The sequence below is a fragment of the Paraburkholderia tropica genome, from assembly GCF_900109265.1.
GTDB classification, from domain to species: Bacteria; Pseudomonadota; Gammaproteobacteria; order Burkholderiales; family Burkholderiaceae; genus Paraburkholderia; species Paraburkholderia tropica.
This window is the reverse complement of the sequence record NZ_FNZM01000012.1, coordinates 114,356-171,282: the sequence shown is the minus strand read 5'-3', so window position 1 is coordinate 171,282 and position 56,927 is coordinate 114,356. Positions and strand designations below refer to the sequence as shown.

General features: G+C 62.0%; 53 protein-coding genes (1 of these 53 cut by a window edge). 25 read left to right on the top strand and 28 right to left on the bottom strand.

Annotation, left to right across the window (positions count from 1 at the left end):
- The 5 genes from BMY06_RS21245 to BMY06_RS21225 all read left to right on the top strand — a co-directional run.
- On the top strand, positions 1-221 hold the end of the coding sequence (locus BMY06_RS21245; RefSeq protein WP_074985023.1) for an amino acid ABC transporter permease. It extends 529 nt beyond the left edge of the window; only the last 221 of its 750 coding nucleotides appear in the window; its start codon lies beyond the left edge, outside the window; the stop codon is at positions 219-221.
- A 26-nt stretch (positions 222-247) separates the two neighbouring features.
- The gene (locus BMY06_RS21240; protein WP_074985021.1) at positions 248-976 is read left to right on the top strand and encodes an amino acid ABC transporter ATP-binding protein; all 729 of its coding nucleotides are present in this window, start codon (positions 248-250) and stop codon (positions 974-976) included.
- 84 nt (positions 977-1,060) lie between these two features.
- Positions 1,061-1,909, top strand: a complete 849-nt coding sequence (locus BMY06_RS21235; RefSeq protein WP_074985019.1) for a transporter substrate-binding domain-containing protein — start codon at positions 1,061-1,063, stop codon at positions 1,907-1,909.
- 25 nt (positions 1,910-1,934) lie between these two features.
- A complete protein-coding gene (locus tag BMY06_RS21230; protein ID WP_244144322.1) occupies positions 1,935-2,444 on the top strand; it encodes a gluconokinase in 510 nt (169 codons plus the stop codon).
- A gap of 47 nt (positions 2,445-2,491) precedes the next feature.
- Positions 2,492-3,247, top strand: coding sequence for a glucose 1-dehydrogenase (locus BMY06_RS21225; RefSeq protein ID WP_124261362.1), 756 nt, complete (start codon positions 2,492-2,494; stop codon positions 3,245-3,247).
- 128 nt (positions 3,248-3,375) lie between these two features.
- Here the strand turns inward: BMY06_RS21225 and BMY06_RS21220 are convergent, their stop codons facing one another.
- Positions 3,376-4,215 carry a GNAT family N-acetyltransferase gene (locus tag BMY06_RS21220; protein ID WP_237181916.1) on the bottom strand — a complete coding sequence of 280 codons (840 nt, stop codon included), beginning with the start codon at positions 4,213-4,215 and terminating at the stop codon, positions 3,376-3,378.
- 480 nt (positions 4,216-4,695) lie between these two features.
- Here BMY06_RS21220 and BMY06_RS21215 point away from each other — a divergent pair, with 480 nt between their 5' ends.
- Both BMY06_RS21215 and BMY06_RS21210 read left to right on the top strand, forming a co-directional pair.
- On the top strand, positions 4,696-5,502 hold the full coding sequence (locus BMY06_RS21215) for a substrate-binding periplasmic protein (RefSeq protein ID WP_080180464.1): 807 nt from the start codon (positions 4,696-4,698) through the stop codon (positions 5,500-5,502).
- Between the two features lie 80 nt (positions 5,503-5,582).
- Entirely contained in the window at positions 5,583-6,911 is a 1,329-nt protein-coding gene (locus BMY06_RS21210) for an NAD(P)/FAD-dependent oxidoreductase (protein ID WP_074985013.1), read from the top strand.
- 57 nt (positions 6,912-6,968) lie between these two features.
- On the opposite strand, the gene hutX is transcribed toward BMY06_RS21210, so the two are convergent.
- The 3 genes from hutX to BMY06_RS21195 form a co-directional block, all read right to left on the bottom strand.
- Entirely contained in the window at positions 6,969-7,472 is a 504-nt protein-coding gene (hutX, locus tag BMY06_RS21205) for a heme utilization cystosolic carrier protein HutX (RefSeq protein ID WP_124263187.1), read from the bottom strand.
- Positions 7,465-8,787, bottom strand: a complete 1,323-nt coding sequence (gene hutW, locus BMY06_RS21200) for a heme anaerobic degradation radical SAM methyltransferase ChuW/HutW (protein WP_065059081.1) — start codon at positions 8,785-8,787, stop codon at positions 7,465-7,467. Before hutW ends, hutX begins: the two co-directional genes overlap by 8 nt.
- A gap of 470 nt (positions 8,788-9,257) precedes the next feature.
- A complete protein-coding gene (locus BMY06_RS21195) occupies positions 9,258-10,670 on the bottom strand; it encodes a Do family serine endopeptidase (protein ID WP_074985009.1) in 1,413 nt (470 codons plus the stop codon).
- Positions 10,671-11,102: 432 nt separating this feature from the next.
- On the opposite strand from BMY06_RS21195, the gene BMY06_RS21190 reads away from it, so the two are divergent.
- Positions 11,103-11,867 carry a hypothetical protein gene (locus BMY06_RS21190; RefSeq protein ID WP_074985168.1) on the top strand — a complete coding sequence of 255 codons (765 nt, stop codon included), beginning with the start codon at positions 11,103-11,105 and terminating at the stop codon, positions 11,865-11,867.
- Positions 11,868-11,960: 93 nt separating this feature from the next.
- Here the strand turns inward: BMY06_RS21190 and BMY06_RS21185 are convergent, their stop codons facing one another.
- Positions 11,961-12,359: a hypothetical protein gene (locus tag BMY06_RS21185; protein WP_143064430.1), complete on the bottom strand. Its 399-nt coding sequence runs from the start codon at positions 12,357-12,359 to the stop codon at positions 11,961-11,963.
- Positions 12,360-12,509: 150 nt separating this feature from the next.
- A complete protein-coding gene (locus BMY06_RS21180; RefSeq protein WP_074985006.1) occupies positions 12,510-13,436 on the bottom strand; it encodes a LysR family transcriptional regulator in 927 nt (308 codons plus the stop codon).
- A 168-nt stretch (positions 13,437-13,604) separates the two neighbouring features.
- On the opposite strand from BMY06_RS21180, the gene BMY06_RS21175 reads away from it, so the two are divergent.
- The 4 genes from BMY06_RS21175 to yfiB all read left to right on the top strand — a co-directional run bounded on the left by BMY06_RS21175 (position 13,605) and on the right by yfiB (position 17,042).
- On the top strand, positions 13,605-14,378 hold the full coding sequence (locus tag BMY06_RS21175; protein ID WP_074985004.1) for an SDR family oxidoreductase: 774 nt from the start codon (positions 13,605-13,607) through the stop codon (positions 14,376-14,378).
- A gap of 132 nt (positions 14,379-14,510) precedes the next feature.
- Positions 14,511-15,119, top strand: coding sequence for a regulatory sequestration protein YfiR (gene yfiR, locus BMY06_RS21170; RefSeq protein WP_074985003.1), 609 nt, complete (start codon positions 14,511-14,513; stop codon positions 15,117-15,119).
- On the top strand, positions 15,116-16,507 hold the full coding sequence (gene dgcN / locus BMY06_RS21165; protein WP_080180466.1) for a diguanylate cyclase DgcN/YfiN: 1,392 nt from the start codon (positions 15,116-15,118) through the stop codon (positions 16,505-16,507). Before yfiR ends, dgcN begins: the two co-directional genes overlap by 4 nt.
- A 46-nt stretch (positions 16,508-16,553) precedes the next feature.
- Complete coding sequence (gene yfiB, locus BMY06_RS21160) at positions 16,554-17,042, top strand: outer membrane lipoprotein YfiB (protein ID WP_161495565.1); 489 nt, start codon at positions 16,554-16,556, stop codon at positions 17,040-17,042.
- Between the two features lie 37 nt (positions 17,043-17,079).
- On the opposite strand, the gene BMY06_RS21155 is transcribed toward yfiB, so the two are convergent.
- Complete coding sequence (locus tag BMY06_RS21155) at positions 17,080-18,657, bottom strand: EAL domain-containing protein (protein WP_080180468.1); 1,578 nt, start codon at positions 18,655-18,657, stop codon at positions 17,080-17,082.
- 319 nt (positions 18,658-18,976) lie between these two features.
- Between BMY06_RS21155 and BMY06_RS21150 the strand changes: the two genes are divergently transcribed.
- On the top strand, positions 18,977-19,915 hold the full coding sequence (locus BMY06_RS21150; RefSeq protein WP_124263189.1) for a hypothetical protein: 939 nt from the start codon (positions 18,977-18,979) through the stop codon (positions 19,913-19,915).
- Positions 19,916-20,167: 252 nt separating this feature from the next.
- On the opposite strand, the gene BMY06_RS21145 is transcribed toward BMY06_RS21150, so the two are convergent.
- The 10 genes from BMY06_RS21145 to BMY06_RS21105 all read right to left on the bottom strand — a co-directional run bounded on the left by BMY06_RS21145 (position 20,168) and on the right by BMY06_RS21105 (position 31,889).
- Entirely contained in the window at positions 20,168-21,661 is a 1,494-nt protein-coding gene (locus BMY06_RS21145; protein ID WP_244144321.1) for a metal-dependent hydrolase family protein, read from the bottom strand.
- Positions 21,662-22,213: 552 nt separating this feature from the next.
- Positions 22,214-22,432, bottom strand: a complete 219-nt coding sequence (locus BMY06_RS38840; protein ID WP_111475076.1) for a hypothetical protein — start codon at positions 22,430-22,432, stop codon at positions 22,214-22,216.
- Positions 22,433-22,495: 63 nt separating this feature from the next.
- Positions 22,496-23,491 carry an aldose epimerase family protein gene (locus BMY06_RS21140; RefSeq protein ID WP_074984996.1) on the bottom strand — a complete coding sequence of 332 codons (996 nt, stop codon included), beginning with the start codon at positions 23,489-23,491 and terminating at the stop codon, positions 22,496-22,498.
- A gap of 25 nt (positions 23,492-23,516) precedes the next feature.
- Positions 23,517-24,674, bottom strand: a complete 1,158-nt coding sequence (locus tag BMY06_RS21135; RefSeq protein ID WP_197520316.1) for a mandelate racemase/muconate lactonizing enzyme family protein — start codon at positions 24,672-24,674, stop codon at positions 23,517-23,519.
- 71 nt (positions 24,675-24,745) lie between these two features.
- Positions 24,746-25,498 (bottom strand): SDR family NAD(P)-dependent oxidoreductase, encoded by a 753-nt coding sequence (locus tag BMY06_RS21130; RefSeq protein ID WP_065059090.1) that lies wholly within the window; start codon positions 25,496-25,498, stop codon positions 24,746-24,748.
- Positions 25,499-25,570: 72 nt separating this feature from the next.
- On the bottom strand, positions 25,571-27,262 hold the full coding sequence (locus BMY06_RS21125; protein WP_074984994.1) for a GMC family oxidoreductase: 1,692 nt from the start codon (positions 27,260-27,262) through the stop codon (positions 25,571-25,573).
- 73 nt (positions 27,263-27,335) lie between these two features.
- The gene (locus tag BMY06_RS21120; RefSeq protein ID WP_080180469.1) at positions 27,336-28,331 is read right to left on the bottom strand and encodes an ABC transporter permease; all 996 of its coding nucleotides are present in this window, start codon (positions 28,329-28,331) and stop codon (positions 27,336-27,338) included.
- Between the two features lie 3 nt (positions 28,332-28,334).
- Entirely contained in the window at positions 28,335-29,273 is a 939-nt protein-coding gene (locus tag BMY06_RS21115; protein ID WP_074984992.1) for an ABC transporter permease, read from the bottom strand.
- Positions 29,270-30,793: a sugar ABC transporter ATP-binding protein gene (locus tag BMY06_RS21110; protein ID WP_074984990.1), complete on the bottom strand. Its 1,524-nt coding sequence runs from the start codon at positions 30,791-30,793 to the stop codon at positions 29,270-29,272. Before BMY06_RS21110 ends, BMY06_RS21115 begins: the two co-directional genes overlap by 4 nt.
- A 19-nt stretch (positions 30,794-30,812) precedes the next feature.
- Positions 30,813-31,889 carry an ABC transporter substrate-binding protein gene (locus tag BMY06_RS21105; RefSeq protein WP_065059094.1) on the bottom strand — a complete coding sequence of 359 codons (1,077 nt, stop codon included), beginning with the start codon at positions 31,887-31,889 and terminating at the stop codon, positions 30,813-30,815.
- A 151-nt stretch (positions 31,890-32,040) separates the two neighbouring features.
- Between BMY06_RS21105 and BMY06_RS21100 the strand changes: the two genes are divergently transcribed.
- The 7 genes from BMY06_RS21100 (at position 32,041) to BMY06_RS21070 (ending at position 38,658) form a co-directional block, all read left to right on the top strand.
- Positions 32,041-32,730, top strand: coding sequence for a GntR family transcriptional regulator (locus BMY06_RS21100; RefSeq protein WP_065059095.1), 690 nt, complete (start codon positions 32,041-32,043; stop codon positions 32,728-32,730).
- A 79-nt stretch (positions 32,731-32,809) separates the two neighbouring features.
- Positions 32,810-33,910 carry a lactonase family protein gene (locus BMY06_RS21095; protein ID WP_074984988.1) on the top strand — a complete coding sequence of 367 codons (1,101 nt, stop codon included), beginning with the start codon at positions 32,810-32,812 and terminating at the stop codon, positions 33,908-33,910.
- 4 nt (positions 33,911-33,914) lie between these two features.
- Positions 33,915-34,826: an NAD-dependent epimerase/dehydratase family protein gene (locus tag BMY06_RS21090; protein WP_244144320.1), complete on the top strand. Its 912-nt coding sequence runs from the start codon at positions 33,915-33,917 to the stop codon at positions 34,824-34,826.
- A 15-nt stretch (positions 34,827-34,841) separates the two neighbouring features.
- Positions 34,842-36,104 (top strand): alpha-hydroxy acid oxidase, encoded by a 1,263-nt coding sequence (locus tag BMY06_RS21085; RefSeq protein WP_074984984.1) that lies wholly within the window; start codon positions 34,842-34,844, stop codon positions 36,102-36,104.
- A gap of 66 nt (positions 36,105-36,170) precedes the next feature.
- A complete protein-coding gene (locus tag BMY06_RS21080) occupies positions 36,171-36,698 on the top strand; it encodes a 2,4'-dihydroxyacetophenone dioxygenase family protein (protein WP_065059099.1) in 528 nt (175 codons plus the stop codon).
- A gap of 99 nt (positions 36,699-36,797) precedes the next feature.
- Positions 36,798-37,526: an SDR family NAD(P)-dependent oxidoreductase gene (locus BMY06_RS21075; RefSeq protein ID WP_065059100.1), complete on the top strand. Its 729-nt coding sequence runs from the start codon at positions 36,798-36,800 to the stop codon at positions 37,524-37,526.
- Positions 37,527-37,662: 136 nt separating this feature from the next.
- Positions 37,663-38,658, top strand: a complete 996-nt coding sequence (locus BMY06_RS21070) for a 2-dehydro-3-deoxygalactonokinase (RefSeq protein ID WP_074984982.1) — start codon at positions 37,663-37,665, stop codon at positions 38,656-38,658.
- A gap of 239 nt (positions 38,659-38,897) precedes the next feature.
- Here BMY06_RS21070 and BMY06_RS21065 read toward each other — a convergent pair whose 3' ends face one another.
- From BMY06_RS21065 to BMY06_RS21040, 6 genes are all read right to left on the bottom strand, one after another.
- The gene (locus BMY06_RS21065; RefSeq protein ID WP_161495566.1) at positions 38,898-39,788 is read right to left on the bottom strand and encodes an ABC transporter permease; all 891 of its coding nucleotides are present in this window, start codon (positions 39,786-39,788) and stop codon (positions 38,898-38,900) included.
- A 113-nt stretch (positions 39,789-39,901) separates the two neighbouring features.
- Positions 39,902-41,443 carry a sugar ABC transporter ATP-binding protein gene (locus BMY06_RS21060; RefSeq protein WP_080180470.1) on the bottom strand — a complete coding sequence of 514 codons (1,542 nt, stop codon included), beginning with the start codon at positions 41,441-41,443 and terminating at the stop codon, positions 39,902-39,904.
- Entirely contained in the window at positions 41,433-42,395 is a 963-nt protein-coding gene (locus BMY06_RS21055; protein WP_074984977.1) for a substrate-binding domain-containing protein, read from the bottom strand. The genes BMY06_RS21060 and BMY06_RS21055 overlap by 11 nt, the downstream gene beginning before the upstream one ends.
- Before the next feature lie 51 nt (positions 42,396-42,446).
- A complete protein-coding gene (locus BMY06_RS21050) occupies positions 42,447-43,805 on the bottom strand; it encodes an MFS transporter (RefSeq protein WP_065059105.1) in 1,359 nt (452 codons plus the stop codon).
- Between the two features lie 41 nt (positions 43,806-43,846).
- The gene (locus tag BMY06_RS21045) at positions 43,847-44,524 is read right to left on the bottom strand and encodes an RraA family protein (RefSeq protein ID WP_074984976.1); all 678 of its coding nucleotides are present in this window, start codon (positions 44,522-44,524) and stop codon (positions 43,847-43,849) included.
- A 27-nt stretch (positions 44,525-44,551) separates the two neighbouring features.
- A complete protein-coding gene (locus tag BMY06_RS21040; RefSeq protein WP_161495567.1) occupies positions 44,552-45,532 on the bottom strand; it encodes a C-terminal binding protein in 981 nt (326 codons plus the stop codon).
- A 57-nt stretch (positions 45,533-45,589) separates the two neighbouring features.
- Here BMY06_RS21040 and BMY06_RS38835 point away from each other — a divergent pair, with 57 nt between their 5' ends.
- Positions 45,590-46,483: an IclR family transcriptional regulator gene (locus BMY06_RS38835; RefSeq protein ID WP_167371417.1), complete on the top strand. Its 894-nt coding sequence runs from the start codon at positions 45,590-45,592 to the stop codon at positions 46,481-46,483.
- A 69-nt stretch (positions 46,484-46,552) separates the two neighbouring features.
- Here the strand turns inward: BMY06_RS38835 and BMY06_RS21030 are convergent, their stop codons facing one another.
- Both BMY06_RS21030 and BMY06_RS21025 read right to left on the bottom strand, forming a co-directional pair.
- Positions 46,553-46,966: a helix-turn-helix transcriptional regulator gene (locus BMY06_RS21030; protein ID WP_124261303.1), complete on the bottom strand. Its 414-nt coding sequence runs from the start codon at positions 46,964-46,966 to the stop codon at positions 46,553-46,555.
- 180 nt (positions 46,967-47,146) lie between these two features.
- Positions 47,147-47,521 (bottom strand): hypothetical protein, encoded by a 375-nt coding sequence (locus BMY06_RS21025; protein ID WP_065059110.1) that lies wholly within the window; start codon positions 47,519-47,521, stop codon positions 47,147-47,149.
- Positions 47,522-47,723: 202 nt separating this feature from the next.
- On the opposite strand from BMY06_RS21025, the gene BMY06_RS21020 reads away from it, so the two are divergent.
- From BMY06_RS21020 to BMY06_RS21010, 3 genes are all read left to right on the top strand, one after another.
- Positions 47,724-48,794, top strand: a complete 1,071-nt coding sequence (locus tag BMY06_RS21020; protein ID WP_254055510.1) for a DNA topoisomerase IB — start codon at positions 47,724-47,726, stop codon at positions 48,792-48,794.
- Between the two features lie 103 nt (positions 48,795-48,897).
- Positions 48,898-51,015: a catalase HPII gene (katE, locus tag BMY06_RS21015; RefSeq protein WP_074984971.1), complete on the top strand. Its 2,118-nt coding sequence runs from the start codon at positions 48,898-48,900 to the stop codon at positions 51,013-51,015.
- Between the two features lie 118 nt (positions 51,016-51,133).
- On the top strand, positions 51,134-51,889 hold the full coding sequence (locus BMY06_RS21010) for a CHAD domain-containing protein (RefSeq protein ID WP_244144318.1): 756 nt from the start codon (positions 51,134-51,136) through the stop codon (positions 51,887-51,889).
- A gap of 109 nt (positions 51,890-51,998) precedes the next feature.
- Here BMY06_RS21010 and BMY06_RS21005 read toward each other — a convergent pair whose 3' ends face one another.
- Both BMY06_RS21005 and BMY06_RS21000 read right to left on the bottom strand, forming a co-directional pair.
- Positions 51,999-52,949 (bottom strand): sulfonate ABC transporter substrate-binding protein, encoded by a 951-nt coding sequence (locus tag BMY06_RS21005; RefSeq protein ID WP_074984968.1) that lies wholly within the window; start codon positions 52,947-52,949, stop codon positions 51,999-52,001.
- Positions 52,950-53,131: 182 nt separating this feature from the next.
- Positions 53,132-53,530, bottom strand: a complete 399-nt coding sequence (locus tag BMY06_RS21000; RefSeq protein ID WP_074984966.1) for a VOC family protein — start codon at positions 53,528-53,530, stop codon at positions 53,132-53,134.
- A 262-nt stretch (positions 53,531-53,792) separates the two neighbouring features.
- Here BMY06_RS21000 and BMY06_RS20995 point away from each other — a divergent pair, with 262 nt between their 5' ends.
- Positions 53,793-54,191 (top strand): MFS transporter, encoded by a 399-nt coding sequence (locus BMY06_RS20995; RefSeq protein ID WP_074984964.1) that lies wholly within the window; start codon positions 53,793-53,795, stop codon positions 54,189-54,191.
- Between the two features lie 236 nt (positions 54,192-54,427).
- On the opposite strand, the gene BMY06_RS20990 is transcribed toward BMY06_RS20995, so the two are convergent.
- Positions 54,428-56,518, bottom strand: a complete 2,091-nt coding sequence (locus BMY06_RS20990) for a sensor domain-containing protein (protein ID WP_074984962.1) — start codon at positions 56,516-56,518, stop codon at positions 54,428-54,430.
- Positions 56,519-56,927 lie beyond the last annotated feature (409 nt).

Below are 56,927 nucleotides of genomic sequence, written 5' to 3'. Positions count from 1 at the left end.
AGATCTCTTTCGCCGCGGATCAGATCAATAACCGTCTGCTCACGAAGCCGTTTCCGGTGTATCTGATTCTCGCGCTCAGCTACTTCGTCCTCTGCTACGCGTTGACGCAATTCGCGCGCTATGTCGAGCGGCGTGTTACCCGCAAGCGTGCCGGCCAGCGGCCCCGCTCGCGGGTGGCGAGTGCTGCGGCGATCGCTGACGCCCTTCCCGCGAAAAACTAGCCGTTCCATCCATCGAGGTTACAGGCATGATCAAGTTTTCCAGCGTCAACAAGTGGTACGGCGAGTATCACGCGCTCGTCGATGTGAACGCCGAGGTGCGCAAAGGCGAGGTCGTGGTCCTTTGCGGTCCGTCCGGATCGGGAAAATCCACGCTGATCCGCACGGTGAACCGGCTCGAGGAAATCAACCGGGGAACGATTCTGTTCGAAGGCGCGGACATTCACGACCGCAAGCTGCGCCTCAACGCCTACCGCAGCCGGGTGGGTTTCGTGTTCCAGCAGTTCAATCTGTTTCCGCATCTCTCGGTGCTCGACAACATCACGTTGTCGCCGATGCGAGTGCGCAAAATGAAGCGTGCCGATGCGAAGCGCAAGGCCGAGGAACTGCTCGCGCGCGTTGGCCTCGCGAACAAGGCGAATGCCTTTCCGCCGCAGTTGTCGGGCGGCCAGCAGCAGCGCGTGGCGATTGCGCGCGCGCTGGCCATGGACCCGCCCGTCATGTTGTTCGACGAGCCGACGAGTGCGCTGGACCCCGAGATGGTCGGCGAAGTGCTGAACGTCATGAAAGGGCTCGCGCGTGACGGTATGACGATGATGTGCGTGACGCATGAAATGAATTTCGCGCGCGAAGTCGCCGATCGCGTCTGGTTCATGGATGCGGGGCAAATTCTGGAAACCGCACCGCCTGGCGAATTTTTTTCGAATCCCAAACATGCGCGGGCTCAGCGCTTCCTTTCGGATTTGCGCAGTCATTGAGCTTTCGCGAATGCGAGCTCATTAAATAAAGTCATTTGAATCTGAACATCCATTTCAATCGTCAGCCTTCCTGGGAGTGACACAATGCAGGTAAGCAAGGTCGTTTTCGCAATGCTGCTGGCAGGCGTAGGTGCAGCACCACTGGTTTCCGCTCACGCCGATCAGCTTTCCGATGTCAAAGGTCGTGGTGCATTGACGTGCGGGGTCTACTCGAACGTCGAGCCGTTTTCCTATCCGAACGCGCAGACGCGTCAGCTCGAAGGCATGGACGTGGATATCTGCACGGCCATTGCGAAGCATCTCGGTGTGAAGGCGAAGCTGGAGCCGCTGGCCGTGGAAGCACGCATCCCTCAACTGAAGCTGGGGCGCGTGGATGTCGTCGTCGCCAATCTCGCCTACACGAAAACGCGCGCCGGGCAGATCGCATTCAGCGACGCGTACTATTCGACGAAAGAAGTGCTGGTGGTGAAAAAAGCGGATGCCGGAAAGAAGCTCGCCGACTTCTCCGGACAGAAGATCAGCGCGGCCGATGGCTCCACCTCGGCGCAGTCGATCCCGCTGTCGATCAAGAACGGCCAGGCCGTGACGTTCCATGACACCAGTTCGGCTTTCCTCGCGCTCGAGCAGGGTAAAGTGAATGGCTTCGTGACGAACCAGATGACGGCGACCAAGATTGCGAAGCAGGTCGACGGCACGGCGGGCGCGGTGGTCATCGCCACGCAGCCCATGTTGATCGAGCCGATCGCAGTCGGTCTGCGGCAGAACGAGCCGGGCATGAAGGACGCGGTGAACAAGGCGCTGAACGCGATGGAGCAAAGCGGCGAGATGAGCCAGATTTTCGACCGCTGGCTTGGACCCAAAACGCAGTACGCACTCACGAGAACGGACAAGGTCACGCCGATCGATCAACTCAAGTTTACGCCGGTGAACTGATCTCAGGACGTTGCGTGGAGGAGACGTGATCACACATATCGTTGTGATGGGCGTATCAGGGTGCGGAAAGTCGACGCTTGCGCAGGCACTTGCACAAGCGCTGGGAGGCCGGTTCATCGAGGGCGACGACTACCATGCGCCCGCGAGCGCGGCCAAGATGAAGCGCGGCGTTCCGCTCGACGATGCAGATCGCGAAGCATGGCTCGACCGTCTGGGCCGCGCGCTGTATGGTGGTGACGGGCCGGTGGTCCTGTCGTGTTCGGCGCTAAAGCGGCGCTACAGGGACCGCTTGCGAAAAGCGGTGAGTGGACTCGCTTTCGTGTATCTGGACATCACGCCGGACGAAGCGATGGCGCGGGTGGCGTGGCGGAACGATCACTTCTTTCCGCCGTCGCTCGTCGACAATCAGTTCGCCAATCTGGAGACGCCGCTGGGAGAGGATCGCGTATTGCAGGTCCCGGCTTGCAATCCGGTCGATCACAGTGTTGCGCTCGTCAGGCGCTGGATCGAGCGGCATGCTGCATTGATTTCATGATTCGTAAAACGTATCAAGGTGGAGGAGCGGTGAAAAGCAATCTGAACATGTTCGATTTGTCCGGACGTCTTGCACTGGTCACCGGATCGAGTGCGGGAATTGGCTACGCGCTGGCAAAAGGGCTCGCGGGCGCCGGCGCGCGCGTCGTACTGAACGGCCGCGATACCGCCCGGCTGAACGCGGCGGCGGCGCGACTGCACGAAGAGGGCGCGACGGTCCACTTCGCGGCGTTCGACGTCACCAGCAGCGCAGAAGTGGAGGCGGGTATCGCGCATATCGAGCAGGAATTCGGGCCGATCGACATTCTCGTGAACAATGCCGGGATGCAGCGGCGTGCACCGCTCGACCAGTTTTCGCGCGAGGACTGGGATACGGTGATGACGACGAACGTGGATAGCGTGTTCGTCGTTGGTCAGGCTGTCGCGAAACGCATGATTCCGCGCGGGAAGGGCAAAATTATCAACGTATGCTCGGTTCAGAGCGAACTCGGCCGTCCGAATATCGCCGCGTACACGGCCAGCAAAGGTGCCGTGAAGATGCTGACGAAGGGGATGGCAATCGACTGGGGGCAACACGGCATTCAGGTCAACGGTCTGGGGCCGGGCTACTTCAAAACCGAACTCACGAAGGCGCTGGTCGACGATGCTGCATTCAGCAACTGGTTGATCGGGCGTACTCCGTCCCGTCGATGGGGCGAGGTTGAGGATCTGGTGGGCGCCGCGATTTTTCTGTCGAGCGCGGCATCGGATTTCGTCAACGGACATGTGCTTTATGTCGATGGCGGAATTACGACTTCGCTATAGTACGGCGGCAGCGTCGGCGGCCCCATGAACCGATCTTTGGGGGCCGACGAACAAGGTGCTCGCACGGGCGCTGGTTCGTCTTCACGCGGAACGCGTGGACGTTGACGCGGTCTGCGTCGTTTGGGCTGTTATCCCAGCGCCTGGTTGATCACCGCGTAATAGCGCCAGTTATTGTCGAGTTCGCCGAACTGAACATTCTCGGCGATGTTGCGGACCATTCGCACCACATGGCTTGCGGGCGTCAGACCCAGATGGCGAAGCCACGGACCCAGGTTCGCTGTTTCCGGTGCGTCGACCCGCACAACGTCGCCTGCATGCTGCGCCAGCCAATGACCGATCAGCCGCTTCGCCCGCGCATCGTCATGCGACGGAGCGGCGATCACCGGACCGATCGCATAGCCCAATCCAAACGGTCTGATCAGCGAAAACCCGACAATTTCCCCCTCGCGCTCGATCACCACGCCGCGTGCCAGGGCTCGCAGCGACAGCAATATGTCACGCCGGTCCAGTCCGCAAGCACGCGACGCCATCTGAATGACCGCAGGCATGTCCTCATCCGCGAGCTCCCGCAGGGTCTCCTGTTCAAGTGCGTGTTTCTCCGGAATATGCGCGGGAATCCCGCGGTACTGAGTCAGCGTGCCACAAGCCCGGAAGCCGACGCTTTCATACAGGGGCTTACCTGCTGCGGTGGCGTAGAGAAACGTCATGCGGTTCCCTGCTACGTTCGCGACATGCTCCAGCAGACGCCGCCCGATGCCGCAGCCTTGCCGTTCCGGAGCGACGATCAGCATGCCGAGCGTGGCGCGATCGTCGCCGAATGTCCAGCAGAAGGCCGTGCCGATGATCGCGTCTTCTGAACACGCGACGTAGCCATTCCCGGCCGCAGCGGCGAAACGCCAATCCTCTTGCCGGTGCGCCCAGCCGACAGCGGCTGAAAGCCGGGCTGCCGCTTCGACGTCGCCCATCATGAAAGGGCGGTAGTGGAGAGTACCGGTGCGGGCTGAACTGAGCATAGGCGGCGACGGGCGTTGCGACGTGAACTCGGGTGGAACGTGCAATCTTCCACACAACTCGGGCGGAGGATAGGACGTTCTTCTCACGAAACTTCACACCGGCTGACCGAACGTCCATCGGGAATGGATCGATCCGTCGATTCAATATAATGATGAGGATGGTGAGCCACCCCGGGCGGCAACCCCCTTCTCTTCTTTTCGCGCGCTGTCGGTGCATCGAATCGGGCAGTTCATTGCGACCCCGCAAATTTATTTTTGATCACTGGTCAAAGATTCTGTGTTCACTATACTGAAATCCAGTGAGCTAATTTTCATTTGTCGACGGGTCGATACTGCGCGGCGATCGCGGCGTGCAGACATCGCCGCACGGGTGGCTGAAACGACTCCCGTACCTGGCCGATTGTTGTTCCAGAAACCCCTAAAGGAAAGGACGCCATGTCGTACATCGCATTCAACCTGTCTCGCGCTACGTTCGGTGCCGCTTTGAAGCGCTTTGCCGTTGTCTCGGGCGTCACGCTGTCGCTGTCGGTGTGGGGGCATGTTGCACAGGCCGACGCCGCCACGCTGCGGGCCGGCTCGCCGCCCTCGAGCGCCCCGACTACGTTCCTCGACATCAAGACGCAACAGATCGAGGGCTTGATGCCCGACGTCGTGCGTGAGATCGCGAAGCGCGAAGGCTTCGATGTCGATTATCAGGCGGTGCCGTTTTCGGCCCTGATTCCTTCGGTGGTGTCGGGCAAGATCGACCTGATCGTTGCCGGCATGACGCCGACCGAGAAACGGGCCGAAGTCGTATCGTTTTCGCAGCCGGTCACCGCATTCGGCGAAGGCGTTATCGTGAAGGCGTCGGACAAGACCAACTATCGTTCGGCGCAGGACTTCAAGGGCATGTCGATCGGCGCGCTGACCGCGACCGACTATGGCGACCAGTTGACCAAACTCGGCATCTTCAAGGAAGTGAAGATGTACGACAGTCCCGCCGACATGACGCGCGATGTCGCGCTTGGCCGCATTGTTGCCGGTTTCAACGATTACCCGCTGCTCAAGGCGCAGGAAGCGATGGGTTCAATGGCTGGCACGCGCGTCGACGACGCCTATGTGCCGATGAAGAAATTCGACATTGCAGTCGCGGTGAAGAAAGGCAACGACGCACTGCTCGCAAAGATCAACGACGCGCTCACGAAGATGAAGGCCGACGGCACACTCGACGCGCTGCTGAAGAAGTGGCACATGATCGCTTGAGTATCGATGCCACTGCAGGCCCTGCTGTTGAGGCCACTCAGTAGCGTCGACATGACGGTTTCATTGAACAGACGAGAGACATGCTTAAGATCGATGAAGTCATAAATAGCGAAGGCTTTCCCGATCGCTGCGATGTGGCGGTGATAGGGGGCGGCATCGTCGGCGTCAGCACGGCCTATGAACTCGCGCGGCGCGGCGTATCGGTCGTCTTGCTGGAAAAAGGCGTGATCGCGGGCGAACAGTCGGGGCGCAACTGGGGTTGGGTACGTCAGCAGAATCGCGATCTCCATGAATTGCCGCTTGCCATGCAAAGCCTGCGGCGTTGGGGCGAATTGAACGAGGAGTTGGGCGACGATATCGGCTTTCGCAAGTCCGGCATTTTGTACAGCACGGAGAGCCAGGCGGATGTTGCGCAGTGGGAGAAGTGGCTGGCGGGGGCGAGGGCCTTAGGGTTCAGCAGCGACATTCTGTCTGCGCGTGAACTGGCTTCGCGCATTCCATCCGGCAAGGGGAAATGGGCGGGAGGTTTGTGGTCGCCGTCCGATGGTCGCGCCGAACCGTCGAAAGCCGCGCCTGCGATTGCCAGAGGCGCGCAAAAGCTGGGCGCCAGGATTTATCAGAATTGCGCGGTCCGCGCACTCGATGAAAGCTCGGGTCGCGTTTCGGGTGTCTGGACGGAGCGAGGCCGTATCGCTGTCGATAACGTCGTGCTTGCGGGTGGCGCATGGAGTGCGCTGTTTTGTCAGCGGCAGGGCATCGCGCTTCCGGCCATCAACGTGATCGGCACGGCGTTGCGTACCGCCGAGGCGCCGGGTGTGATCGACGGTTGTTTCTCGGGGCCGAATTTCGCGCTGCGGCGTCGGCTCGACGGTGGCTATACCATCGCGGTTCCTGGATATGGCCGCGTAGAACTGGCGCCGCAAAACCTGCGGCATTCGATCCAGTTTCGCACCATGTTCCGCAGCAAATTGAAGAAGAAACTGAAGATCCGCGTCGGGTCGAGTTTCTTCGACGGTCCGGAAGCGCGCGCCAGTTGGGGCGACCGTGACGTTACGCCCTTCGAGCGGCATCGCGTGCTCGATCCACGGCCCGATACCGAGTGGCTCGAGCGCGCTTTGCGCAACGTGGCGAGTGTCTTTCCAGAACTCGCGGGGCTGCGGATCGCGCACGCGTGGGCTGGCGCGATCGACACCACGCCAGACCTGGTTCCTGTTATCTCGCCCGTCGATGCGAAGCCCGGCCTCATGATTGCCTCCGGGTTCAGCGGCCACGGCTTTGCATTGGGACCGGGGGCGGGCATGCTCGTGAGTCAAATGGTGATGGGCGAGCGGCCGCAGTTCGATATCTCGCCATTTCGCTTGGGGCGATTTAGCGACGGTTCCGATGTACGCGTTCCCGAGATGATGTGAGTCGCACGGCGTATTGTGCGCGGTCTTGAAGGCGTGCGACTTTCCGTTGAGCGCGATTTAAAGCGCAGGACGCCTTTCGAGTGCGCGAGATAATGCGCGGAAGGCGAGAAGCTGGGTTTCATGCAATTGTCTGTTGCTGTCGCGCCCTACGAATATCTTGAGCATCGCGCGCCCATCGGCATTGATGAACCAGATGGACGCGGTGTCGACGCCCATGAAACGACGTTCAACGAACGCGATGTGTTCGCAGCGATCGGAGCGGATGTGGCCTTTCAAGCCCTGGTCGCCCTGAAGATTGAAGAAACCGTGTGCATGTTGGCCGCGCGGTAAAGTCCCTTGAAATTCGAGGATCAGGTCGTCGTGATGGATGAGCGTGGTGACATCGCCCCAATCGCAAACGTCCGACCAGACCGTTTCAAAAAGTCCGCCATCCAGAACGTGAGTGTGCGGAAGTCGCCGAATGATCTGCAACGGCGAGACAGAATACGTACGGGCGATGTCTTCGACAGTGCCATCCGGCCCGGTTGCGAGAAAGTCGATCAGTGCCTGGGTGCTATGCATTTGCGAAGTCGCCATGGAGCGTGGTCAGTTGAGGAAGCAGAGTCTGTAGCGCCTGCAGCAGATTGTTGCCCCAGAAGCGGCCTTCGGGCGTCAGGGTAAAGCGCGAATCTTCGCAGTTCACGAGGCCGCACCGTTGCCATTGCTGTAGCAGGGGAGCGAGCACGACTGGGTTTTCGACAATACGGCTCAGGTCGTAGCGCCCCGCTTCGATGCCGCCCTGAAGATCGAGACGCCAGCGTTGTTCGCCATTTGCGCGGGTCATCGCCATGATGGGTTTTCGTCCATCGTCCAACTGCGCAAAATAAGTGGTGAGGTCTGGCGCAATCCTGTACGAATCACCATCGAGATTGCCGCCCGCACCGCTGCCGAATGCAAGACAATCCGCGCCTTGCTTGATCAACAGGTTGTAGATGTTGCGCTCACGCGTGGTTCGCGCCCAATGGCTATTGCTGAGTTGATGCCAACCATTTTCGCCAAGCAGTCGTGCGCCCTCGACATAGAAGTCTCGGCGCGCGGCGAGATCCGGCAACGTGATGCGCTGATCGACGACGGCTTTGGCCAGCGCAGTCGAAGGCAGCAGATTCAGCGAATAGAGATCCACGCCGTCAAGCCCAAGATCGCGAACCAACTTCAGATCGTCGAACCACGATTCGTGAGTTTGGCCGGGCAATCCGAAGATCAGATCACAGACAACGGCTGCGCTGTCGCGCCTCGTCAGCTTGCGCAGGAACGCGAGCGCTTCCTCGCGGGTGGCTCGACGTCCTAAACGACGTCGTATGAGGGTGTCGAACGTTTGAATGCCGATCGAAAAGCGGTTTGCGCCCGCGTCGAGGCATGCATCGACACGATCGTCGTCAAAATTGAGGACGCGCCCTTCAATGGTGATCTCGCAGTCCGGCGCCAGCGGCAAGCAGCGCCGTACGACACTGATCAGCCGATGTAGTTGTGCTGCACCCAGCGCCGAGGGTGTCCCGCCACCCAGGTACACGGCGTGAACCGGCGCGTCGCGATGAAGTGCGCAAGCGGATTCCAGTTCAATTTCGCGGATCAGGTAATCGCAGTATTTCTCCATGACGTCATCTTCCAGACGATTCTGGTAAAAACCGCAAAACCTGCAGCGTGTCGCGCAAAATGGAATGTGGAGATAGACGAGGCGCTTGTTTGAGGGCAGGCGACGGTTGCAGAGCGTTTGCCATTGCGCGGCAATTTCCTGCGCCGGGACGCTGTTCTGTGCGCGCCAGGGCATGATGGCCGGGCGATCCGCGAACGGTATGCCGTTTTCCGCAGCATAAAATCTTGTGATGTCTGGCGTCATGCGAGTCTGCTTTTCCGAAGATGTCGATGACTCACAATAGATGAGACCGTTTCTCATTTATTGGGTATCTCCGGTCTGCTCTGAGCTATGTCAATTCTGTGCAGTGGCTTACCCACGCACAGCACCGCCCATGAAGTCGAGTGTCTCGCGACACTTTCAACCCGCATTTCCAGCAGAGACTGTTCGTCTATCAGACGGTCCGCAGAGGTTCGCATCGTGCAGGTCTCTCCTCCAGGCCCGTTGCATCGCTGATGCAGTCGCCGATGCCCAGGTGGGCTCTGTTCGTGTGCGGCTCCGTGCGTTCTGTGGCGAGAAACCGTGGGCCTGGCGCGCAACGATCGACAGAAAGCGAGCGGAGCCGCCAAGGCTGCGCTCGCGTCGGAGTGCCTATTTTCGGAGCCACGCAACGTCGTGCGCAGCGGGCGCCGGCGCCCGATACCCACCGGACGCGAGCCGCCGCGCTCTGTCAATCAGCTCAGCGGCACCTCGACCGATGCCTGTTCGCCATCGCGCACCACCGTAATCGAAACGCTGTCGTTGGCCTGAGCGATCATGTCGCGCAGTTGCTCGACACTCCGGATCAGTTCGCCATCCACCGCGACGATGATGTCGCCAGTTCGAATGCCCGCTGCCGCGGCCGGCCCGGTCGCCTGCTGCACCATCAATCCGCCCGGCAACTGCGCTTGCTGCTGCTCGTCGTCGCTCAGCGGTCTGACGGCGACGCCCAGACGCGGGCCGCTCTGCTGCTGGCGTTGCTGGCGCGGTGCAGATTCCGCGCGCTCCGGCGATTGCTGCGCGCCGATGACCATCGGCAGCTTGCGCTCGGCACCGGAGCGCCACACGCCGACGCTCGCGTCGCTCCCCGGCGAAAGCTGGGCGATCTGGCCGATCAATTCCGTCGGGCTGCCAATGTGCTTGCCGTTGACGCTGATGATCACGTCGCCTGCGCGCAGGCCGGCCGCTTGAGCGGGGCCGTCGGGATCGACAGAGCCTACGAACGCGCCGCTGTTCGAGTCGAGGCCAAGCGCTTTTGCCTTATCCGCGCCAAGCGGTTGCACGCCCACTCCGATGCGGCCGCGCGTGACGTGGCCGGTGCTGACGAGTTGATCCTTCACGTGCATGGCGGCATCGATCGGAATTGCAAACGACAGGCCCTGGAAGCCACCTGTGCGCGAATAGATCATCGAGTTGATGCCGATGACTTCGCCGTTCAGATTGAATAACGGGCCGCCCGAGTTGCCGGGATTGACGGGCACGTCGGTCTGTATGAACGGGATTGGGCTGTCGTCGGAGAACGAGCGTGACTTCGCGCTGATGATGCCAGACGTCACCGTGCTGTCAAAGCCGTACGGCGAGCCGATCGCGACGACCCATTCGCCGACCTTGCTGTTGTCCGGATTTCCGATCCTCACCGTTGGCAGATTCGACGCGTCGATTTTGACAACGGCCACGTCCGTGGTTTTGTCCTTGCCGATGACGCGCGCGTGGAATTCACGGCCGTCGGTCAGCTTGACGCTGACGCTGCTCGCGCCGTCGACGACATGGTTGTTGGTAAGTATGTAGCCATCCTGACTAATAATGAAGCCGGAGCCGAGTGCTTCACCGCCGCTTGTGCTCTGGCCGTTCTCATCGATCGAAGCAGCTTCCTTGACTCCGATATGCACCACCGCCGGGCCGTAGCGCGCAACAATGCCAGAAAAATCCGGGGCAGCCGGGCTGGAGGCGCTGGTTTTCGCGGTCCCGCCGCCGCCCGATGCGGACGTCGACGCTTGCACTTCATTGACGACCGCATCGGCAGGTCGATGAAGAATGGCGTACGCGCCGCCGAGCGCGAGGACGAGACAGATCGCAACGCTGTTGCGCCGATATTTTTTGGAGATCATGGCCAGGGAGTGTTGCTGAGGAGAAAGAGATCGACGCGTAATGTAGTGGCGCCTACTTAAAGGAAGCTTAAAGGTGGCGTGAGATTGGACGAATTCGAACGGAGAGGGTTGGGGTATGCATCTGCTCGTTGGAAGTGCTGACGGTTCGACGCTTCTGTGTGCGATGGAGTTGAATGAATCCGTTCACGGTAGCGATGCGCCATGAAGCAATGTTGGTCCACCGATTTCCGTTGTGGTCGCAACCTATTTAATATCGGATGCCTCATGTCGGCTGTTCCTGTTATCGACGGTTGCGGGACGACGGCGTTCGCATCGGAAGCGTTCCTTTAACTTTTCTATGTGATGATCGTCGGGGAAATTGGGGACGTACGCTTTTTGATGAGTGTGTTAATTCCGCGGCCGGCTCGTCCCGGCTCTGCCGGGATGGCCGGCATGAATCGTTACAATGTATGGACGAGTTCCTGTCGACAGAATCGCATGCGAAATATCCTGACTTCCTTTTTCCGGAGCGGCGACGCCATCCGCAGTCGCCGCGTAAGTGACATCGTTTTATCCGGTACGCTCGATCTGCCGGCGCCTTCTGCGGCCGTGCTTGCCGATTGGCAAAGAGAGACAGCGTTGCGGCTCGCTCTGGAACCCGGGGATGTCGAGGCAATGCCTCTGGCGCGCACGCAAATGCGCTGGCCGGACTACAGGCGCTGCGTGGAGGCGATGTCCGGTTGGGCCGTGGCCCTGGGACTGCCTGCGAGGATTGCAGATTGCGACATGGCGCTGATGGCCTGTCGTGGCGCGCGGTATCACCACGATGGCGAGCAATATGGCGATACCGCTTTCTGCAATCTCTTCCTGAGTGAAGATAAGGGGCTGGATTTGCATTTTCCCTTGACGGGCCAACGCTTTCCCATCGAGCGGGGAACAGCCGTGATTTTCGATCCGGTTCAACCCCACGGCGTCATTCGGCGCGGCAGCAGCAATTTTTCCGCAGCCGAATTTGCATCGGGCGAGGACTTCACCCAGGTTTTCCTGACGTGGGAGCTGCCGATAGAAGACGCCGATATTGGAAGCGCGCTAAAGGTCGCTTTCGATATTGCTCCCTCGACTTCGCTGCAAGTCGAGAAAGAGCAGGTCTGGTACAACGGCTCACCCGCTACCGTGTGTCCGCAATCGGGTCGCCTGCTCCGCGGTGACCAGTATTGAAGTCACGGCCCGGTACCGCGCACAGCAACGCGAAATAGGCGACTCGTAGCTGATCCACAAGCCGCCGTTTTTCTTAAGCGGTCGATCAAGACATCATTGCTCGCTGTGGACGAGGTTAGCTTCGCCCTCCGCGATAAGGTCTGCGGCGATCTCCAGCACTTCGGCGAGCCTGAACAACAACTGCTCGCGCCACTCTTCATCGTCAGCGGATGCCGAGGGTTTTGCCAGGCTCTCCGTCAGCGAACTGGCGGTTTCAAGGAATGGCAGGCTGCGATGATAGCTCGATGCGGCCATCATCGCGGCATCTGTCGCGGCCTTTATCGCGTGCGGATTCTCGTCGGGGAATTGCTGCGTCGGCGTCTGTCCTTCGGCTGCGAGCAAATCAATACGCAACTGACTTTGCGACCATACGCGCAGCGCTCGCTGCTGAAGGTTCGCATAGTGCTCGCGCAGTTCGGTTTCACTAAGCATTTCGGCGTTTGCTGCTCTCATGTTCGGGAAGCGATATTTTACGTTAGCGCAGAGACACCGATTGAAGCTTCCTGCTTGCTCGCTCAGAAATATTAGCCACCGCATCAGTTGGCAAAACGATATCTGCCGCCATAAACCGTTGGAAAAGCCTGTTCGGAAAATCGTGCTCGTTTATGGCGAGTCAAACGTCTCCTGTCGTTCGCAGCACCGTTTCCTCACGAGTTCGACAAGCCAGTCGGCGAATACCTGAAGGCGCCGGGAGAGGTGTTGCCGATGCGGATAAAGCAGCGTGACCGGCATGGGCGCAGCACGATATTCCGGCAGAACCTCAACCAGTTCTCCGGCCTGGAGATGGGTCTCGACGTCGTAAGCGGGGATCTGTATGAGCCCGAGGCCCGACAGGCAACACGCGATATACGCCTCCGCACTGTTGACGGTGACGCGCCCCTTGATCGCGAGCGTCCTCGCCGTGTCGCCCTCAACCCATTCCCACGGCGCGAGCCGGCCGCTGGTTGGAGAGGCGTAACCGATCGGTATGTGCTCGACGAGGTCGTCGGGGCCGCGCGGTACGCCGTGGCGGGCAAGATAGGCAGGGCTGGCGACGTTGATGAGCGTGAGCGCGCCGATCGGACGCGCAATGAGTTCGGATTCGTGAAGCATGCCCACGCGCAGCGCGCAGTCGACTCTTTCTTCGATCAAATCGACGGTTCGATCCGTCGCGCCAATTTCAATGTCGATCTGCGGATACGCATCGAGAAACGCAGGAAGCGCTGGCGCAACGATCAAGCGACCAATGCGCCCGGGCATATCGACACGTAAGGTACCGGCGGAGGCGAAGTCCGCCGAACGGAACAGATGTTCCGTTTCCTCTACATCGGCGATCAGTCGCTGGCAGCGTTCGTAGAAGGCCGCGCCGTCCTGGGTTGTGGTGACCTTGCGTGTGGTGCGGTTCAGCAAACGCGTACCGACGCGGTTTTCCAGTTCCTGAATGGCGGCCGATACGGACGAGCGAGGCATGCCGAGCGTATCCGCGGCGCGCGTGAAGTTCGCACATTCCACGACGCGGGTGAAAACACGAAACAGATCGATACGGTCCATGTTCGCCGATTAGCCAGAGCGCATTCGATAGGGGAAGTCGACGCCAATAATTGGTCGCGATTTCTGACTGATGCATCCAGAAATACAGGCTTTATAGACCATAAATCGAACTATACCATTCGCTATCGAGTGACTGCATCGGGCGGTCACGCAGATCGGAGCGGCAGAATGGCAAACCATGAAATCCACGGTAAAACGGTGCTGATTGCAGGGGGGGCGAAGAACCTCGGTGGCCTCATCGCGCGGGACCTCGCCAGTCACGGTGCGAAGGCAGTCGTCATTCATTACAACAGCGCGAGCACGAAGCAAGCTGCGGAGGAAACGGTTGCCGCCGTCAAGCAAGCCGGCGCCGCGGCCATTGCACTGCAGGCGGACCTGACGAGTGCCGCAGCGGTGGAGACACTGTTTGCGGATGCGATTGCCGCGGTTGGGCGTCCGGACATTGCGATCAACACCGTGGGGAAGGTGCTGAAGAAGCCTTTCACGGAGATCAGCGAGGCGGAATACGACGAGATGTCGGCGGTCAATTCGAAATCCGCATTTTTCTTCTTGCGCGAAGCAGGCCGCCACGTGAATGACAACGGGAAAATCGTCACGCTCGTGACATCGCTGCTGGGCGCATTCACGCCGTTTTACGCTGCTTACGCGGGCACGAAGGCGCCGGTCGAGCATTTCACGCGCGCGGCCGCGCAGGAGTTTGGCGCGCGTGGAATTTCGGTGACAGCGGTCGGGCCTGGCCCGATGGACACGCCGTTCTTCTATCCGGCTGAAGGCGCGGACGCCGTTGCTTATCACAAAACGGCCGCGGCACTGTCGAAGCTCTCGAAGACGGGCTTGACGGATATTCAGGACGTCGTGCCGTTCATTCGTCATCTCGTGAGCGATGGCTGGTGGATCACTGGCCAGACTATTCTGATCAACGGCGGGTACACCACGAAGTAAGTCGCCGGCGCGCCGGGACGCATCCTCCCGGCGTGCGCACGCTTGCACGAAAGATGACGTCAGCGTAAATGGCGAGGTAGTATTCGATGAAATCAGAAACTGCCTTCATCGAATAATGCAGTCGACATAAAAATGGCCAAACTCGGGATCCCTGCCGCTGTCGTGGTGCTGGCATTGCTGTGCGTTGGCATCGCGTCGCCGGGCCGCGCGCAAACGCCGGCCATCCCGACTGCCTCCACACCGGCTCCGGGCACTGAGCGCGATGCCGAGCGGCGGGAAACCATTGCGCGCGTCATCACGGGCATTATTCGTTTTACACATTGGCCTGTTTCGTCGGACAAACTCCGCGTATGTCTGATGGGTGAAGAGGCCGATATGGCGCGACTGGCGCCGTCGATTCGCGATCAGGGAGCCGGCTTGGCGCCACCGTTGTCGGTGACGACGCAAGCGAATCTTTCTGGCAGCGCGCAACCCCAAGCCGACTGCAACGTCATTTATTTCGCATCACGATCCGTACTCGATGATGCCGACCGCCATGCCTTTTTTCGCCGCGTGGCGGACCGTCCCATATTGACGGTCGGCGCGCTTCCCGTCGCATGCGATATGGGTGCGATGTTCTGCCTGAAAGCCGAACAGGATCCCGCTTTATTCGGTGCGAATCTGGATGCGATTTCTCGCAGCGGCTTGCACGTCGATCCCAAAGTATTGTTGCTGGCGCGCCGGCCCGGGAGCGCGAAATGAGCAGAGCAAGGCATGAACCGGAAAAGGGGCATACGCCTATCCCGCTCGCAAAGGCCTTGCGCCGGGCGCACGTTTTGAGCGTTGCGGTCGTCGTGATCGTATCGAATGTCTTGCTGATGAGCGGTGGCTTGATCGAATTGCGTCATATTGCAATCGAGAATATGTCGCTGACGGCGAGTTCGATCGCCTACACGCTGGAAGCGGCCGTCGTCTTCCATGACCGGGCAGCCGCGATGGATATCGTGAAGCGCATTGCCACTGCGAACGCAGTGGAAACGGTTGATGTGCTCGATGGCAATGGCGCGCCGTTTGTGTCCTGGCGCGACGCCACCGACGCTGCCGGTGCGGCGCCCTTGCCGATATTCGCTTCCTTCTATCACGCATTAGGACCCAGCCAGATCACCGTTCCGGTCGTCAGCGGTCAACAGAAAGTAGGCGAAGTACGTCTGCGTGGCCGTCCCGACCGCGAAGTGGCATTCATTCTCTCAAGCGCGGCGTGGATTCTGCTGTGCGTGGCCGTGAGCATTCCTGGCATGCTGGCGCTCTCGCACCGGATGTTCAAGGCCATCGTGGAGCCGCTTGGCAATCTCGCCAATGTCACGCGACAGGTTCGCCTGGTGCGCGCGTGGAACCAGCGCGTTCCGCGCTCGCGGCTCACGGAAATCAACGATCTCGCCACGGACTTCAACGCCTTGCTGGAGGAGTTGCAGGTCTGGGAGGCGCGGATGCAAACCGAACAGGCGACGCTGAGCCATCGCGCCGCGCATGACAGCCTGACGGGTTTGCCGAACCGGTCATTTTTTACCGATCGATTCGAAGTCTTGTTACAGGGGGCAGCCGCGACGCACGGACGGCTCGCGGTGCTCTACGTGGACTGCAACGATTTCAAGGTCATCAACGACGAATATGGCCACGATGCGGGCGATGATGTGCTGAAAGCGCTGGCTTCGCGCATGCGTTCGAGCGTGCGCGTCAATGACATGGTCGCTCGCCTTGGCGGCGATGAGTTTGTGATCGTGCTATCGCCCATCACGGATGTTCAGGAACCGCAGCAGATTGCGTTATCCATCGCGCAGGCGATGGCCGACCCGATTCACATCGGCAACGCCAGGACCGTCACAGCGTCGGTGAGCGTGGGCATTGCGGTCTATCCGGAAGATGGCCTGGACAGTGCGGGCTTGACGCGGGCCGCGGATCGCGCGATGTACGAAATGAAGCAGCGCAAGCCCACAAGGCAGCTTGGCGCGGCCTCGCACAGCGAAGGGCAAGACAACCAACGGGAAGACCCGCCGGCGGCGTCGCACACCGGCTCGAAGGCTGGCGCGCAAGCAGACCAGACTGCATCCATTCCACCCTTTATCGATTCGTTCAACTCCCCGGCGAACTAATATGCATGGTATGCAACACAATTTTCGCGCAATCGTTGCGGCGAAGGTGATCCGGTTCTTCGGTTTAATGAGCATCGTGAGCGTGGCATTCACGCTTGCGGCCTGCCAGACAGCGGCCAAGGAAACGGGATTCAGTCAGGCACAGATTGCCGTCTTGCAGTCCGAGGGCTTCGTGCAAACCGACGAAGGCTGGACGCTTGGGTTATCGGCGAAACTGCTTTTTCCCACTGACGACGCGGAACTCAGTTCGCAAAGCCGCGAAGTGGTGAAAAAACTGGCGTCGTCGCTCAAGTCCGTGGGATTGACGCATCTGCGCGTACTGGGTTTCACCGATTCGGTGGGCAGCGACGCGTATAACGATCTGCTGTCACAGAAACGGGCTGACTCCGTCACGAACGAGATGGTGGCTTCGGGCATTCCGCGCGAAGGCGTTGTTGCACAAGGCATGGGCAAGCGACACCCTATTGCCGATAACAGCAGTGCGCAAGGGCGCGCACAGAACCGGCGGGTAAGCGTTGTGGTGCAGAGCGAGTAGCGGTATTGCCCGCAAAGCATGCTCGTATCTCTCCGTACTACGCGGGCTGCGGCGAGACGCCCGGATTGGCCGCCACAAACGCGGCCAGCGCCTGGATGGGCATGGGTTTGCCGAAGACCCACCCTTGTGCGAACTGCACGCCGGCCGCACGCAGAATGTCGCGTTGTTCGACAGTCTCAACGCCTTCCGCAATCATCTGCAGATTCAGCGAGTGTGCCATTTCGATGATGTGCATCGTCACCTGGCGCGTGGGGGCGGTCGTGGCAATGGAATCGACGAACATTCTGTCGATTTTCAGAAAATCGAGTTTGTACGTGGCGAGATAAGACAAACTCGAATTCCCTGTGCCGAAGTCATCAATCGCGACTTTGAATCCCTGTGCGCGCACGTTCAGCAATACGTCCGTTGCCTGCTCCGGATTCATGAAGCCGCGCTCCGTTGCTTCGATAACGATGTTCTCCGGCAGTGCATTCATCGCGGCAAGCATGTCATTGAGCTTGGCAGGCGTCTCCGCAGAGTTCAAATCGGCTGCGGAGACGTTGATCGCAATATGCAGATCCGGATGGTTCTTGATCAGCAGCGAGGCATCACGCGCTACCAGTTCAATGACTTTCTGTGTGATATTGACGATCAGGTTGCTCGCCTCCGCAACCGGAATGAATTCAGATGGGCCAACCGGTCTTCCGTCACGGCGCTTCCAGCGGATCAGTGCTTCGGCTCCGACGCATCGAAGCGTACGTAAATCCATGACGGGTTGATAAAGCAGATAGAACTCGTCGTTTTTCAACGCGATCTTGATCTGATTCGACAAAGAGAAGTATCTGCCAATCGCAATCCAGCTGAGCAATGCCAACAAGGCACCGATCAGCACGGAGAGCGGAATCGCGCTGCGCGCAGGTCCGTCCGATAGCGTTTGCCACCACGTCACGGGCATCGATGCAAAAATCACGTCGCTTTCTTTTTCTGTGCGCACGGCGACAACGAGTCGATTTTTATCGACAAAATGGGTGTCCCCTTGCTGGAATCGGCGTGTCCATGCCGGGTCGTAATAGCCGTGAGAGCGGACCACGGATTGCGATGGGAAACTGATGTGCGAAAATGACACCGACGACGTTTCCGGCAGGATATCGAGCACGACGCCCGGCGCAATGAAAATGGCATCGTTGCCTCGCGCATTGACGTTGAACGTTGTGCCCGGCAAGGACGGCAGATTAACGGCGCTCCACGATTTCATCCCGCTCGAATCGATTCGTTCCGGGTGGCCCAATGGTTGGCGTTGCGCCAGATTTGTCATCGTGGCGCACCGGAGCGCGCCATCGGCGAGGTAGCCCATGCCTTTGAGCATCGGCTTTGTCGCAATGATGTTTCGCATGCGAGCCAATTCACGCTCTGAGCAAGGGTCTTGCGCAGTGGCAACAGTTGTCGATCCAGAACGCCGCGCGCTTTGTACCTCGCTCAGTGCGCGCATCACTTCGTCGCGCGTTTCGGACGAGCGTCGGCCAATATCGGTCGCCAGCGCATTCAGGTGCTGCACTTGCGCCTGTCGTCCGGCGAGCCAGGTCAATGTCACCCCGAGGGCAACGGGCAGCGCCATCGAAACGGTTGCCGCGAGCAATGATGCAATCCAATATTTTGTACCGGAGGCCACGTTTACCCCGCTCTAACATATGGAATTACCTGCGCCCGACTGTTGACCAGTGTAAGCGTTCGTCAGTCAAACGCGATTCTGAATCTCGGCCCTTAACAATAGTTAACGAATCTCGGGAGCCGGCGGTTTGGCCGGGTTTCGCATGGGGCTTATCAGTGGCGTAGCGGGAACACCGCGCGCAGATTAACCGGGAATGCGGTTGTGATGGCGTCAGCGACGGTGAAGAGCCCATCAGGGCTTGCTTGCCGTGAACGGCGCGTGAAGTTCATTGACTCGAGAAATGCCGATGAGAGATTGGGACGACGAAACCGAAGAGGAAGAAGCGCCGCCGCTGGTTGGACCGCAGCGGCCTTCGGCGCGCTCTGTCAATTTTTGGCCTAAGGGATCGCGCGGTCTTGACCGCATGGACCAGCAGGCGGCAGAGGCGCGCGCGCAAGTGCTCTTCGGCACGGCATGGGCAAAAGATCCGCTGGAGAAGGGCAGAATAGACGGGATTGGCTTCGCCGGTAATGGTGTAAGGCGGCTGCCAGACGACCGTGCTTCGTCGACGTTCAAGCTGGTGCCCTCGGAGTTTCTTCGGCGTGCGCAAAAGATGCGGCCGGAGAAACCAGAAGCGACAGTTTCGGCATTCTCACAGTGGATTTATTCGCTCTACGGCCAGGCGTTTGGCGACGATGAAGACCGCGAGCGCGGGAAGGCGATGGAGCAGGAGATTCTCGAGAGGAGGGCAAAGGCAGCCTGTTGCGTCAACAACGGATTTCTGCGCAGCATTGATTCGGATTGGCGTCTGATTCACAACGGTTTGCATGTGCGCGATAGAGATCATGTGGACTACTTCACCATCGATAGTTTGAACGTCAATGGTGAGCCACTGCGCGCGTCTCCGGATCTGGTCTACTGCAACCAGCGGTTTTCAGAGGTCATCATCGTCGAGATCAAGTATTCAAGAATGCAGATTCCGGCGAATCTTTGGCCCAATATTTGGGGGCAACTCTGGTGCTACGCCCAGATCGACGTCGCACGGAACGCCAGCAGCCTCACTGCCGTTGGTGAGGTGTGGGGAGAAAGTTGGACGAGGGGGTACGGACGAGGGCGCAACTACACGCCAGGTGTGCCACTCGTGAGTTTGCGCGCATCGGTGCGCCGGGACCCGCGTTCGGCCGCGTATGACCGGTTCTTTCGGGCGCTCTTCGAGATCTATGGTGGTCGTGGCGGGACTGTATAACTGACGAAACGCCGTCTTGATGTTGCGGCTCCGCGTTCGTTCATTGAAGGCGGCAAATTCAAGGCGGTCGACAGCAGCGCCAACACCTTTGCGCCAACGAAATCGATGGGCGGCAAGCGGCGTCGAGAAAAGTACCCGGCGTGACTTGCGGCGCTCGCAACGGCGCCGTACGCGCCGATTTTTTCAAATAGCGCTTGATTGCAGGCACGAAACCGGCAAAGTGCCACGAAAAGCAGTGGCACGGAGCAGCAGTCACGACTGCATGGCGTCCTTATAAATGAGTCCGTCTTTCATGATCATTTTCAGATTCCGGTCCGGATCCGCTAGAAGGGCGATGTTTTGAAGCGGATCGCCATCGACGACAAGAAGATCGGCCCACGCCCCGGGTTCAAGCACCCCGAGCCTCGCCGGATAAGGATTGCGCTTCCCCGACATGGCGAGCAACTCGCCGTTCGTTGACGTCGCCATGCGCAGCGCCTGCGAACCGGAATACCAGCGGGTGAGGTGCCCGATCATGGTTCCCTGGCGCGTCGCGAGGGCCTGCGAAAAAATCAGGTCCGTTCCGAATGCGACCTTGAGTCCGTGCTTGCGCGCGAGCTTGTACGTATTGTCCGTCCCCGCGGTGACTTCCATGAATTTTTCTCTGCCCGACGGGGGCAATGGGGCCACGTCTTCTTCGGTCAGGAAGGGCTGGGTGCTCAACCAGGTCCCGTTCTTCGCCATGGCTTCGGCGGTCCTGTCATCGATGAGATGGCCGTGCTCGATGCATTGAACGCCGGCGGCAAGCGATCGTTGCACGGCTTCGGGCGTGTAGGCATGCACGAGCACGTATGTTCCCCAGTCCGCTGCCGTTTCAACAGCCGCTCGCAGTTGCGGTTCGGTGAACGTCAGCATGTCGAGCGGGCTGCGCGGCGTGGACACGCCACCGCATCCCACCAGCTTGATCTGCGTGGCGCCCTGCATGAACTGCTCGCGCACGCGCAAACGGACTTCGTCTGCCGTATCGGCAATCGCGCTGCCGCCTGTTCTCTCCACCGCGCTGATCTGGCCAGTCGTGCGCGGTATGTCGGTGAGGAGGCGGAAATCGCCGTGCCCACCCGTCGTGGTGATCATCGCGCCGGACGGGTAGATGCGCGGGCCGCTGATCAGGCCCGTGTCGATGGCTTGCTTGAGCGCGAAAGCGGGCCCGCCCGCATCGCGGACAGTCGTGAAGCCTCGCAACAGGGTGCGCTGAGCTTCGGCGCCGGCAGCGAGGAACAGGAAGCTCATGTCCGCCTGCAGGATGGTCTGGATGGGGACCGCGGCAAGCAAGGAGTGCCAGTGCATGTCGATGAGCCCTGGCATGATCACCTTGCCCGCGCAGTCCACCGTCCTGGCCGAGCTGGATGCCGGCGGCTGGCCTCTTTCGAGCTTCGAAATCCGTTTTCCCTCAACGATAAGATACATCCCGTCGACGAGCGAAGCAGACTTGCCGTCGAACAGCCGGAAGTTCGTGAAGGTAGTGACAGGCGATGAGGCCGGCGGGCTGGCGTTGCCCTGCGCCAGTGCGAATTCGGGCACAACGGTAACGAGCATTGCAGCGGCCATGTCCGCCAGGAAACCACGTCGCGCCAGATCCGCGCCGATGCGCCGGTTCGCATACTGCGCCAGTGCCTTGTTGCAAAAGCAGGAGTACGGCAGGTTTGCAGTCGTTACACCGCGAAACTTTCCTGATGGCATGGCCATGCCCTCCTGAGTCGTCTTCACGGACCAGAGCCAGATCGTCGAGTCGTGCCGATGCGCCGTCTGCACAATCTGCTCGCGCGTTACGGCGCATGTTACGACACATTCTTTGCGCGTCGCGAATGCGTGTCCGGCGTTTCAGTGTGGCGTGCTTGGCGGTCGCATTTCTGGCGCACCGGTTAGCCGCGCAAGATGCGCCGATATTCGCACGACATTGCCAGTCTGAAATCTCTCTCTGACGCCGCAAACGTGAACACCCGCGGCTGATGGGGGCAAGCCAGGCGAATTCGTAAAGTCAGATTCCCGGCCGCCTTTGGTGCCGAGACTCTGAGCCAGCGGTGTTTTCTTCGTCGATGGTTACCTTCTAAAGGCGCATCATTTTCTCTCAGATTCTATTTTTTTCACTGCCTCGAGCATCGGTTGATGCTTCGAGTCGAAAATAGCGCAGTTAAATAACAATTTCAAATCTTTGTTCGCAGATTTAAATCGCAAACGTTTGCCTTTCTGCTTCGGCGCGAAAATTAACCGTTTTGCATTAAAAGTCACCGGGGCGGCGAGACGTCGATTCGTCGCCGGTTAAAGGGCGCTGATGACCGGATCGCCAAGGTCATCACATTCATTCGTTTTCACGGAGATCGCGGCGCTTTGCTCTACGACCTGTTCAACAGCCGGGCCATGCTGCGGTTGACCCAGCACCACCGCTGCGAACCCATCGGCGAACAGCGCATTGAATACATCAACGTGCCGACCCAGACGTGATGTCGCGGTTTGCGTGACAGTTTCTTCGTAATCCATATTATCTGGTCCCGGCAAATGATACGAGGACGAATCAGCGGCTTGTGACTCAGGCGAATCAAATCAGTAAGCAGCGGCCGACAACCGATAGCGGATAATTCGCGGCGTGCCAGCCGTGAAGGCAAATCCTGTCCGGCTTGCGAGCGGATGGTCGGCTGAAGGCGTCACAACTCTGCCCAGATCGAAGAAGCCGCTCACGGGCTCCACGCCCAGCGCGAAATTACGGCTGGCCCAAGGCGCGTAATTGCGGCCGCCGTTACTGATCCAGAGCACGGCGTCCGGAAAATCGTCGGTGTTCCAGTCGAGCTTGACTTCCGCCCGGTCAACGGGGTAACGCAGCACGAAGGGCGGTTGGCAAGCCTCCAGCTGCACGAGCTCCTCGGTTTGCTGCGGTAACGGCAGACGCGATACATCGAACGATCCCTCGCAGGTGTCCAGCTTCGTCAGCGAATCGAAACGCCGATTGCGCAGAATCTGCGAAAACTCCGGCTCGATGGCGACCGGATACGTATGGACGGCGCGATACGGGCATGCCAGCACCTCGACACCTTCCGGCGGCACCGCGAAAGTCGGATGGAGGGCGAATGGCAGCGTCACGTCATGCCGCACATGGACCGTCAGGGTGACGGTCAAGGACGCTGCGTGCGGGTGCGCTTCGACGAGCCGTTCGAGATAGTCGATCGCGCTTTCAGGCGGATAGTCGATGCGTAGCTTGATCGCGTGCGCCGTCTGCTCGACGCATCGCCACATATGATTCGAGCTGTAGCCGTGCCGCCATTCGTCGTCGGCCACCTTGGACGCGAAGCCTTCCGGAAGACCGGGCGGCGCGTCGGTCGTCCCGAACGGCAGGCAAGGCCACTCGCCGCGCAGCGCGCGCAGGAGGCCGGGCCACTCCGGATCGTCTCCCCACGGCGCGACATGCAGCGGAGAGACGCTGCGTCCCGCGCCCAGTTCGAATCGCACCGGCGCGAGCATGCCGCCGAGGGCTTGGACCGTCGCCACGCCGTGCGGCCACTTCAAGGTCCAGCGTTCGTTGTCCAGCGTCGTTGCGTCTTCCACGTTCGTCTCCTCGCACAGAGCGTTTTCAATGCCCGATGCGGATCGCGGTCTTGTCGAAGAACGCCCGATCCAGTTCGAAGCCGAGGCCGGGTCGGTCGGGCACATCGAGCCATCCGTTTCGCTGTTCGAGAGGCTGCGTGACCAGTGCCGTCCTGAACGGATGCGATGACGTATCGTATTCGAACAACGGTTGATCGGCGTACAGCGCATAGTGCGTGTCCGGCGTCGCGGCGATCATGTGCAGCGAAGCGTACTGCCCGACGGCGGTGCCCCAAACGTGCGGATTGACCTTCACGCCGTGAACCTGCGCGAGCGCGTTGATATGCCTGAGCGCGGTGAAGCCGCCGGCGAGACAGATATCGGGCTGCGCGATATCGACTGCGCCGGCCGCGAACAGATCGTGAAATCCATACATCGAAAACTCGGCTTCGCCGCCGGCGATCGGCGTGTCGATCGCATCGCGCACGCGGCGATAGCCCGCGAGATCTTCGGGAACGACCGGCTCTTCGAGCCAGCGCAGACGCATCGCGTCGAGCGCCCGCCCGAGACGGATCGCTTCGTTCGCACTGTATGCGTGATTGACGTCGACCATGAGCTGCGTCTCGGGCGCCAGCGTGTCGCGTATGGCGTGCATGACCGCGATATCGTCATTCAGACCGAAGCCCAGTTTGACCTTCATGATCGAGAAGCCGGCGCTTTCGTGACGCTTCGCTTCGGCGGCCATCGCGGCGGATTGCCCTTGTCCCTCGGGGCGGAAAAAGCCGGTCGCGTAGCACTGCACACGTTGGCGGAACGCGCCGCCCAGCAGTTGCCATACGGGTTGGTTCGCCACCTTGCCGCAGATGTCCCACAGCGCGATATCGACTGCGCTGATGGCGCCCAGCACAACGCCTTTACGGCCAAAGTCGCGCGTGCGGACATACATGTTGTTCCAGAGCACTTCGGTGTCGAGCGGATTCTTTCCGAGCAGCAGCGGCTTGAGCGCGCTTTCGATCACGGTCGCCGCGATTTCGGGCGGTTGCAGGCCGACGCTGAACGTTTCGCCCCAGCCTTCGATGCCGTCGGTGGTGCGGATCCGCACGACGGTGGTTGAGCGGCCCGTCACCCATCCTTGCGAATAGGCGAACGGTTTGTCCAGTGCGGTCTTGAGCACATAGGTGTCGACGCTTTCGATTTTCAACATGAGTGACCTTCCTTGCAATGCATTCGATAAATGGCGCAGCGTCTTGTTGCCGATGGTTTTCGTCGATGCGCTCAACCGACGACATAACCGCCGTCGACGGCCAGCGTGGCGCCCGTGATGTAACGCGAAGCGGGCGTCGACAGAAAGATCGCCGCGCCGACGAGGTCGTCGGCTTCGCCCCAGCGCTTGAGCGCGGTCCGGTCGGCAATCTTCGTCGCGGCGTGCGGTTCGCTCCATAGCCCGTGCGTCATGGCGGTGCGGTGATAGCCGGGCGCGATGGCGTTCACGCGCACGCCGTCGCGCCCATGCCGGTGCGCCAGCGCGCGCGTCAAGCCGAGAATGCCGCTCTTGCTGGCGCAATAGGCGGGGACTTCCTCGTCGGCGAGATAACTGAGCATCGAGGCGATATTGATGATCGTGCCTTGCGAGCGCTTCAGGAGCGACATCATGGCGCTCGACAGGCGCATCGCGCTGACGAGGTTGATGTCCATGACGTTCAGGAAAGTTGCGTCGTCGTATTCGTCGCCGGGCCGCGAAATGCCTTGAGAGTTCACGAGAATATCGAGGCGTTCGAATCGTTCGGCAAATGCGGTAATCGACGCCGGCGAAGTCACATTCAGGCTGTCGAATTCGAGCCGGTCGGTGGCGCGTTCCCGTTTGAGTTGCGCGATTTTTTCGGCGGAGCTGCCGGTCGCCGTCACGCGTGCGCCGAGGCCGGCCAGGCCGCGAGAAATTTCCAGACCGATGCCACTCGTTCCGCCCGAAACCAGCGCGGTCTTGCCGGCCAGCAAATCGGGCGCGAAGCAGGAGAGAATATCGTTCATAACGTATTTACACCTTAGGGATCCTGATCATAGGGAAGCGATCGAACGTAGGGTGTCGATCGACGCAACCGTTTAAAGCGCGGGCATCAGCGCGGCGTCGGCGGGCGTGCTCCGGTGTGCGGGGAGTGCGCCGGGCAGCGTCTCGCCCATCATCAGCGCCACGCCGCGATCGGCGACGGCGTAAGTCGTGGCCACCGTGTTGCCGCTGATGATGGTGGGCCACGACGACGTGTCGAACACGCGCAGGCCCGCGATGCCACGCACCGTCATGTCGTTGCGCAAGACGGCCATCGGGTCGTTGTCCGCGCCCATGCGCGCCGTGCCCGCCGGGTGATAGACGGTCTTGACGGTGCGTCTGCAATGCTCGGCCAGGGCTGCGTCCGAGGCCGCGCAAGCGTGCGTGACGGCCTGCTCGTCGGGCAGCACGATCCGGTCGACCATCGCGGCGAGCGGACCTTCGCGCATGATTTGCGCGGCGCGGCGCAGTCCTGCAATCGACAGGCGCAGGTCGTCGGGATGCTCGAGATAGTTGGGATAGACGATAGGCGTGGCGCTCGGGTCGGACGTTTGCAGCGTGACCCGGCCACGGCTTTTCGGGCGCATCACGCAACTGTTGAGCGTAAAGCCGTAGGCCGCCTTGGTCGACGTCACGTCCGGGTCGAGATAGACGGTCGGCAGGCAGAACATCTGGATCGACGGCGCGCCGGATGTATCGTCGGGATTGAAGAATGCACCGGCTTCCACGGCGTTCGACGCGACGGGGCCGCTGCGGAACGCGAGATATTGCAGGCCGTTGCGAATCTGGTTCCAGCCGCGGTCCTGACCGAAATAGCCTTGCCGCCCGTTGCAGAATGCGACCACAGGCACTTCATGATGGTCCTGGAGATTTTCTCCCACGCCTGGCAGATCCGCGATCACCGGAATGTTCAGGCGCGCAAGCGCATTGGCCGGGCCGATGCCGGACAGCATCAGCAGCTTGGGCGTCACGAGCGCGCCCGCGGTGAGCACGATCTGATCCGCGAATAGCTGTTCGCGCTGCGTCCCGCTTTGAATTTCGATGCCCTTCGCCACGTTCTGCTCGATCAGAATGCGCGTGACCTGTGCGCCGGTGCGGATCGTCAGGCGTGCATCGTTCATGACCGGCGCGAGGAACGCGTCGACGCCGCTGCACCGGCGTCCCTGAAACGTGGTGGTCTGATAGAAGCCCGTTCCCCGCTGCGTGCCGCTGTTGAAGTCCGGGTTATAGGGCAGGCCGTTCTGTTGCGCCGCGAGCACGAAGGCGCGCGACACGTCGCTCAGATTGGCGCCATCGGAAACCTTCAGCGGGCCGTTCACGCCGTGCGCGGCATTGTTGAAAGTCGAGTTGCTTTCGAGCCGGATGAAATGCGGCAGCAAGGCCTGATAGCGCCACGACTCGTCGCCGGTGAGGGAGACCCAGTCGTCGTAGTCGCGCGCCTGACCGCGAATGTAGACCATCGCGTTGACCGAGCTGCCGCCGCCGAGCACCTTGCCTTGCGGGATCGACGGTTGACGGTCGTTCAGATGCGGATGTTTCGCGCTGCGGTGGAACGTCATGTAGTCGTGATTCGACAGCAGTTTGACGAATCCCGCGGGCATGTGGATGAGCGGATTGCGATCGGGCGCGCCCGCTTCGACGAGCAGCACGCGCGCGCCGTGGTCGCGCACGAGCCGGCCCGCCGTCAGGCATCCTGCCGCGCCCGCGCCGATGACGATGAAATCGTAGTGTGTCGTTGCCTTAGCCATGAATGAAACCCTGGAACTGTTCTGTGATTCAGCCGCCGGCCGGCGCGATTGCCAGGCCGTCGGGGCCGGGCGTTCAGCGGCGTGTTTGCCGCGCCACGCCCGCGAGAATCGCCGCGCCCGCAATCGCAAGGCCTTGAACGATGAGCTTGCCCGACTCGCCCGCGCCGTACGCGTTGAGCACGTTGAACAGCAGCGTCAGCGCGAAGGCAGCCGCGCCGGGGCCGATGAGTCCGCCGCGTCCGCCGCCGAAGGTGATGCCGCCGAGAATCACGCCGGCAATCGAGTTCATCACCACATCCGCGCCGACGCTGGTCGTGCTCACGCCCACATAGCCCGAGAGCAGGAGGCCGCCGCCCGCGGCGAGCAGCCCGGCCGCGACGTGCGAGGCAATGAACACGCCTTCCACCGGCAGCCCGGAAAGCGCCGCCGCGGCCGGATTGCTGCCGACGGCTTTCAGCAGACGCCCGAACACCATGAGGCGCAGCGGAATGGCAAGCAGCACCAGCACGGCGACCCAGAGCACGGTCGCGATCGGCACGATGCCGATCTTCGCGCTGCCGAGCATTTGCACGGAGTCGGGCACCGAGCCGGGACTGCTGCCCGAACTCAGGAATAACACCGTGCCGGTGAGAATCGATGCCATCGCCAGCGTGGCGATGACGGCGGACGCGCGGAACTGCGTGATCAGCAAACCGTTCATGAGACCGACGAGCGCGCCGACGGCGAGCGCACCGGCGATCAGCATGGGCGCCGACAGCTCGTTGAGCGGTGCCGAGGTGATCAGATAGTTGGTGAGGACGAACACGCCGCCGATCGACAGGTCGATCGAGCGGCAGCGCATCACGATCATCTGCGCGGCCACGGCGAGCCCGAGCGGGGCGGCTTGCCGCGCGATGACCATCTGGAACGGCCATTGCAGCAGGACCGGCCTGAAGAACAGGCAGAACAGGAGCAGCGCGACGAGCACGACAATCGACGGCGGCACCACGTTGACGAACTGGCGCACATTGAAGCGCGGCGCCGCGCGCAGAGACAGGTTTCCGGTCTCGGAAGCGTGTTGAGCAGGCATGATTTAGATCCCGATTTCTTTGCGGCGACGCAGGCACACCGCGAACAGAAGCAGCGTCCCGTTGACGACCGAGAGCAGGAAGGGATTGATCTGAACGATATTCATCCCGTTGCCGACGATGCCGAGCAGCAGCGCGCCGAAGATCGTGCCGAGCGGGCCGCCGACGCCGCCGCTCAGCTGCGTGCCGCCCAGTGCGACGGCCGCGACGGAGTCGAGTCCGTAAGACGCGCCGACCCAAGGATCGCCCGACGAAATGCGTCCCGCGAGGAAGATGCCGGCGACCGCCGCGAACAGCGCGCAGAGCACATAAGCGGCAATCGTCGTGCGCGCGACGCCCACGCCGGCCAGCGCTGCGTTGTCCGCGCCGCCGCCCACGGAATAGAGATGCAGCCCGAAGCGCGAGCGATGCAGCAGCGACCACGCGATCCACGCGGCCAGCGCGACCCAGAGAACGGCGACCGGCACGCCCATCACCGAGTTGCCGACCGCGGCGGAGATCGGCGCCCAGATGCTGCCGCCGGGCGAAGGCTGAACCAGCAGCACGATGCCTTGCAGGATCGTACCGGTCGACAGCGTCATGATGATCGGGTGCACGCGAAAGCGCGTCACGCCGATGCCGTTCACGACGCCGACCAGCGCCGCGCTCGCAACCGTGAGCGCGATCGCGAGCGCGGGCGAGCCGGTCGTGGCGAGGATGCAGGTCGAGAGGCTCATGACCACGCCCACCGAGAGATCGAGGCCGCCGGTCAGAATCGGCAGCGTCTGTCCGAGCGCGACCACCAGCAGCGGCGTCGCCTGAACGATCAGGTTGGCGAGATTCTGCGGCGTGCGGAAACTGCTGAACGACGCGGCCAGCGCGACCACGGCGACCAGCAAAAGCAGTCCCGATACGTATTGGCCGCCGTTACGGTCCGCGCGCCGCGATGCGAGGCGATTGATCATGCTGCGACTCCTGCGGGTTGGACGGTGCGGGCGACGGCGGCCTGAAGGATGTCTTCCTCCGTCGCGTCCTTCGCGTCGATTTCCTTCACGATGCGATGGTCGGACACCACCAGGACGCGATCGGCGAGGCCGATCACTTCGGGCAATTCGCGCGATGTGAAGAGTACCGACCCGCCGCGCGCGCAGAACGTGCGCAAGGCGTTGTAGATCTCCACCTTCGCCCCGACGTCGACGCCGCGCGTCGGCTCCTCGATGAGCAGCACCTCCGCGTCGATCGCGAGCCAGCGCCCCAGCATGACCTTTTGCTGATTGCCGCCCGACAGGTTCACGACGGCCAGCGCGTGACTGGCGGCGCGAATCCGCAAGTCGTCGGACAGGCGCTTGACGAGCGCCGAGAGCGGCCGCGCGAAGGCCCACGGCAGGCGGCGCTGATGCACGCCGAGCGTGAGGTTGTCGCGAATCGGCTGATCGAGATACAGGCCTTCGCCTTTGCGGTCTTCGGGCATGAACGCGAAGCCGTTCGCGAGCGCGCGGCGGGCGCTCGCACGCGGACGCAAGCGCGTCGACGCGCCCGAGCGGCGATGCAGTTCGAGCGTGCCCGTGCAGCCTTTCACGACGCCGGCCAGCGCGCGAACGAGGTCGCGTTGACCTTGCCCTTCAAGACCGCCGAGCGCGACGATTTCGCCGCGCCGCACGGTGAAGTCCACGCCCAAGCGGCCCGGCGCCGTGCTCAGGCCGCTCACGCGCAGCGCGACGTCGTCGCGCGTTGCGGCGCGCGGCGGGTAGAGATGTTCGACGTCGCGGCCCACCATCAGCGAAAGCAGGCGGTCGGGGTTCAGGTCGGCGGTGGCGTACGAACCCACGAGCTTGCCATCCTTGAGCACGGTCGCCGTGTCGCAGAGGTCGAAGATCTCGCGCATGCGGTGCGAAATGTAGAAGATGCACTTGCCCTGGTCGCGCAGCTTCAGCAGTAGCGACTCGATGCGCTCGACGTCCTTCGTATTGAGCGCGGCAGTCGGTTCGTCGAAGATGAAAACATCGGCGTTGACCGCAAGGCCCTTGGCGATCTCGACCGACTGCTGCTCCGCCACGGTCAGCGAGCCGACGAGGCGGCGCGGGTTGATCTGCAAACCGATGTAGCCGAGCGCGGCCCGCGCCTCTTCTTCCATGCGCCGCCGATCCACGCTATACAGCCCGCGCTTCGGTTCGCGGCCCAGAAACATCGTTTCCGCGACCGTGAGATTGGCGACCAGCGAGAACTCCTGAAACACGGTCGAGATGCCCGCATTCAGCGCGTCGAGCGGCGAGGAAAACTTCACCGGCTTGCCGCGCAGAAAAACCTGTCCTTCGGTGGGCGCGACCACGCCGGCGATGATTTTCATCAGCGTCGACTTGCCCGCGCCGTTTTCGCCCGTGACGGCGTGGATCGAACCGGCGCGGCCGGTGATGCCGACATTCACGAGCGACGGCACACCGTCGTACAGCTTGGTGATGTGCGTCGCTGCGACTAAGGTATCCATGCGAATGACTCCCGCTTGACTACTTCGAGCCGTAGTACTTTTTGAGGTCGGCTGCGGAGAGCGCGCTTGGCGCCCAGTAGTTGTCGTTCAGGTCGGGCCGGTAGAACTGCGCGAAATTAGCCTTGGTGATCGGCGCCGGGCGCAATACGTAGTGCTTGTGCAGCGATTCGCCGCTGAGCAACGCAACGGCGGCGCGAATGCCCGCCGCGCCCTGTTCGGACGGGAAGACGGCAGCCGTGGCGTTCGCGCCGCTGTCCTTCCATGCGCGCATGAAGCCGTTATTGCCTTCGCCGGTGATGGGCGGAACGGGCTTGCCGAATTCCTTGAACACTTCGATGCACGCACGGCTCATGTCGCCGCCGGAGGACCAGATGCCATCGGGGTTAGGATTACTGAGCATCAAGGACTCGCAAACCTGCTTGCCCTTGTTGTAAGACCAGTCTCCATATTGCTCGGAAGCGATCTTGATGTTCGATCCCGCGAGCGCCTTGCGCAGACCTTCGTAGCGCATGGTGTCGGCAGCGATGCCCGCCTGGCCGCGCAGCACCCAGATATTGCCCTTGCCGTGCAGCGTGTCGACGAGGAATTTGCCGCCGACCTCGCCGAAGTACAGCGCCTCGCCCTGAATTTCGGTGGTGTAGGCGTCGGTTTCGATTTCCGTCGAATGCACGATCACGGGAATGCCCGCGGCGACGGCCTTCTTGATCACGGGCGTCAGCGCCGTATAGGACACCGGCGCGACGATGATCGCATCGACCTTCTGCGCAATCATGTCCTCGATGTCGGCGATCTGCTTGGCGGGCTTGGAATTGGCGTCGGCGAAAATGATCTTGCCGATTTCCTTGTGTTTCGCGGCTTCCGCGTCGGTCTCGTGGACCATCTGCGTCATCCAGGTGTTGCCGAAACCCCAGATGCTGAAACCGATGCGCCACGGCGGCGCTTTCTTGAACTGGTTCGGCGCGCTCAGCGGATTGTTGCCTTCGCGTACGATGGCCCCCGGCATCAAAACGGGCTCGGCTGCATGAGCGGCGACGCCCGCGAGGGCAAGCGCGGCCGCGACGATAGCGCGGCTGAACGAAGTTTTTCGTTGTTTCATGGATGTCTCTCTCCAGGTTGTCCTGCGTCTTATGTGTTCTGTGCGCTGCTTGGCAGCGTTCTTCGTGTAGTGTAATATGTCACATGTTAGATGTTGATGTCAACGACATCTGCGACGGCTCGTCGCAACCGAATCGAAAGGAGCAGTGCAAATGAATCGCGTGTTTACGCCCATCACGCATACCCATCTGACCGATCAGGTGTACGACGCGGTGCGGGCCCGCATCCTGAGCCGCGCCATCAAGATCGATGAGCAGATCAACGTGGAAGAGGTCGCCGCCGAGCTGCAGGTCAGCCGCACGCCGGTGGTCGACGCCATCAAGCGGCTCGCGACCGATGGCCTCGTCGAAGTGCGGGCGCGGCGCGGCACGTTCGTCAAGGGCATCACCGAGCAGGATGCGAACGAGATCTTTCAGGTGCGCGAGGCGCTCGAGCTGTTCGCGGCTTACCAGGTGATTCACAGCCCGGAAAGCGCGGCGGTGACGGCGCGCATGCAGTCGCTGATCGAGGAGATGAGCGGCTTCATGTCGAACGACGAGTTCCGCGACTACACGGCGTTTTCCGTCGCCGATGCGGGATTCCACAACGCATTGATCGACGCGTGCGCGAATCAGCGCCTGAAGACCAGCTACGAAAATCTCAACATCTATATGCACATCATGCGCAGCCATTTCTATCGGCCTCTCGTGCCGCCTCGTCGCGTGCATACGGAGCACCTCGCGATTCTCGAAGCGGTCGTGGCGAAAGACGACGCGGCGGCGGCGCGCGCCATTCGTCAGCATCTGGCTTCGACGCGCGAAAAGATGATCAACAACATTCGCAACAGCGGCGGCGTGTTGTAGGCGGCAGCACGCCTGTTCCGCGCACCGGCCAGAAGAAGCCGGGCAGCGGGACTGCCGGTTCGCCGGAAACGAATAAAACATGGAGACAAACGTGAACAAGGACGCGGGCAGTACGTGCACGCTGGCGGTGGGCACTTATACCTTGCCCATGCCGCATGTGGAGGGCAAGGGCGCAGGCATTTATCTGCTGGATTTCGACGCATCGACTGGCCGCTTGAGCGAACGCGCGGTCGAGCGCGCGGCGAATCCGTCGTATCTCACGCTATCGAAGGATGGCCGCCGCCTGTATGCGGTTCGCGAAGTGAACGCCGAGGACGGCCCAGGCGTGAGCACGTATGAAGTCGATGCGGCCGGTCGCTCGCTCACACTGCTCGGCGATCTGTCGACGCCGGGCGCGTGGCCGTGTCACGTCGCCGTGGACGAAGAACTGGCCTTGCTGCTCGCATCGAATTATCTGAGCGGCGAAGTGCTCGCCTACAGGCTCGATGCGAATGGCGTGCCGGCGGGCGAGCCGGTCGTGCTCGAACGTGAAGGCAGCGGCCCGAACGCCGCGCGTCAGGAGGCGCCGCATGCTCATTGCGCGGTGTTCAGTCCGGACCGTCGCCATCTGTATCTGGCCGATCTCGGCGTCGATGGCGTCGTGCGCCATGCGCTCGACGCAAGCAAGGTCATCAAGACGCCGGACCGGTTTCTCGATGCCGCGCCCGGCGCCGGTCCGCGTCATCTCGTGTTCACGGCGTCCGGCAAGCATCTGCTCGCCAACTACGAACTCGCGTCGACCGTGCGGATGTACCGGCTCGCGGACCACGCCGCAGAACTCGTCTGCGAAGTGTCCAGCCTGCCCGAAGACTTCGGCGGCGAAAGCGGTGCGGGCGGCATGCGGCTGCATCCCTCGGGCAAATTCGTCTACGTGGGCAATCGCGGACATGACTCGATCTTTTGCGCGCGCATCGACGAGGCCGCGGGCACGCTCACGCCGGTCGGCAGCTGGAGTCTGGGCGGGCGCACGCCCCGCGATCTGGCGATCTCACCCGACGGAAAGTATCTACTGGCTGCCGCGCAGGATGACGGTTTCATCCGCGTGTATGCGATCGATGCGCAGACGGGTGCCTTGAACGACACCGGCTACACCTATCCGATTCCCACCGCAGTGTGCCTCGAATTTATCCAGGGAGAATGACACCGTGAATCACACTATGCCCCGCAAGATCATGGTCACGGGTGCCGGCGGCAACCTCGGACAGAAAGTGGTCGAAGCGCTCACGCGCGCCGACTGGTGCGAGCAGGTCATCGGCATCGACCGCAGCGGCGACTATTCGAAGTTCTCGGAGCACGCGCGCAAGCGTCTGCGGCTGGTGCGCGGCGACCTCACGCAACGCGCCGGCGAATGGACCGAGGCGATGAACGAGGTGGACGCGGTCATCCACTTTGCCGCCTTGAATCCCGTTCCGGATTCGTCGTGGCTCGAGTCCATGGCGTCCTACGACATGACGCAAAATCTGTTGATGGAATGCGTGCGCGCCGGCGTTGGCCGCTTCGTGTTCGCGTCGTCGAATCATACGATGGGCGCGTACAAGGACGAGCCGCTGGCGCAACAGATGGGGCCGGGGCGCTTGACGACCCGGATCGCCACGGCGCCCGGCACGCGCTGGCACGACGGCAAGCGCGAATTGCATTCGCTCGCGTACGGCACCGCAAAAGTCATGGGCGAAAAACTTTGCGCCTCCATTGCTGAGTTGTCCGAAGGACGTTTGAGTACGGTGTCGATACGGGTCGGCTGGGCGCTGACCGGCGACAACAACGCGCGCGACATCACGCATTCCGGCTCGCCCGCTTCGACCTCGGATACGACCGAGCTGGACGAAGCGGCGCGTCGCACGCTGCGGTGGTTCCGCAACATGTGGCTGTCCAATCGCGATCTCGACCAGTTGTTCATTCGCTCGGTGCTCGCGCCCAGCGACGAATGGCCGGCACCGGCCATCATCGTGAATGGCGTGTCGAATAACGCGGGCATGGATTGGGATTTGAGCGATGCCATCCGCTATCTCGGCTATCAGCCGGAAGACGACGCGTATCTGCACGTCGAGCGGACATGACGGAATCGCGTGCCCATGACCATCTCCAATATTGAGGATCTGCGTCGGCAGGCACGGCGCAAGTTGCCACGCATGTTCTTCGACTATATCGACGGCGGTGCGTTTTCAGAACGCACGCTGGCGAGCAACACCGAAGACTTCGATGAGTGGACGCTCGAGCAGCGTGTGCTCGTCGATCTTTCGAAACGCGATCTGTCGAGCGACATCCTCGGCGCGCGCTACTCGATGCCCGCGATGCTCGCCCCTGTGGGATTCGCCGGATCGTTCTGGCCGAACGGCGAAGTGCAGGCGGCGAGGGCGGCGACACAAGCCGATATCCCGATGTGTTTGTCGACCTTTTCGATCAACTCGATCGAGGAGGTCGGCGCGGTGATGCCGCGCGGTCTCGCGATGCAGTTGTATGTCTTCAAGGATCGCGAGCTGGCAACCGAAATTGTCCAGCGCGCCTGGCAGGTTGGCGTGACCACGCTGTTCCTGACCGCCGACACCAACGTGTCTTCCGTGCGGGAACGCGATACGCGCAACGGATTTCGCACCGCTTCGTCGCTGAAACTCGGCACCGTGCTCGATCTGCTGTCGCGGCCCGCTTGGTGTCTGCGCATGGGGCTGAACGGCAGGCTGACGCTCGGCAACGTGAAGGGCAAGGCCGGGGTGCCGCGCAGCCTGATGGCGCAGGCCGCTTACCTGTCCGGCAACGTGGACCCTGGCATGAACTGGGCCGATCTCGCGTGGCTGCGCGAGCAATGGCCAGGCAAGCTGGTGGTGAAGGGCGTGCTGTCCGTCGAGGATGCGAGCCGCGCGCTCGATGGCGGCGCGGATGGCGTCTGCGTGTCCAATCACGGTGGACGTCAACTCGATGGCGCGCGCTCGTCGATTTCCGTGCTGCCGGACATTGCACGGTTTGTCGCCGGGCGCGCGGAGGTGTTGCTCGACAGCGGCATTCGGCGCGGCAGTCATATCGTCAAGGCAATCGGCCTGGGCGCGGACGCCGTGCTGCTCGGACGCGCCTATGCCTACGGACTCGGCGCGGCCGGGCGCAAGGGCGTGAGCCAGGCGATCGAATTGCTGCGCACGGAAACCGAATTGACGCTTGCCCTGATGGGCATGCGGTCGATCGACGAGCTGCGCGCCAATCGCGATGCCGTGCGTCATCGCAGCCATCACGCTGGACAGGCGGGCGCCGTTGCCGGGGCGCTGATCGACACACTCCCGCGCAAATTCACCCCCTCGAAGTCTGAACGCGATACCTGCCATGCCGACAAAGGCGCGACGCTGTAAAGCGGCGTCGGCTTATCGAATGTCGGCGCTTGATTGTCCCCGAAAAAGCCACAACGGAGCACTACCATGCCGGAAATCATCGAGAAGTATTCCCCCATGATGCCGTACCAGTTGCCATTTCCCAAGGAGGCCCAGAAAGAGGTCGTCGTGCCCTTCGCCATCCCCGACGACGAGCGCGTATGGGTGCCGCAGGCGGAGAACGTCTCGTTTCGTCCGCTCTGCCTGAACGCCTCGCAGGGTTACTGGATGAACCTGCTGCGCGTGCGCAAGTCGGGCGTGCTGAGCCGCCATCGCCATCCGCAGGGCGTGCACGGCATGGTGTTGAAGGGGCGCTGGAAGTATCTGGAGCACGAGTGGACCGCCACCGAAGGCAGCTACGTCTACGAGCCGCCGGGCGAGACCCATACGCTCTACGTGCCGGACGACGTTGAAGAAATGATTACCTATTTTCAGGTGAATGGCGTGATGTTCTATTGCGATCCTTACGGCAATTACACCGGCTACGAAGACGTCTTTACGAAGATCGATATGTGCAGAAAGCACTATGCTTCGGTCGGTCTGGGTGAGGACTACGTCGATCAATTCATTCGCTGATCGGCTTATTTCGAACGTCGCTACACGATTTTATTCAAAACGCGTAGTAGTGCAAATAATGTCGATTTAAAACCAGACCCCCTTGATTCCGGAACTCATATGACGTTCAAAGAAGGACTGCTCGAAGGAAAAGTCGCGCTGGTGACAGGTGGACGAACCGGTATCGGCGCCGCGATCGCCAACGGCCTTGCGCAACTCGGTGCAAAGGTTTTCGCGGCGGGATTGCCGCCGCCCGCCGATACGGCCGACACGCTCGCCAGGACGGTCGAACAGGTCACGCTGGATGTGTGTTCGACCGACGAGGTGAATGCGGTGCTCGGCCGCTTCGAGCGTCTGGATATCGTGGTGAATTGTGCCGGCGTGATCCGGCGCGGCGACGAACACCAGGTCGAGGTATTCGAAAAGGTTCTCGACATCAACCTGAACGGCACCATGCGGGTGTGCGCGGCCGCGCGCGCGTTGCTCAAGCAATCGTCGGGCTGCATTGTCAATACGGCGTCGATGCTGAGCTTTTTCGGCGGCGGTCTCGTGCCCGCCTATAGCGCGAGCAAGGGCGCGGTCGCGCAATTGACCAAGTCGCTGGCGATTGCTTATGCGGCGGACGGCATTCGCGTCAATGCCGTCGCGCCCGGCTGGATCGCCACGCCGCTGACCCAGGCGCTGCAAAACGACGATAGCCGCTCGCAGGCCATTCTCGGCAGAACGCCGCTTGCTCGCTGGGGTTCGCCCGACGAAGTGGCTCAGGTCGCACTGTTTCTCTGTACGCCCGCCGCGTCGTTCATGACGGCGGCGATCGTGGCCGTCGACGGCGGCTATCTCGCGGCATAGCGTCGATGCACGGTGAGGCGCACCGCAGCAAGCGCGCGCACCGTGCATTGTCAATGCGCCCCATGCACTTCGGCGCTTGCAATCCGCGCGGCGATACGAAGTGTCCGGGCCAGGATTTATGTAGCAGGAAACAGGCATGGACATTCAATCCACCGAAACGCCCGCGGTGATCGGGCTCGATTGGGGCACGTCGTCGCTACGCGCCTATCTGTTCGACGTGTCGGGTCGCGTGCTCGATTCCCGGCACTCTGCCTGCGGCATCATGCATTTGCCGAAGCCGCGCGAGTCGGGCGGCTTCGACGACGTATTCGAATCGATATGCGGCGACTGGCTGAATGCGAGCGCCGTGCCGGTGATCGCGGCCGGCATGGTCGGCAGCGCGCAAGGCTGGGCGGAGGCGCCTTATATTGCGGCGCCCGCGAACAGCGCGCCGCTAATCGGCGCGTTAAAGACGGTTGTGCCGTCACGCGGCACGCTGGTCCATATCGTGCCGGGCATCATCGAACGCGGCGCGTTCCCTAACGTGATGCGCGGAGAGGAAACGCAAATCTTCGGCGCGCTGACCGCACATCCGGCGCTGGGCGCTGGCGGCAAGACGCTGATCGGCTTGCCTGGCACGCACGCGAAATGGGCGTTCGTGGTCGACGGCTATCTCGAACGCTTCCTCACCTTCATGACCGGCGAAGTATTCGCCGTGTTGCGCGACTACACCATCCTCGGCCGCACGATGCATCCGAGCGGAGGCCGCGACGACGACGCCTTCCTGCGTGGTATCGACATGGCCGTGCATGCGGGCGCAACCGGCATGCTGTCGACCATCTTCAGTACCCGCACGCTCGGACTCACCGGCGAACTGCGACCCGAACAGCAATCCGATTATTTATCGGGTTTGCTGATCGGACATGAACTCGCGGGGCTGTCGAGTCATCTGGCAAGCCAGGGATCGACACTGGACGACTGGAAACTCGGTTTGATCGGCGCAGAAAACCTGTGCGAACGCTATCGGACGGCGCTCCATCGAATCGGCGCGCCCGATGCGGGCATTCTGCACGGCACCACCGAATGCGGGCTTTTCCATATCGCCCGCGAGGCGGGACTGCTGCCGACGATTGCGCGCTCAATCCCCGAATGAAACAACGTGATAATGAATTTCGAATCCGATGAAGTGCGCTGAGCGGAAATCCGCTCACAACTGAAGACGGCGTTGAAAGCCTGCCCGTTGATTGCCATTTTGCGTGGCATGACGGTGCAAGAGGCTGCCGATCACGCGAACGTGTTGTGCGAAGCGGTGTTTCGCGTGAGGGAGGCGCCGCTCGGCGTGGGGCGGCATCGGTATTGATGCCGCTTCACGCAACACGTCGAGGGAATCGATCAGCGACGCTTGTCGGTCACTTGACTGAGCATGACCGCGGCGACAATCAGACCGCCGCGCACGACATACTGCCAGTACTCCGAAACATTCAGCAGTGTCATACCGTTGCCGATCACGCCAAGAAACAGTACGCCGACAAAAGTGCCCCAGATGCGGCCCTTGCCGCCGAACAGACTGGTTCCGCCGATGATGGTCGCCGCGATCACGTCGAGTTCCATGCCTGTGGCCGTCGTGCCGGTGCCGGAGCCGATCTGCGAGGCAATCAGAATGCCGCTTACTGCGGCGAGACCGCCGGTCAGCACCAGCGTGGCGGTCTTGATCCACGAGACCTTGATGCCCGAGAGGCGCGCGGCCTCGGGATTGCCGCCGACTGCATAGACGGCCCGGCCGAACGTGGTGTAGTTCATCACGAAGTGCATGATCAGCACCACGGCCACGAAGACGAAGGCCGGAAACGGCAGGCCAAACAAGGCGCCGTTGCCGACAAAATCGAACCAGCCCGGAAACGTCGCCAGAGGATAGCCGCCGGTAATCAGGTTCGCGGCGCCGCGCAGCGCGGTGAACAAGCCGAGCGTTGTGATGAAAGTCGGCACGTTGAATACCGCTTTCATCGCGCCACTGAACGCGCCGCACGCCATGCCGCAGACAATTGCGGCACATGCGCCCAGGATCACGGCCGCGATGCTCCCGACGAACGGCGTGCAGGCGCCTACCACCCACGCCAGAATGCAGCCTGCCAGCGCCATGCCGGAGCCGACCGAGAGATCGATTTCGGCGCAGATGATCACTGCGGTCATGCCACAGGCGACGATGCCGAGCATGGAGATCGTCCGCATCACATTGAGCAGATTGGACAGCGTGGAAAAACCCGGCGCGTAGATCGTGAGCATCACGGCCACGAGAATCAGCACGACCTCGAGCATGTAGCGATACAGCAGACCGTTTGCAGGCTGCCGTGTGCGTGCGGGTGACGTTGTGGCGGTCAAGGTGCTGTCTTTGGCGTTCATTGCACGCCCTCCATCATGATTTGGTAGAGATCGTCGAGTGCGATCGTTTGCGGGTCCACCTCGGCCACGAAGCGCCCGTGGTGCATGACCAGAATGCGATCGCACACCTCGAGCAATTCCTCGGGTTCGCTCGACACGACGATCGCGCTCATGCCGTGCAAGGCCTTTTCGCGAATGATGTTGAAGATCTGCTCCTTCGCCTGGATGTCGATGCCACGGCTGGGCTCGTCGAAGAACATCACGCGCGGGTTCGTGTTGAACCAGTTGCCCAGCACTACCTTCTGCTGATTGCCGCCCGACATCGACGACACCGGCAATTGCGCGTCCTGCGCCTTGATGGCCATTTCAGCGATTTGCCGGCGCACCGGTTCCGCTTCCATCCGGCTGTTGACGAAGCCGAAGCGCGACAGGCGCGCGAGCCCGGCCATGCACAGATTCGCGTGGATCGACTGCGCCTGCACGAGCGCATGTTCCTTGCGGTTCTCCGGCGTGTAGCCAAGGCCGCGCTTTTTCATCGCGGAGGGCGAAGGCGAGTCGACGGTTTCGCCGTGCAGTTCGATCGTGCCGCCGTCGAGCGGGTCGGCGCCGAAGATCGAACGCAGCAATTCGGTGCGCCCGGCGCCGAGCATGCCCGCGATGCCCAGTACTTCGCCGCGCCGCAAATCGAAGTGGATGTTTTCGAATGCGCCCTTGCGATGCAGGTTCCGGACCGAGAGCGCGGGCTCGTTCGCACTGAGCTGGCGCGGCTGCACGCGCGCCGGCAAGTGATGCTCGCCGAACATCGCGCGCACGACGTCCTTCGGGCTCGTCTGCGCGATCGGCAGCGAACTGATGTGATCGCCGTCGCGCAGCACCGTGCAGGTATCGGCGATATCGAAGATCTCGTTCATGCGGTGCGTGATGTACAGCATCGTCACGCCGTGCGAGCGCAGGCGTCGCACCAGCATGAAGAGTCGCTCGACTTCGCGATGACTGAGCGCCGAGGTCGGCTCGTCGAGCAGCAGCACGGCGGGCGAAGTCGCGTAAGCCTTGACGATCTCGATCATCTGCTGCTGACCGACCGGCAGTGTCGACACCAGCGCGTCCGGCGAAATCTCCAGCCCGGTGCTTTCGAGCATGCGGGCAGCGTCCTCGCGCAATTGCTTCCAGTCGATGCCGCGCACCAGTCCTTTGCGCGCGAGCGGCAAGCGTCCGAGGAAAATGTTCTCCGCAACCGAAAGCGTGGGCACCAGCGACAACTCCTGGTGCACCATGCGGATGCCTGCGTCGAATGCATCGGACGGGTGATGGAAATCGCATTCCTCGTCGTTGATGATGAGCTTGCCGGCATCCGCGCGAATCGAGCCCGCGAGAATCTTCAACAGCGTGGACTTGCCCGAGCCGTTCTTGCCCATCAACGCGTGAATCTGCCCGGGCTCGAACGTATGCGTGAAAGGTTTGAGCGCGATGCTGGCGCCAAAGCTTCGCGACAGACCGCGCGCTTCGATACGCGCGGTCGTGGCAAGACGGGCGCTTTCGCTGGCCATCTCAATTGACATTTTTGAGGCTCGCGGCGTAAGTGGCGAGCGTCTTGGGGTCGTCGCGGCTCAGCGGCACGGCGGGCACTTCGATGACCTTGTCCACCGGCTGACCCTTGACGGCCCTGAGCGCCGCCTTCACCGCTTCGCGGCCGATGAGCTTGGGCTGCGCGGCGGTGGTGGCCACCAGCACGTCGTCGTTGTCCTGGAGGAAATTCGTCAACTGCTCGGAACCGTCGGTGCCGAAGACGAAGACCTTGCCCTGCTTGTTCATGCGCCGCACGGCCTGGACCGCGCCCACGGTGCCGCCTTCGTTGGCCGCGTAGATCACGTTGATGTTGGGGTTGGCCGTGAGCATGTCGCTGACCACGCTCACGGCTTTTTCCGCGAGCCATGCATCCTGTTCCGCGACCACGTTGAGCTTGCCGCCCTTGCGCGCTTCGGTAAGGAAGCCCTGCGTGCGCGCGTTGCTCAACTCGGGCAACTGCGCCTTGAAGCCGATCAGGCCGACCGTGGCCGAGCCGCCGAGTTTCTCCTTGATGAAGCGTGCGGCGGCCTTGCCGGTTCCGCCGCCCATGATGGCGCCGGACGACCCCACGCGCGCGGCCGGAAAGTCGGCCTTGATGTCGGTGGTCCACGTGACGATCTGGACGCCCTTGTCGTGCGCGCGCTTGAGCGCGGGAATCGACGCCTGATCGCTGAGCGGCGCAATGACGATGGCCTTCACGCCACGCGCCACGTAGGTGTCGATCAGGCTGGCTTCTTTTTCGGCCTTGTTGTCGGAGTTGCCGTCGAGCAGGGTGACGTTTTCCGCCTTGGCTTCTTCGCTCATGCCGCGTGCGACGCTGCGCATGAACATGTCCTGCTGAAAGACGATGCCGGCAATGGAGGTGTTGTCCGCGGCTTGGGTCGCGCCGGCCTGGAGGGCAAAGAGGGCCGCGGTCGCGAGCAGGGTGAGGTTGCGTAATTTCATCGTCGACGTCCTTGATTGTTGGAGAGTGGTTGGAGCGAAGCCACAGGCTGTTCAGGTAGCGGAGATCTGAATGGAGGCGTTCAGGGCGTCTTCGGACGCGGCGATGATGGGCTGGCGCACGAACCAGTGATAGATGCCGGCGCCCAGCACCGAAACGAACGCCGATATGACGAACACCGACGCGAACGACCCCGTGGCATCGACGATCACGCCCGCGACGAGCGGCGAAACCGTCGCCCCGAGAAAACCGCCGAAGTTTTGCACCGCGCCGACCGAAGCGACCGTCGACGCCGCAGTGACTTCGGCCGGCAGCGACCAGGCATGCGCCACGACCGCGCCGTTGAAGCCGAGAGCGAACGCCATCAGCAGAACGGCGAACGTCAGGCCTTGCGTCGCGCCGAAGAGGCTGTTGAGCGGCAGCAGCGCCAGCACGACGGCCTGAAGCAGCAGCGCGCCCACGAGCGTGACCTTCTTGGCGCGCAGCGTGCTCCAGCCCGGACGCGCGGCGAGCTTGCCGGAAAGCACGCCGCTGGCGAGATCGCCGATGATGGCGCCGATCCACGGCACGCTGGCGACGAGGCCGAGCGACGCGAATTTCACGCCGAACTGCTTGATGATGAAGAGCGGAATGAAGACGAGGAAGGTCTGGTAGACCCACATGTTGCAGAAGAAGCCCGCCATCATGCCCCACATGCTGCGTCGCTTGAACAGCGTGAGCCACGGTGCCCGCGATTTCGTTCCGGATAATAATTCGTGATCCTGATCGATCCATTGACGCTCTTCGCTGCCGAGCTGGCGGCAACGATTCACGTCGCGGAAACTCGCCAGAAATACGATGGCGACGACAATGCCGGCTGCGCCTGCAAAGTAAAACATCGTGCGCCAGCCGAGTTCCGCCACGACCCACACGAGCGCAAACGTCAGGAAGGCGGGGCCGACCTTCAGCGCCGCGTCCCAGCTTGCGTTGGCGATGCCTTGTTCGCGGCGCGGAAACCATTGCGTCACGATCTTGTTGGTGGACGGCAAGGACGGCGCCTCGGCGATGCCGAGCGCGGCACGGGCGCAGACGAACGCGCCAAGCGAATTCGAAATCCCCATCGCGGCCGTCGCCGCGCTCCAGACCATGACTGAAATGCCGAGCAGCCAGCGCGGTCCGAAGCGATCGACGAACCACCCAGCGGGCAATTGGCCGAACGCATAGAAGAGCGAAAACGCACTGCCGAGCAGGCCGATTTCGGTCGCGGTGATGCCGAGGTCGGCTTGCATGGCCGGGGCGGCGATCGACAGGGCGAGTCGATCGATGTTGTTCACCAGCGCGAGCAGGCAAAGCAGGGCGAGGACGTACCAGCGGCGTCGGCCTCGCGGTTTGGGCAGCGCGCGCATGGGCGCGTCTTTGAAATGAGTATGCATACGGTGTCTCCTTCTTGTCTCCCGGCCTGCTGGCGCGCGGACTAGATGCGGCCGAACTTCGCGAGCAGGTCCTGGAATGTCTTGCCCTCGAGAATGAGTTCTCGCATTTGCGCTTCATTGCGCGCGATGGTCGCGGCGCGTTCGTGAACCTCGGCCATCTGCGCGACCGGCACGACGGCCACGCCGATTTCGTCGGCGACCACGAGATCGCCGGGATGGACGATCACGCCGCCGCACGAAACCGGCACGTTGACCTTGAGCGGCTCGCGACGACCCGAGAGCGCCGTGTGCGCCTGGCGCGGGCCGACGGCTTTCGAGGAAATCGCGAAGTCGAGGAAGCGCGCCTCGTCGGTGTCCCGGCAACTGCCGTCGATCACCGCGCCGACGATGCCCGCGTTTTTCGCGAGACCCGTCATGAGGCCGCCCCAGATCGACGTTTCGGTCTCGCCGAATGCGTCGATCACGACGACGTCGCCGGGCCGCGCGACCGTGAAGATTTCGAGGCAGTCGACGATGTCGCCGGCCGTGAGCTGGACCGTCAATGCGGAGCCGATGATCTTGTGTGCGGCCGCACGCGGCTTGATATCGTGGCGCATGGTGCCGTTGCGCTCGAGCGCATCGGAGACCACGCAGGACAGCGACATGACGTCCGCCATCGCGACGAATCGCGCGATCAGGTCGGTATTCAGCTCGGGGCGCGGGTTGATGATGATGCTCATTTGAATTCCTGAAGTAGTACTAAAAGATCAGTTGCGATAATGCACCGCGTTAGGCGGCACCTGTCCGAGCAGCACGGCACGCACGTTTTCGGCGGCGACGCGGCGAGCCTCGTGCAGCGCATCTTCCGAAACGTAGGCGACGTGCGGCGTGATGATGCAGTTGTCGAGCGAGAACAGCGGATTGTCGTTCGGCGACCAGTCGGTCTGTTTGGCGGGTTCTTCTTCTGTGTCGTCGAGCGCCGCGGCGGCGAGCCGGCGGCTGGTGAGCGCGCGATGCAGCGCCGCGTTGTCGACGATCTTGCCGCGCGCGCAGTTGACCAGCAGCGCGCCGGGTTTCATGCGCTCGATGGCCGCTTCGTCGATCAGATGATGTGTCTCGGGCGTGTATGGGCACATCACGTCGACGAGATCGGTGTGACGAAGCAGTTCGTCGAACTCGACTTTACGCACGCCGTGCGAGTGCATCACGCCCGCCGACACATACGGGTCGTACGCGAGCAGTTCCAGGCCGAACGGTTTGAGCTTGTGCGCCATGTTTTGCGCGATGCGCCCGAAGCCGACAAAGCCGAACACGCTGCCGCGCAAGCGCCGGATAGGCCGGTTCCACGCCGACCAGTGCCAGGTGCCGCGCCGCGTCGCGTCGGCGTAGGTGGGAATCGAGCGCAATAGCGTGAGCGCCATGCTGATGGAATGGTCAGCCACTTCTTCGAGGCAATAATCCGGCACGTTGGTCACGACGATGCCCGCAGCGTGGGCCGCCTTGACATCGAGAATGTCCAGGCCGATGCCGTAGCGCGCGATGACCTTGCACTGCTTGAGCGAGCCGATCGTATCGGCCGAAATCTTCGCGTATTGCTGCATCAGCGCGTCGGCGTCGCGCGCGGCTTGTGCGAGATGCGCGCCCGTGCGGTCCTGCAAGCCGATGACCTGCGCGCCGATGGGCGCCAGCACGGACTCCTCGATCGCGAGGTCGGGGTAGTCGTGATCGGTGACGTACACCTTGTACACGTTGATGTTCTCCTTCAAGGGTGAGATTGCGGTTAAATGTGTTGCGCTATACGCAACATGGATGTATATTTCGCAACACAGGGTCGACAGTACCCTTCGCAAGCCTTTGGGGCAACCAAGGGAAAACGCGTAGGCGTAGCCGCGTCGAGCGGATTGCTCCGCGACCGCCGGGCGTCTGTTCGAGAAAGAGAGAGGAGATACGACGTGTCACAAAGCATCGAGCGCGCGATCGAAGTGCTGGTCTTGCTGGGCGAAGGACCGCAAACGCCGGCTGAGGTCGCGCGGCGACTCGACGTCCATCGTTCGACGGCGCTGCGCATCATGGAGGTGTTGCAGGGGCAACGGCTGCTGCGCAAACTCGCGGATGGCCGTTATGGTGTCGGGCCGGGCATCGTGTCTCTGGCGCATCGCGCGCAGGACCAGTTCAATCTCGCGCAGCTGGCGCATCCGCATCTCGTGGCGTTGAGCGAGTTGCGCGATCAGACCGTGCATCTTGCCGAGCTGCAGCACGATGCGATCGTCTATATCGACAAGATCGAGCCCAAGCGGTCCATTCGTCTCACGTCGCGCATCGGTCAGGCGGCCTGCCTGCATACGGCGAGTGTCGCGAAATGTATTCTTGCGTCTTTACCCGAAGACGCGAGACAGGCGCTTTTCGAACATTACGTGTTCGAGAAACACACGCCGACGAGCCTGCTTTCCTATGAGGCGCTGGAGCGTGAACTGCGCACCGTGCGCGAGCGCGGCTGGGCGACCGACGACGGCGAGCGCGAAGACTACGTGACGAGTATTGGCGCGCCCATTCGCGATGTAACCGGACAGGTCGTGGCCGCGCTGTCGGTCATTGAGCTCAAGGCCATTCATGACCTTGGTTCGATGCAGCAATTGATGCTGGAGCCGCTGCTGGAAACGGCGAACGCGATTTCGCGGGATCTTGGCTGGAACAGCTAGCGTTGAGGGCTTCACGAATTGCCGCGTCAACTCCGCGCGCGACGTCGCGCGGACATCGCGGCATGGGCTCTAGCACGAACGCAATTGCTCGCAGGCGAGAATTGCGCGGATTTCCTTCATGCGCGCCCGCCAGGAACAGGGTGATTCGCCCACGAACTGCTTGAATACGCGACTGAAGTGCGCCTGATCGCTGAAACCATATTTCTGCGCGATATCCGACGTTTTCAGCGGCAGCGTGATCAGATCGCGTTGCGCCGCGGCAATGCGTTGTTTCAGCCGCCATCGATGCGGCGTCTCTCCCACTTTATCCCTGAAGGCGCCGAAGAAATGCGCCTTCGACATGTGCATGCATGCGGCGACATCGGCGATCGCCATCCCGCCGCACAGATCGGCGCCGAGAAGATGCAATGCGCGCGCGACCCAGGAGTCGTCCGCCGTCGCGCGTGGACGTAAGGCGTCTTCTGGCGGGTTCGGTGCTTTCACGGTGCGTGGGTGTGGGCTTGGGGAGTCTATCGGTCGACAGACTCTGCACGACCCGTCGTTCCGCGTAAATAGACCGCCGGTCAAAACACTCTTGACCGGAAATCAAGGACGCGCGCAGGCGCGCGCGCATCGAGACCGCAGTCGCGCGCGAGATCCACACGGCAGGCCGTGCGCCGCCGATCAAGCGCCGTTTCCACCTTGCACGGCGACGGCGCCCGTGCAATCGATCAGCGCAGTGAAATTCGGCGTAGCTGCGTTTTGATCCGGCGTTCGAAAAGGGACGACCCAGTGACGTGCTTCGTCGTCCCAGTGAGCGCCCGGCTGAATCGCGAACTGCTTGCTGGCGAACGCGGGCGCAGTCGCGCCGGCGATCTTGCCTCTGAGCGCTTTCTCGCGCCATTGGGGTGGATTGTCGGCGCACAGGCCGGCTTCGGCGGGCTTACGGGACCACGGTTTCATTTCGGCGAGCACGAAGGTGGTGATCAGCAGGGCTGCGCAGACGAGCGCGGCGAGGGTCGAGTTCTGGCGCGAGCGGCGACGGACGGCTGGCTGCATGAAGACTCCTGGGTGGCGAGGGGCACGACGCCCCGTTGCAGGTAGGTACATGCTTCAGAGCGCAAGCACGATGCCCGTGAGATTCGCCGATGCGGTTGACGTCGACGGCAACGCCCACGCCGCGCGGCGGCACGTGAATTGCTGGCGCGTTGTCGAACACGAACAACACGCGCGGGAGGCGAGGGTGACCAGACATCAAGTATTGACCGACGTCCCCGAACGACTCGCTGTCGTTCGCAAGGCCGTGGCGGACGAGCTTCCCTGCGGGCTGCGTTATGTCGACGACTCGCGCCGGGGCTACACGCGCAAGCGCAGTCGCGGCGGTTTCGTGTACTTCGATACACGCGGCAAGCGCATCGACGGCGAGCGCGAAATCCGCCGCATTCGCGCGCTGGCCATTCCGCCCGCCTATACCGATGTCTGGATCTGCCCGGATGCGCGCGGCCATCTTCAGGCGACCGGTCGCGACGCACGCGGGCGCAAGCAGTATCGCTATCATCCCGAGTGGCGCGCGACCCGCGATGCCGATAAATACGAGCGTTTGCTCGCGTTTGGCGCGGCGCTGCCGAAGCTGCGCGCCTGCGTCGAACGCGATCTCGCGCTCGACGGCATGCCGCGCAACAAGGTGCTGGCGACCGTGGTGCGTCTGCTCGATACGACGCTGATCCGGATCGGCAGCGAAGAGTACGCGCGAGACAATCGCTCATACGGATTGACGACGCTGCGCAAGCGGCATCTGACCGTGTCGCCGAAGGGGCTGCGCTTCCGGTTTCGCGGCAAGAGCGGCATCGAACACGACGTCGCCGTGAGCGACCCGCGCGTGGCGCGCATCATGAAGCGCTGTATGGATTTGCCGGGCCAGGAGCTGTTTCAGTATCTCGATGCGGACGGCACACGGCACGTCGTCGACTCGGCGGACGTCAACGATTATCTGCGCGAGGCGACCGGCGCGGAATTCACAGCAAAGGACTATCGAACGTGGGCAGGCAGCGTGTTCGCGCTCGCGGCTTTAAGGAAGCTGGAGTGGGCGACGGTGACCGAGGCGCGTTCGCAACTGGTCAGCACCATCAAGGCGGTCTCGCAACTGTTGCGCAATACGCCGGCTGTGTGCCGCAAGTGTTACGTGCATCCGGCCATCATCGCGGCATTCGAAGCCGGTGAACTGGCTGCGGCGATGGGCATTTCACGCCGGCGCGGCTTGAAGAGCGATGAGGCCGCGCTCGTGATGTTTCTTGGCAAGTATGCGAAGCCGGTCGTGAAACGTGCCGCATGAATGCACTGCGAAGCTTGCCCCGGAGCGCGGGGCTGGCGCGCTGCTTGTGCGTAGCATGGCATAGGGATTGCGCTGAAGGTTGGCTCACTTTCAGGAGGCACCCATGCCACATCGCAATCGTCCCCATAGCAAAGACTCCGCACCATCGAACGGCGCCGCCCAGACGGACGCCAAGTCGCAGAGTCTGGAGCCCTTTCGCTCGCGTGCGGAGGGTGAAGCGTTGCGCACCAATCAGGGCGTCAAGATCGCCGATAACCAGAATTCCTTGCGCGCCGGTCCCCGTGGTCCCTCGCTTCTCGAAGATTTCATCCTGCGCGAGAAAATCACGCATTTCGACCACGAGCGCATTCCGGAACGGATTGTGCACGCACGCGGTTCTGCCGCGCACGGCGTCTTTCAGGCCTATGAATCGCAAGCCGATCTCACCCGCGCCGATTTTCTGCAGGACCCCGCGAAACTGACGCCTGTCTATGTGCGGTTTTCGACTGTTCAAGGTCCGCGCGGCTCTGCCGATACCGTGCGCGACGTGCGTGGTTTCGCCACCAAGTTTTATACCGATGAAGGCAATTTCGATCTCGTCGGTAATAACGTGCCGGTGTTCTTTATTCAGGACGCGATCAAATTCCCCGATTTCGTTCACGCGGTCAAACCGGAGGCGCCCGCTGAAATGCCGACGGGCGCCAGTGCGCACGATACTTTTTGGGACTTTGTCTCGCTTGTGCCCGAAAGCGCGCACACGGTCATCTGGGCCATGTCGGACCGCGCGATTCCGCGCAGTCTGCGAACGATGGAAGGGTTCGGCGTACACACGTTTCGCTTCGTCAATGCGAAAGGTCGGGCGCGTTTCATCAAATGGCATTGGCGTCCTGTGCTCGGTTCCTATTCGCTGATCTGGGACGAAGCGCAGAAAATCGCCGGCAAGGACCCCGATTTTCATCGGCGCGATTTGTGGGAAGCGATCGAGCGCGGCGATTATCCGGAATATGAACTGGGCGTGCAGATCATCGAAGAGGAAGACGAGCACAAGTTCGGTTTCGATCTGCTCGATCCGACGAAACTCGTACCGGAAGAACTGGTGCCGGTGAAGATCATCGGCAAGATGACGCTCAATCGCAACCCGGATAATTTTTTCGCGGAAACCGAGCAGGTCGCGTTTCATCCCGGGCATATCGTGCCGGGCATCGATTTCACGAACGATCCGCTTTTGCAAGGGCGATTGTTCTCGTACACCGATACGCAGATCAGCCGTCTGGGCGGCCCGAATTTCCACGAGATTCCGATCAATCGCCCCGTGTGCCCGTACGCGAACAATCAGCGCGACGCCATGCATCGGCAAACAATCAACGTGGGGCAGGCGTCTTATGAGCCCAATTCGGTCGGCGACGGCTGGCCGAAGGAAACGCCGCCGGCCAAAGGTGGTTTCGAAAGTTATCAGGAGCGCGTGGACGGCACCAGGATTCGCGTGCGCAGCGAGTCGTTCGCCGATCACTTTTCACAGGCGACGATGTTCTATCACAGCATGTCGACGCCGGAAAAAGAGCACATAGTGGCGGCGTATACGTTCGAGCTGGGCAAGGTCAAGAAGCCGGAGATTCGCGAGCGCGTCGTCAACGAGATTCTGGCGAATATCGATGCCGATCTCACCGCCCGCGTCGCGCTCGCGCTCGGTTTGCCCAAGCCGAAGGCGGGCAAGAAAGCGGGCAAGCCGAATCCGGCCACGTCGCCTGCGCTCAGTTTGCTCAACCGCGCGCAGCCGGGCATCAAGACGCGCAAGATCGCCTTGCTGGCGGCGCCGGGTGCGGACGCCGCCACGCTCAAAACCGTGCGCGATGCGTTGGCGAAGGAAGGCGCAACGGCGCTGGTCGTCGCGCCGACGCTTGCGCCCATCGACGGCGTCGTGCCGGATGCCACGATTGCCGGCATGCCTTCGGTGATGTTCGACGCGGTGTTCGTGACGGGCGGCGAGACGGCGTCGCAAACGCTCGCGCAATCGGGCGATGCCCGCCATTTCGTGGCTGAAGCGTTTCGCCACCTGAAAGCGCTCGCCGCGATCGACACAGGACGTTTGCTGCTCGCGGCGGCGCAGTTGCCCGCGCAGGCGGACGGCGTGGCGCAAGGCGATGCATCGGACCTCAAGGCCGTGCTGAAGGCGTTTATCGAGGCGGCCGGCCAGCATCGTATCTGGACGCGCGCGGCGCAGGCGGAATCGGTGCAGGCATGATGGCGGCAGGTGCAAGGCGGCAGCGTCAAGCGAGGCGAAGATGAAACTGCGAAAACCCGGAAAGCCGAAGCCGCGCGAGAACGCGCAGACGCGCTTTTCCACCTGCGCAAAGCCGCTCGTGGATGAAGCGATCCAGCGTGCCGCGCGGCTCGACGAGAGCGCCGACGAGCTGCACAAGCTGCGGGTGGCGTTGCGGCGCCTGCGCACGCTTTTGTGGGCGTGGCGTCCGCTGCTCGACCGGGAAAAGGTGGCGGTCGAGCGCGCCTATCTGAAGCGCGCGGGCATGGCGGCGGGCAGCGCGCGCGATTGGGATATCGCGTTGCAGTTGCTGGGTGAGGGCGCCGACGAGTCCGCGCCTGTCGGCGAACGCATGCGGGCGGCGCGCGCCGAGGCCTGCGAACGGGCGCGCGCGACGCTCGCCGCCACCGGCCTCAAACCCGCCTTGCGCGAGATGCTGCACACGATGAATCGCGAGTTGAATACCGCTCATGAGCGCGTGCCGGTCAAACGTTTTGCGCGCGAGCGGGTGCGGGCCGCGCAACGCGCCCTGACAAAGCGCGCGCGACGGGCGAAGCGCGCGAAGCGTGACGATTACGCCGCGTGGCACGACGTCCGCAAAGCAGCGAAGCAATTGCGTTACTTGCTGGAGTTTTTTGCTGCCGATTTGCCGCGTCGCGAGGTGAAGCGTCTGAAGTCGCTCAAGAAGCTGCAAAAGCGCTTTGGGGCGCTCAACGATGCGGTATCGGTGACACACCTGGTCGATGCGCATCGCGAAGTCTTTGCCGATGCAGCCAGCCGCGACGTCACGCTCGCGGCATTGGCGCGCACGCGCAAGCGCAGGATGCGCCGGGCGCGGAAATTGATCGGTGCATAAGGGTCGTTCCGATCCCGGCGAGCGGGTTCGCTGCGCGCGCCGCTTGACCCGCGCGCAGCCGCTTGCAGCCGTTTGCAGCTGTTTGCAAGCGAGAACCCGCTTTCGCGGCTCAGGCGAGCAAGGCGTCCTTGGTCACGATCTTGCGCGGAATGAGCTTGAGTTCGTAGAAGGTATCGGCGATCTGCTGTTGTTGCGCGATCACTTCTGCATCGATCGGCTTGTAGATGTGCGCGTAGTGCTTGAGGCCGCTCTCGATGATCGTGGCGTCGAGCCCCTGGATCGGCGCGAGTTGTGCGGCCGCCGCGGCAGGATTGGCGCGAACCCATTGGCCCGTTTTGCCGAGTTCGTCGAGGGCGATCGCAATCGCGTCCTTGCGCTTTTGCGCGAATTCGCGCTGACTCAGGAAGAATTGATGATGCTGGGCGATGCCGTTCGCGTCGGTGATGAGACGGGCGCCGTCCTGCGCCTCCACCGCCGCGAGGAACGGGTCCCACACTGCCCACGCGTCGATCGAACCGCTTTGCAGCGCGGCGCGCGCATCGGCGGGCGCGAGGTAGACGGGCTGGATATCGCTCAGCGCGATGCCGTTCTTCTGCAGCAGCGCGACGAGGAACCAGTGCACGTCCGATCCCTTGTTCAAGGCGATTTTCTTGCCCTTGAGTTCGGCAACGGTCTTGATCGGCGATTGCTTGCCGACCACCAGACCTTCGGCGTGGGGCGTCGGCACTTCGTAGGCGGTGTAGACAAAGTCCGCGCCGGCGGCCTGCGCGAAAACCGGCGGCGCTTCGCCCACGTAACCGAAATCGATCGCGCCGACGTTCAAGCCTTCGAGCAGTTGCGGCCCCGCCGGGAACTCGTTCCACGTCAACTTGATGCCGAGCGGCGCGAGGCGCTTTTCGAGCGCGCCGTTCGCCTTGAGCAGCACCAGCGTGCTCGCGGCCTTCTGATAGCCGATGCGGAATTGATCGGGCTGATATTTGGCCCAGGCGGGCAGCGCGGCGCCTGCGAGCGTGGCGCCCAGCGCGGCGAGTACGGTACGGCGGCGGTCGAATCGGGTCATGTTTTGCGGTCCATCGTCAAATCGGGCAGGTGCAAAATGTACCGTTTCGGCCGCGTTCCACGAAGGAATCTTCTACGCTAAGCAAATGACGCTGCCAGGATTGCGATTTGTCCGCTGCTGCGTCGATGCTTTTGTGACGACCGCGTGTCTTTTGCCCAGGTCGATCACGGCGGCCGGTTTCCTCAAACCCTCGGGCGAGAAAACACGTTGACGAGATTTCCGTCCGGGTCGCGCAGCAAGAGCGAACGATTACCCCACGGCATCAACGTGGTCGGCATGACGACCTGTGTGCCGCAGGCATTCATCCGATCGAACACCGCGTCGACATCCTCCACTTCGAACTCCAGAATCGCCGATTGATTCGCCGATTGATTCGCCGATTGATTCGCCGCGGCCGTGGCAGCACCGGCATTGAAACGCGCGATCAACTGCTCGGACGACATGGCAAGCGTCGCGCCTTCGAAGCGCATTTCAGCAAACCCATCGGCCGGACGTAGCGCTTCGAGGCCGGATAGCCTTTGATAAAACGCCACCATCCCATCGATATTCCGAGTAACAACACGAACCGATGCGAACTTCATTTCTTTGGCTCCTCGCCTGGAAAGGAAGCTCAGTCTAATGGTCGATACTGTCAATTTCCGGCAGTATCGTGCGGCTGGCGACGTGATTGCGCATGCGCCACTCGCGAAAGCACGCGGGGCTTCCGGATTGGCTGGCGAGGCGCGAGCCAGGGCAGCGCGGCGGTGATCGGCGCGCTCAGCGGCGCGGCGCTCTACGCGACCCTCGACACGTCGTCGCTCGAATCCTGGGGCTGGCGCGTGCCGTTTCTGCTCGGCTTGCTGATTGCGCCGGTCGGTCTCTACATCCGGCGACACCTCGACGAAACGCTCGAGGCGCGCGCACGAGACGCAACCGCTCACCGAACTTTTTGCCTCGCACAAGAGCAAGATCGTGCGCGGCGTACTGTCGATCGTCGCGAGCACGGTGGGCATGTACCTCGTGGTGTTCTTCATGCCGACCTTTCTGGTGCGCGTGCTGCACCTGCCGACCTCGCTTTCGTGGATGGCGGGCTGCGTATCGGGCGCGACCATGATGGTGATGTGTCTCGTCTCGGGGCTGTTGGCGGACCGCATGCGCGCGCGCAAACCGATGGCGCTCGCCTCGATCGCGCTCACGACGCTGCTGATTTATCCGGCGATCGCGCTCATGACCACGCATACGGGCGTGCCGCTCGCGCCGTGACGACGAGTTGCGCGGTGCCGCCAAACAACGCCCTGGAGGATACGCAGCCAGCGGTTGCGGCGTCCAATACTGTCGATGGAGAATGCGATACCGAATCGGTATCGCGTATAGATAGCCGGGGGGCGATCAATCCGGCAATGAGCGGGGCGTGAGTTGCGCCGTAGAAAATGCGGTTGCCGAAGAACTCTTCGCCTCGCGACCGTCAATATCGATGGCCTGCGATCGCCGCACGGCCATCACGCATGCAGATAGCGTTCGAGTGCAATGACGGGGGCCGGCTTGGCGAAGAAAAAGCCTTGCAGTTCGTGACAGCGCTCATCGAGCAACGCTTGCCGTTGGTCTCTCGTTTCCACGCCTTCGGCGGTAATCGGCAGATCGAGGCTGCGGCACAGCTCGGTGATCGCGTGGATAATGGCGGCCGATTTCGGATTATTACCGAGTCCATTCACAAAGCCGCGATCGATCTTCACGCGCGTAAAGGGAACGCTCTGCAGCAGCCCCAATGACGAATAGCCCTTGCCGAAATCGTCCATCGCGACACCCACGCCCATTGCGCGAATTTCGTTCAAGATGCGCGAGGACGTGCCGGACGATTCCAGCAATACCGATTCGGTGATTTCCACTTCGAGACGATGTGCCGGAAGCGCCGCGTTCGTGAGTGCGTTCGCGAGGATGAGCGTGAAGTCCGCGTGAATCAGCTGAGCCGGCGAAACGTTCACGCTCAGGCGAATATGCGCAGGCCAGAGCGCCGCGTCCCGACACGCCTTCTCCAGCACCCACGCTCCGAGTTCCGGCATCAAGCCTCGCTCTTCCGCAACCGGAATGAATTCGGCGGGCGACATGGGGCCCCGTTTGGGATGACGCCAGCGCAGCAGCGCCTCGCATGCGGTGGTGATGCCGCTATGCGCTTCGACGATGGGCTGATAATGCAATTCCAGCTGATTCGCGCGCAGGGCGTTTCGCAGATCGTCTTCGAGTTCGTTGCGCAGTCGGATCGGATTGTTCATGCCGCTCTCGTACAGGCGAAAGCAGTTGCGGCCCGCGCGTTTGGCCGCATACAGCGCGAGGTCCGCGCGTTGGAGCACCGTGCCCGCATCGATCCCGGCCCGCGCGTGAACGACGATGCCGACGCTTGCGCCGATGCTGATTTCATTGTTCGTGATTTCGAACGGCGCGGAGAGATTGTCGATGCAGCGTTGCGCGAGTTCCGCGGCGTCATTCACGCTTCGAAACGGGACTTGCAGAATCGCGAACTCGTCGCCGCTCAAACGGGCCAACTGGCCGCTCGAGCGCACGGCGCCGGCGAGCCGTTGCGCCACGGCCTTGAGCAGTTCATCGCCGACATGATGACCGAGCGTGTCGTTGACGGACTTGAAGCGATCCAGATCGAGAAAAAGCAGGGCAAACGGCTGCTCGGACGAGGCGCTTTCGGCCAGCTCGGACAAGCGTTGCTGGAAGCTCAAACGATTGGGCAGGTCGGTCAGGTGATCGTGATGAGCGAGATGAGTGATACGGTTTTCGGCGATACGCCGCTCGGTCATGTCTTCGATCGTGGACACCCAGCCGCCATCCGACAGCAGGCGCGTGACGACCGAAATGCTGCGGCCCAGACGGGCGACTTCCATCGTCGCCTGCTGCTGATTCGCTTCAAAACGCTGAACGTGCTGCGCGCGGACCTCTCTGGCCCACCCTGCCGCCTGAGCCTGGGACATGCCAGCGTGCTCGCCGATTCGCCGTAGCAGCGTGCTCAGCCGCATCCCTTCGAACAAGGTGTCCCCAGGGAGCGACAGGATGTGGGCGAACTGGTCGTTGGACACGACGAGGCGTCCGCGATGGTCGAACAGACACAATCCATGCGCCATGTTGTCCAGCGCGAGATCCAGATTGCGCGTGGTCTCCTCGAGCGCAAGCGAGATCTCGCGCTTTTCGCTGCAATCGCGCGTAATTTTTGCGAAGCCGAACAGCTCGCCGGCATCGCCGTAGATCGGCTGGATGACCACGTGCGCCCAGAGCCGGCTTCCATCCTTGCGAACGCGCCAGCCTTCGGTCTCGAACTTGCCGGTTCGACGAGCTGTTTCGAGGCCGTACTGCGGCAAGCCGCGATCGCGGTCCGCGGGCTCGTAAAAGCAGGAGAAATGCTGGCCGACGATCTCGGACGCCTCATAGCCTTTCGCCCGTTGCGCACCGGCGTTCCAGTTCGAGACGATGCCGTTCGTGTCGAGCATGTAGATCGCGTAATCGGTGACGCTTTCCACCAGCAACCTGAAACTGCGCTCATGGTCGCGCGTCGGCTTGTCCAGCGAGCGCTCTATGATGCGATCGCGCATTAAATTATCAGACCCGTGGAGTCGAGGTTCGCCGCCTGGGAGAGGCGCGAGGGAGACAGGTGCCCAGATTTGCGTGCCGTTCTGACGCACGCGCCAGCTTGCTCAGCTTTCATTTTTTTGAAGATCTGATCTGTTTCGCGAGATGCCCAGTCGGAATATATGCGGCTTGGCGGGGCGCGTGCAATGGTTAAAAAGCACTTGTGGGCACGCAAACGTTTCATTTCGACGATTCAGCGCCGAGGCTGCATTTTTCGTCGGCTCAAAAGCGTTCGGTAAGGGACGAGCACATGGACGGATGCCCCGATCCGCATTCGTCTGCGTTGGTCTGCGTTGGTCGCTTCCCTGTTGGACGCGCTCGATGCCGGAGCGAGGCGTCGGCAGGATGGGGGAGAAAGACGGCTGCTGCGGG

What these genes read in the sequence shown, in the direction of transcription:
- yfiR (WP_074985003.1), top strand. Translation starts at nt 14,511, where the DNA reads ATGGCCAAACTCGGGATCCCTGCCGCTGTCGTGGTGCTGGCATTGCTG.
- BMY06_RS21120 (WP_080180469.1), bottom strand. Translation starts at nt 28,331, where the DNA reads ATGCCTGCTCAACACGCTTCCGAGACCGGAAACCTGTCTCTGCGCGCG.
- BMY06_RS21095 (WP_074984988.1), top strand. Translation starts at nt 32,810, where the DNA reads ATGGAGACAAACGTGAACAAGGACGCGGGCAGTACGTGCACGCTGGCG.
- BMY06_RS21175 (WP_074985004.1), top strand. Translation starts at nt 13,605, where the DNA reads ATGGCAAACCATGAAATCCACGGTAAAACGGTGCTGATTGCAGGGGGG.
- BMY06_RS21080 (WP_065059099.1), top strand. Translation starts at nt 36,171, where the DNA reads ATGCCGGAAATCATCGAGAAGTATTCCCCCATGATGCCGTACCAGTTG.
- BMY06_RS21180 (WP_074985006.1), bottom strand. Translation starts at nt 13,436, where the DNA reads ATGGACCGTATCGATCTGTTTCGTGTTTTCACCCGCGTCGTGGAATGT.
- BMY06_RS21075 (WP_065059100.1), top strand. Translation starts at nt 36,798, where the DNA reads ATGACGTTCAAAGAAGGACTGCTCGAAGGAAAAGTCGCGCTGGTGACA.
- hutX (WP_124263187.1), bottom strand. Translation starts at nt 7,472, where the DNA reads ATGCATAGCACCCAGGCACTGATCGACTTTCTCGCAACCGGGCCGGAT.
- BMY06_RS21105 (WP_065059094.1), bottom strand. Translation starts at nt 31,889, where the DNA reads ATGAAACAACGAAAAACTTCGTTCAGCCGCGCTATCGTCGCGGCCGCG.
- BMY06_RS21185 (WP_143064430.1), bottom strand. Translation starts at nt 12,359, where the DNA reads ATGAGAGCAGCAAACGCCGAAATGCTTAGTGAAACCGAACTGCGCGAG.
- BMY06_RS21000 (WP_074984966.1), bottom strand. Translation starts at nt 53,530, where the DNA reads ATGAAGTTCGCATCGGTTCGTGTTGTTACTCGGAATATCGATGGGATG.
- BMY06_RS21135 (WP_197520316.1), bottom strand. Translation starts at nt 24,674, where the DNA reads ATGTTGAAAATCGAAAGCGTCGACACCTATGTGCTCAAGACCGCACTG.
- BMY06_RS21240 (WP_074985021.1), top strand. Translation starts at nt 248, where the DNA reads ATGATCAAGTTTTCCAGCGTCAACAAGTGGTACGGCGAGTATCACGCG.
- BMY06_RS21150 (WP_124263189.1), top strand. Translation starts at nt 18,977, where the DNA reads ATGAGAGATTGGGACGACGAAACCGAAGAGGAAGAAGCGCCGCCGCTG.
- katE (WP_074984971.1), top strand. Translation starts at nt 48,898, where the DNA reads ATGCCACATCGCAATCGTCCCCATAGCAAAGACTCCGCACCATCGAAC.
- BMY06_RS21045 (WP_074984976.1), bottom strand. Translation starts at nt 44,524, where the DNA reads ATGAGCATCATCATCAACCCGCGCCCCGAGCTGAATACCGACCTGATC.
- BMY06_RS21235 (WP_074985019.1), top strand. Translation starts at nt 1,061, where the DNA reads ATGCAGGTAAGCAAGGTCGTTTTCGCAATGCTGCTGGCAGGCGTAGGT.
- BMY06_RS21125 (WP_074984994.1), bottom strand. Translation starts at nt 27,262, where the DNA reads ATGGCTAAGGCAACGACACACTACGATTTCATCGTCATCGGCGCGGGC.
- BMY06_RS21130 (WP_065059090.1), bottom strand. Translation starts at nt 25,498, where the DNA reads ATGAACGATATTCTCTCCTGCTTCGCGCCCGATTTGCTGGCCGGCAAG.
- dgcN (WP_080180466.1), top strand. Translation starts at nt 15,116, where the DNA reads ATGAGCAGAGCAAGGCATGAACCGGAAAAGGGGCATACGCCTATCCCG.
- BMY06_RS21225 (WP_124261362.1), top strand. Translation starts at nt 2,492, where the DNA reads ATGTTCGATTTGTCCGGACGTCTTGCACTGGTCACCGGATCGAGTGCG.
- BMY06_RS21195 (WP_074985009.1), bottom strand. Translation starts at nt 10,670, where the DNA reads ATGATCTCCAAAAAATATCGGCGCAACAGCGTTGCGATCTGTCTCGTC.
- BMY06_RS21065 (WP_161495566.1), bottom strand. Translation starts at nt 39,788, where the DNA reads ATGCTCACGATCTACGCGCCGGGTTTTTCCACGCTGTCCAATCTGCTC.
- BMY06_RS21215 (WP_080180464.1), top strand. Translation starts at nt 4,696, where the DNA reads ATGTCGTACATCGCATTCAACCTGTCTCGCGCTACGTTCGGTGCCGCT.
- BMY06_RS21070 (WP_074984982.1), top strand. Translation starts at nt 37,663, where the DNA reads ATGGACATTCAATCCACCGAAACGCCCGCGGTGATCGGGCTCGATTGG.
- BMY06_RS21220 (WP_237181916.1), bottom strand. Translation starts at nt 4,215, where the DNA reads ATGATGGGCGACGTCGAAGCGGCAGCCCGGCTTTCAGCCGCTGTCGGC.
- BMY06_RS38835 (WP_167371417.1), top strand. Translation starts at nt 45,590, where the DNA reads ATGGATGTATATTTCGCAACACAGGGTCGACAGTACCCTTCGCAAGCC.
- BMY06_RS21110 (WP_074984990.1), bottom strand. Translation starts at nt 30,793, where the DNA reads ATGGATACCTTAGTCGCAGCGACGCACATCACCAAGCTGTACGACGGT.
- BMY06_RS21025 (WP_065059110.1), bottom strand. Translation starts at nt 47,521, where the DNA reads ATGCAGCCAGCCGTCCGTCGCCGCTCGCGCCAGAACTCGACCCTCGCC.
- BMY06_RS21060 (WP_080180470.1), bottom strand. Translation starts at nt 41,443, where the DNA reads ATGTCAATTGAGATGGCCAGCGAAAGCGCCCGTCTTGCCACGACCGCG.
- BMY06_RS21210 (WP_074985013.1), top strand. Translation starts at nt 5,583, where the DNA reads ATGCTTAAGATCGATGAAGTCATAAATAGCGAAGGCTTTCCCGATCGC.
- BMY06_RS21055 (WP_074984977.1), bottom strand. Translation starts at nt 42,395, where the DNA reads ATGAAATTACGCAACCTCACCCTGCTCGCGACCGCGGCCCTCTTTGCC.
- BMY06_RS21005 (WP_074984968.1), bottom strand. Translation starts at nt 52,949, where the DNA reads ATGACCCGATTCGACCGCCGCCGTACCGTACTCGCCGCGCTGGGCGCC.
- BMY06_RS21050 (WP_065059105.1), bottom strand. Translation starts at nt 43,805, where the DNA reads ATGCATACTCATTTCAAAGACGCGCCCATGCGCGCGCTGCCCAAACCG.
- hutW (WP_065059081.1), bottom strand. Translation starts at nt 8,787, where the DNA reads ATGACGCCAGACATCACAAGATTTTATGCTGCGGAAAACGGCATACCG.
- BMY06_RS20990 (WP_074984962.1), bottom strand. Translation starts at nt 56,518, where the DNA reads ATGCGCGATCGCATCATAGAGCGCTCGCTGGACAAGCCGACGCGCGAC.
- BMY06_RS21100 (WP_065059095.1), top strand. Translation starts at nt 32,041, where the DNA reads ATGAATCGCGTGTTTACGCCCATCACGCATACCCATCTGACCGATCAG.
- BMY06_RS21190 (WP_074985168.1), top strand. Translation starts at nt 11,103, where the DNA reads ATGAATCGTTACAATGTATGGACGAGTTCCTGTCGACAGAATCGCATG.
- BMY06_RS38840 (WP_111475076.1), bottom strand. Translation starts at nt 22,432, where the DNA reads ATGGATTACGAAGAAACTGTCACGCAAACCGCGACATCACGTCTGGGT.
- BMY06_RS21085 (WP_074984984.1), top strand. Translation starts at nt 34,842, where the DNA reads ATGACCATCTCCAATATTGAGGATCTGCGTCGGCAGGCACGGCGCAAG.
- BMY06_RS21115 (WP_074984992.1), bottom strand. Translation starts at nt 29,273, where the DNA reads ATGATCAATCGCCTCGCATCGCGGCGCGCGGACCGTAACGGCGGCCAA.